General features: G+C 60.0%; 44 protein-coding genes (2 of these 44 running past the window's edge). 10 read left to right on the forward strand and 34 right to left on the reverse strand.

What is annotated here, in order from left to right:
• Positions 1-9 carry the beginning of a hypothetical protein gene (locus ACSQ36_RS34110; protein ID WP_436185472.1) on the reverse strand. It extends 312 nt beyond the left edge of the window, so only the first 9 of its 321 coding nucleotides appear in the window; its start codon is at positions 7-9; its stop codon lies beyond the left edge, outside the window.
• A gap of 352 nt (positions 10-361) precedes the next feature.
• Between ACSQ36_RS34110 and ACSQ36_RS34115 the strand changes: the two genes are divergently transcribed.
• The 3 genes from ACSQ36_RS34115 to ACSQ36_RS34125 all read left to right on the forward strand — a co-directional run bounded on the left by ACSQ36_RS34115 (position 362) and on the right by ACSQ36_RS34125 (position 3927).
• Positions 362-955 (forward strand): hypothetical protein, encoded by a 594-nt coding sequence (locus ACSQ36_RS34115; protein ID WP_255631430.1) that lies wholly within the window; start codon positions 362-364, stop codon positions 953-955.
• Positions 915-2093, forward strand: coding sequence for a diguanylate cyclase (locus tag ACSQ36_RS34120; protein ID WP_436185473.1), 1179 nt, complete (start codon positions 915-917; stop codon positions 2091-2093). Before ACSQ36_RS34115 ends, ACSQ36_RS34120 begins: the two co-directional genes overlap by 41 nt.
• A gap of 289 nt (positions 2094-2382) precedes the next feature.
• Positions 2383-3927: a methyl-accepting chemotaxis protein gene (locus ACSQ36_RS34125; protein ID WP_213765294.1), complete on the forward strand. Its 1545-nt coding sequence runs from the start codon at positions 2383-2385 to the stop codon at positions 3925-3927.
• On the opposite strand, the gene ACSQ36_RS34130 is transcribed toward ACSQ36_RS34125, so the two are convergent.
• From ACSQ36_RS34130 to ACSQ36_RS34140, 3 genes are all read right to left on the reverse strand, one after another.
• Positions 3924-4361, reverse strand: coding sequence for a hypothetical protein (locus ACSQ36_RS34130; RefSeq protein ID WP_436185474.1), 438 nt, complete (start codon positions 4359-4361; stop codon positions 3924-3926). The genes ACSQ36_RS34125 and ACSQ36_RS34130 overlap by 4 nt on opposite strands.
• A gap of 107 nt (positions 4362-4468) precedes the next feature.
• On the reverse strand, positions 4469-5362 hold the full coding sequence (locus ACSQ36_RS34135; protein WP_436185475.1) for an SDR family oxidoreductase: 894 nt from the start codon (positions 5360-5362) through the stop codon (positions 4469-4471).
• A 44-nt stretch (positions 5363-5406) separates the two neighbouring features.
• Positions 5407-6150 carry an SDR family oxidoreductase gene (locus ACSQ36_RS34140; RefSeq protein ID WP_436185476.1) on the reverse strand — a complete coding sequence of 248 codons (744 nt, stop codon included), beginning with the start codon at positions 6148-6150 and terminating at the stop codon, positions 5407-5409.
• Between the two features lie 128 nt (positions 6151-6278).
• On the opposite strand from ACSQ36_RS34140, the gene ACSQ36_RS34145 reads away from it, so the two are divergent.
• Both ACSQ36_RS34145 and katG read left to right on the forward strand, forming a co-directional pair.
• The gene (locus ACSQ36_RS34145) at positions 6279-7169 is read left to right on the forward strand and encodes a LysR family transcriptional regulator (protein ID WP_436185477.1); all 891 of its coding nucleotides are present in this window, start codon (positions 6279-6281) and stop codon (positions 7167-7169) included.
• 327 nt (positions 7170-7496) lie between these two features.
• A complete protein-coding gene (katG, locus tag ACSQ36_RS34150; protein ID WP_436185478.1) occupies positions 7497-9671 on the forward strand; it encodes a catalase/peroxidase HPI in 2175 nt (724 codons plus the stop codon).
• Positions 9672-9856: 185 nt separating this feature from the next.
• Here the strand turns inward: katG and ACSQ36_RS34155 are convergent, their stop codons facing one another.
• From ACSQ36_RS34155 to ACSQ36_RS34180, 6 genes are all read right to left on the reverse strand, one after another.
• Positions 9857-10159: a DUF4148 domain-containing protein gene (locus ACSQ36_RS34155; protein WP_436185479.1), complete on the reverse strand. Its 303-nt coding sequence runs from the start codon at positions 10157-10159 to the stop codon at positions 9857-9859.
• A 508-nt stretch (positions 10160-10667) separates the two neighbouring features.
• Positions 10668-12152, reverse strand: a complete 1485-nt coding sequence (locus ACSQ36_RS34160; RefSeq protein ID WP_436185480.1) for a CHASE2 domain-containing protein — start codon at positions 12150-12152, stop codon at positions 10668-10670.
• A 38-nt stretch (positions 12153-12190) separates the two neighbouring features.
• Complete coding sequence (locus ACSQ36_RS34165; RefSeq protein WP_436185481.1) at positions 12191-12808, reverse strand: OmpA family protein; 618 nt, start codon at positions 12806-12808, stop codon at positions 12191-12193.
• Positions 12805-13272 carry a FecR family protein gene (locus ACSQ36_RS34170; protein ID WP_436185482.1) on the reverse strand — a complete coding sequence of 156 codons (468 nt, stop codon included), beginning with the start codon at positions 13270-13272 and terminating at the stop codon, positions 12805-12807. The genes ACSQ36_RS34165 and ACSQ36_RS34170 overlap by 4 nt, the downstream gene beginning before the upstream one ends.
• Before the next feature lie 312 nt (positions 13273-13584).
• Positions 13585-14421: a phytanoyl-CoA dioxygenase family protein gene (locus ACSQ36_RS34175; RefSeq protein WP_436185483.1), complete on the reverse strand. Its 837-nt coding sequence runs from the start codon at positions 14419-14421 to the stop codon at positions 13585-13587.
• A 41-nt stretch (positions 14422-14462) separates the two neighbouring features.
• Positions 14463-15239 carry an ABC transporter substrate-binding protein gene (locus tag ACSQ36_RS34180; RefSeq protein WP_436185484.1) on the reverse strand — a complete coding sequence of 259 codons (777 nt, stop codon included), beginning with the start codon at positions 15237-15239 and terminating at the stop codon, positions 14463-14465.
• A 365-nt stretch (positions 15240-15604) separates the two neighbouring features.
• Here ACSQ36_RS34180 and ACSQ36_RS34185 point away from each other — a divergent pair, with 365 nt between their 5' ends.
• Entirely contained in the window at positions 15605-16555 is a 951-nt protein-coding gene (locus ACSQ36_RS34185) for a LysR substrate-binding domain-containing protein (protein WP_213765201.1), read from the forward strand.
• Positions 16556-16652: 97 nt separating this feature from the next.
• Here the strand turns inward: ACSQ36_RS34185 and ACSQ36_RS34190 are convergent, their stop codons facing one another.
• The gene (locus ACSQ36_RS34190) at positions 16653-17039 is read right to left on the reverse strand and encodes a MerR family transcriptional regulator (protein WP_436185485.1); all 387 of its coding nucleotides are present in this window, start codon (positions 17037-17039) and stop codon (positions 16653-16655) included.
• 83 nt (positions 17040-17122) lie between these two features.
• Between ACSQ36_RS34190 and ACSQ36_RS34195 the strand changes: the two genes are divergently transcribed.
• Positions 17123-18031 carry an alpha/beta fold hydrolase gene (locus ACSQ36_RS34195; protein WP_436185486.1) on the forward strand — a complete coding sequence of 303 codons (909 nt, stop codon included), beginning with the start codon at positions 17123-17125 and terminating at the stop codon, positions 18029-18031.
• A gap of 110 nt (positions 18032-18141) precedes the next feature.
• Here the strand turns inward: ACSQ36_RS34195 and ACSQ36_RS34200 are convergent, their stop codons facing one another.
• From ACSQ36_RS34200 to ACSQ36_RS34220, 5 genes are all read right to left on the reverse strand, one after another.
• A complete protein-coding gene (locus ACSQ36_RS34200) occupies positions 18142-19248 on the reverse strand; it encodes a porin (protein WP_213765202.1) in 1107 nt (368 codons plus the stop codon).
• A 419-nt stretch (positions 19249-19667) separates the two neighbouring features.
• Positions 19668-22445 (reverse strand): Hsp70 family protein, encoded by a 2778-nt coding sequence (locus ACSQ36_RS34205; RefSeq protein ID WP_436185487.1) that lies wholly within the window; start codon positions 22443-22445, stop codon positions 19668-19670.
• Positions 22446-22450: 5 nt separating this feature from the next.
• A complete protein-coding gene (locus ACSQ36_RS34210) occupies positions 22451-24298 on the reverse strand; it encodes an Hsp70 family protein (RefSeq protein WP_436185488.1) in 1848 nt (615 codons plus the stop codon).
• Positions 24295-24855, reverse strand: a complete 561-nt coding sequence (locus ACSQ36_RS34215; RefSeq protein WP_436185489.1) for a DUF2760 domain-containing protein — start codon at positions 24853-24855, stop codon at positions 24295-24297. The genes ACSQ36_RS34210 and ACSQ36_RS34215 overlap by 4 nt, the downstream gene beginning before the upstream one ends.
• A gap of 400 nt (positions 24856-25255) precedes the next feature.
• Complete coding sequence (locus ACSQ36_RS34220) at positions 25256-25516, reverse strand: hypothetical protein (RefSeq protein ID WP_213765206.1); 261 nt, start codon at positions 25514-25516, stop codon at positions 25256-25258.
• Positions 25517-25949: 433 nt separating this feature from the next.
• On the opposite strand from ACSQ36_RS34220, the gene ACSQ36_RS34225 reads away from it, so the two are divergent.
• Together ACSQ36_RS34225 and ACSQ36_RS34230 are read left to right on the forward strand one after the other, a co-directional pair.
• On the forward strand, positions 25950-27191 hold the full coding sequence (locus ACSQ36_RS34225) for an ABC transporter substrate-binding protein (RefSeq protein WP_436186445.1): 1242 nt from the start codon (positions 25950-25952) through the stop codon (positions 27189-27191).
• Entirely contained in the window at positions 27188-30157 is a 2970-nt protein-coding gene (locus tag ACSQ36_RS34230; RefSeq protein ID WP_436185490.1) for a bifunctional diguanylate cyclase/phosphodiesterase, read from the forward strand. Before ACSQ36_RS34225 ends, ACSQ36_RS34230 begins: the two co-directional genes overlap by 4 nt.
• 90 nt (positions 30158-30247) lie before the next feature.
• Here ACSQ36_RS34230 and ACSQ36_RS34235 read toward each other — a convergent pair whose 3' ends face one another.
• From ACSQ36_RS34235 to ACSQ36_RS34315, 17 genes are all read right to left on the reverse strand, one after another.
• The gene (locus ACSQ36_RS34235) at positions 30248-32050 is read right to left on the reverse strand and encodes an NAD(P)/FAD-dependent oxidoreductase (RefSeq protein ID WP_213765208.1); all 1803 of its coding nucleotides are present in this window, start codon (positions 32048-32050) and stop codon (positions 30248-30250) included.
• A gap of 87 nt (positions 32051-32137) precedes the next feature.
• The gene (locus ACSQ36_RS34240) at positions 32138-33289 is read right to left on the reverse strand and encodes a GAF domain-containing protein (protein ID WP_436185491.1); all 1152 of its coding nucleotides are present in this window, start codon (positions 33287-33289) and stop codon (positions 32138-32140) included.
• 159 nt (positions 33290-33448) lie between these two features.
• Positions 33449-35419 (reverse strand): sigma-54-dependent Fis family transcriptional regulator, encoded by a 1971-nt coding sequence (locus ACSQ36_RS34245; RefSeq protein WP_436185492.1) that lies wholly within the window; start codon positions 35417-35419, stop codon positions 33449-33451.
• A 108-nt stretch (positions 35420-35527) separates the two neighbouring features.
• Complete coding sequence (locus ACSQ36_RS34250) at positions 35528-35920, reverse strand: DUF779 domain-containing protein (protein WP_436185493.1); 393 nt, start codon at positions 35918-35920, stop codon at positions 35528-35530.
• A gap of 76 nt (positions 35921-35996) precedes the next feature.
• On the reverse strand, positions 35997-37517 hold the full coding sequence (gene adh, locus ACSQ36_RS34255) for an aldehyde dehydrogenase (protein WP_436185494.1): 1521 nt from the start codon (positions 37515-37517) through the stop codon (positions 35997-35999).
• A 1324-nt stretch (positions 37518-38841) separates the two neighbouring features.
• Complete coding sequence (locus ACSQ36_RS34260; RefSeq protein WP_436182231.1) at positions 38842-40581, reverse strand: IS1634 family transposase; 1740 nt, start codon at positions 40579-40581, stop codon at positions 38842-38844.
• A gap of 199 nt (positions 40582-40780) precedes the next feature.
• A complete protein-coding gene (locus ACSQ36_RS34265; protein ID WP_436185495.1) occupies positions 40781-41851 on the reverse strand; it encodes a LacI family DNA-binding transcriptional regulator in 1071 nt (356 codons plus the stop codon).
• Positions 41852-41936: 85 nt separating this feature from the next.
• Entirely contained in the window at positions 41937-43241 is a 1305-nt protein-coding gene (locus ACSQ36_RS34270; RefSeq protein ID WP_436186446.1) for an MFS transporter, read from the reverse strand.
• A 90-nt stretch (positions 43242-43331) separates the two neighbouring features.
• Positions 43332-44063, reverse strand: a complete 732-nt coding sequence (locus tag ACSQ36_RS34275; RefSeq protein WP_213765215.1) for a ribonuclease activity regulator RraA — start codon at positions 44061-44063, stop codon at positions 43332-43334.
• A 19-nt stretch (positions 44064-44082) separates the two neighbouring features.
• Positions 44083-45864 carry an L-arabinonate dehydratase gene (araD, locus tag ACSQ36_RS34280; RefSeq protein ID WP_436185496.1) on the reverse strand — a complete coding sequence of 594 codons (1782 nt, stop codon included), beginning with the start codon at positions 45862-45864 and terminating at the stop codon, positions 44083-44085.
• Positions 45865-46126: 262 nt separating this feature from the next.
• Complete coding sequence (locus ACSQ36_RS34285) at positions 46127-47728, reverse strand: ABC transporter ATP-binding protein (protein WP_436185497.1); 1602 nt, start codon at positions 47726-47728, stop codon at positions 46127-46129.
• A complete protein-coding gene (locus tag ACSQ36_RS34290) occupies positions 47725-48852 on the reverse strand; it encodes an ABC transporter permease (RefSeq protein WP_436185498.1) in 1128 nt (375 codons plus the stop codon). The genes ACSQ36_RS34285 and ACSQ36_RS34290 overlap by 4 nt, the downstream gene beginning before the upstream one ends.
• Positions 48806-49855, reverse strand: a complete 1050-nt coding sequence (locus ACSQ36_RS34295; protein WP_436185499.1) for a microcin C ABC transporter permease YejB — start codon at positions 49853-49855, stop codon at positions 48806-48808. The genes ACSQ36_RS34290 and ACSQ36_RS34295 overlap by 47 nt, the downstream gene beginning before the upstream one ends.
• The gene (locus ACSQ36_RS34300; protein WP_436186447.1) at positions 49852-51669 is read right to left on the reverse strand and encodes an extracellular solute-binding protein; all 1818 of its coding nucleotides are present in this window, start codon (positions 51667-51669) and stop codon (positions 49852-49854) included. The genes ACSQ36_RS34295 and ACSQ36_RS34300 overlap by 4 nt, the downstream gene beginning before the upstream one ends.
• A 22-nt stretch (positions 51670-51691) precedes the next feature.
• Positions 51692-52465: an energy transducer TonB gene (locus ACSQ36_RS34305; RefSeq protein WP_213765220.1), complete on the reverse strand. Its 774-nt coding sequence runs from the start codon at positions 52463-52465 to the stop codon at positions 51692-51694.
• Complete coding sequence (locus ACSQ36_RS34310) at positions 52462-52884, reverse strand: ExbD/TolR family protein (protein WP_213765221.1); 423 nt, start codon at positions 52882-52884, stop codon at positions 52462-52464. Before ACSQ36_RS34310 ends, ACSQ36_RS34305 begins: the two co-directional genes overlap by 4 nt.
• A 55-nt stretch (positions 52885-52939) precedes the next feature.
• Entirely contained in the window at positions 52940-53593 is a 654-nt protein-coding gene (locus ACSQ36_RS34315) for a MotA/TolQ/ExbB proton channel family protein (RefSeq protein ID WP_213765222.1), read from the reverse strand.
• 1021 nt (positions 53594-54614) lie between these two features.
• Here ACSQ36_RS34315 and ACSQ36_RS34320 point away from each other — a divergent pair.
• Entirely contained in the window at positions 54615-57299 is a 2685-nt protein-coding gene (locus tag ACSQ36_RS34320; RefSeq protein WP_436185500.1) for a TonB-dependent receptor domain-containing protein, read from the forward strand.
• A gap of 139 nt (positions 57300-57438) precedes the next feature.
• On the opposite strand, the gene gcvA is transcribed toward ACSQ36_RS34320, so the two are convergent.
• Positions 57439-57671, reverse strand: partial view of a transcriptional regulator GcvA gene (gene gcvA, locus ACSQ36_RS34325; protein ID WP_436185501.1) — the end only. The gene runs 721 nt beyond the window's last position; 233 of the gene's 954 nt are visible here — the last part of the coding sequence; its start codon lies beyond the right edge, outside the window; it ends in the stop codon at positions 57439-57441.

A 57671-nucleotide genomic window follows, 5' to 3' on the forward strand; every position in this document is an offset into this window, starting at 1 on the left:
CGTCATCATGCGTGCCCGGTATAACATTTTAAGAAGGTCGGATTATTAGAAAGGATTCCTACTATTTCAGCACCAATCCGCCTGACGTCCGTCCAAAAAACACGTCCCGCCGGTCACGACTTCCCCAATCCTCCAGACATTCGACCCGCGTCGATCATCCACATGCGATCTTCGCGCTCCAATAGAAAGGTGCGTCAGTAAGATCCCGCTCGCACGGTACGGGCACATTAACTGCTGCTCTGTCGGCTTGCCGCCGCCCAACGGAGGTACATTCTTTAAGCAGTTTTACCCCCAAAATTCTGCGCAATCGTATGAACTAATTTCGTCAAAAAATCGGACGAAATGACCGGAGAGTATTGTGATGTCCAAGCATACCGAGTTGCCATCGGAGACCGACAGAACCGATACGGACTTCAGCCTTGACGCCGACCCGGCGTTTGCACAACCGCCCGTAAGATTCGGACGGCTTGCGCTCTGGATTGCCTCGGCAAGCGCGCTGGCAATCGGAATCATGGGTACGGTCGCGTATGGTGTCTGGTTCAATCAGGATCAGCACGCCTACGCCGAAGCCATGGAACACGCGCGGCAGACGCTCTGGATCGTGGAACCGGCGCCAGAAGCGACTCCGTTGGTGCAACCAACGGCCTCATCCGGTTTCGTCGCGTCGCCCCTGGCTCCTTCTCGTCCGGTCACCGTCGCCAGCGCCGATCTGATCGCGCCCGTGTCCGCCACTCAGTTCAATCGCCGCACAGTGCCTTCCGACTCGGCCGCGCCCAAGCTCGCTGTCACCCGCCCTCTTCGAGCGAGTTGCTCTGCAAACGTGGAACACCGCCGTGCGATGTCGCGCGCCAAGTCCAACGGCAACCTGTTCACCCGCATGAGTTCATTTTTTCATCGCGTAAGCTACCGGCAGCATGGCACCGAAAGCCAGCGAGATATCTACGCCCATCCGTGAGCGGCAGCGGGCTTACAAACCTGTCCAACCGATGCGTTTCAGGCCAGGTCCGGCTACGATCGCCTGCGTTTCCTTCCTCTGCCTGCTGATAGGTCTGCTGTTCCTTGCCTTACAAATCCGGACGATCTTCTCGGACCAGCTGAAGCAGGAATACAGCGGGCTCGTTCTCGAAGGCATCGAACGGGCGGAAAGCGCCCGCAACCTGGTCCGCGTCTGGCAACAACAAGCCGACGACAGCATCGCGAGATCGGGACAATCGAAACACCCGGGACACCCGGAACAACCCGACGACTATCGGCGTGCGCGAATTGATCTCGCCGCCCGCATCGCGTCGCTCGCGGCGCTGGTGAACGCGAGCCCGTCGGCGGCACCACGCGTCCCTCAATCCGCCCTGTTGCCCGACGCCAATCTCGACGATACCGACGCGCTGCTCGCCGTGGAATCCGTGTACTGGCGAGCGCAGCGCAACAACGACAGCGCCGACGCACGCACCCGCATAACGCGCGTGGCGAGTACGTTGATCGTGTTGTCGGCATGTGTATTCGGCGCGCTGATCACCGCTTTGGGTATGTATGCAAAGCGCACGCGCCAACTGGCGGGCGAGTCGCACAAGTTCGAGCATGCAGCGCTGCACGACGCAATGACCGGCCTGCCCAACCGGCGGAAATTGTTCGCCACGCTGGCGGAAACAGCAGCGGGCTTATCGAGCTCAGCGGGCAATCCGACGCTCCCCAAAATTGCCGTGATTTATATCGACCTGGACGGGTTCAAGCAGGTCAACGATTCGCTCGGCCATCGCGTCGGCGATGAATTTCTGATTGCCGTTTCAAAGCGCTTTCGCAAGACTGTGCGTCTGGTTGATGTGGTCGCCCGCTTTGGCGGCGACGAGTTCGTTGTGCTGGTCCGCGAGTTTTCGACCAATGCCGAATTAGAAGCGATTGCACAGCGCCTGATCGACTGCGTGCTTCAGACGGACGAGCAGATGGGCATTGGATTTGTCCGCGCCAGCGTCGGCATAGCGAGCTTTCCGAATCCGATCAGGGACTACCATCAGCTCGTTGCCGCCGCCGACGCAACCATGTACCAGGTAAAGCGCAACGGCAAGAACGGCTACGCGTTCGCGACACGGGTGAGCTGAGTAGCATCGCTTGATGCCAACGCTCCGCACTTCGCGCGCGGCATCCCCCGCTTATCGGCAGGAACACGCAGAATCTGAAGGCGCACATTTCCCGATGGCGCTTGTCGCGTGCCCTGCATGAGAATCGCGTAACGAGCGCTATCGACTAGCCTGCCCGTTCTGGCGATCAGCTTGGCTCGCCTGAGTAAAAACCGGCATCGTCCGCTGTTTATTCAAGAAAACTAAACGATACCGGCCAAAGACCCAACCGAGGAAACCCACGCGTGCCGTGTTCGCCGCGACCCAGACCATGCTCAAGAACTTTACGATTCGCCGTGGACTCACGATTACCATCGCCGGTTACACGCTCGCGCTCGTGGCAGTGCTGCTTGCAGCCGCTGCGTGCCTGCGCCAGAGCAACCAGGCGCTGGAACAGATGGTCGCCACCGATACCGTCGCCATCACGCATCTCAAGACGAGTTCGCAACGGCTGCTGCAAGTGCGTCTTGCGCTCGGCAGCTTCGAGACGCTGTTCATGCTCGGCAAGGCTGGCGACGACTTGCTGCCCAACGCGCGCAAGACGCTGAAAGCAAGCGATACCGAGTTCGACGCGTACCTCGCCAAGCCGCGCGACCGCCAGGAAGAGCCGCTGGTGCAAGCCGCCAGGACCGCCCGCGACGCGTTGATCGCGAAGGCGCTCAACCTCGAATTCGATGCCCTCGCGCAGAACGACTTCACGACGTTCCGCACGCTCCAGGTGCAGACGGCGGACGGTTTATACGCTACCTACGATCACGCGATGTCCGCGCTGGAAGCATTCCAGATCGCGCATCAGCAAGACCGTTATGCGCAGGCACAGGCTCAGTTCCACATGATGGCGACCGCAGCCGTGATTGTCGCGGCGTTGGCGCTGGTGCTGGGGTTCATCGCGCGAGCTGCGTTGAGCGCAGCGGTGATGAAGCCGATTGAGTCGGCAATTCACCACTTCGAACAGATTGCCGCGGGCGATCTGACGGCGAGTATCGATGCCTCGCGCGACAACGAAATGGGCCGCTTGTTTGCGGCGCTCGGCAAGATGCAGCAGGGGCTTGTAGGGACGGTGCAACAGGTGCGCGGCGGCACGGGCGCGATCTCGCACGGCGCGCGTGAGATTGCGGCGGGCAATATCGATTTGTCGCAACGCACGGAAGAACAGGCGGCATCGTTGCAGCAAACGGCATCGAGCATGGAGCAGTTGACAGCCACCGTCCGCCAGAACGCCGACAACGCGCGGCAAGCGAGCGAACTGGCCGTCGATGCATCGGCAACAGCGGTGCGTGGCGGCACCGTCGTGGGCAAAGTCGTTCATACGATGGACGACATCGCGACGAGTTCGACGCGGATTGCGGACATCATCGGGGTGATCGAAGGGATTGCGTTCCAGACGAATATTCTCGCGCTCAACGCGGCGGTGGAAGCTGCGCGCGCGGGTGAACAAGGGCGCGGTTTTGCGGTGGTCGCGGCCGAAGTGCGCAACCTCGCGCAACGCAGCGCCGGAGCCGCGAAAGAGATCAAGGAGTTGATCAATGCATCGGCGGACAAGGTGCAGGCCGGCAACGTGCTGGCGGGACAAGCCGGCCAGACCATGAGCGAAGTGGTCGCGGCGGTGAAGCGGGTGTCGGACATCATCAGCGAGATCAGCGCGGCATCGAATGAGCAGACCGGCGGCATTGAACAGATCAACCGCGCGGTCGCGCAGATGGACGAGGTGACACAGCAAAATGCGGCGCTGGTGGAGGAAGCGGCTGCGGCTGCGGCGTCGCTTGAGCAGCAAGCGGAAAAGCTGGATGTCGCGGTGGCGGTGTTTCGGGTTTAGGGAGTTTCACCTGCTACCTCAGCCACCGCAAACACCGTGCGGTAATAAGCACGCCCTTGCGCCAGGTGCGATTCAAAAGCGAATCCGCGGCTCAACATGTCGTTCATATCGACGCGGGTGATTTTCATCACGTAGCTGTGCTCAGTTGTGACCAACCGGCAACTCCCCGAAGTCTCCGATGCGCTGAACCACTTGCCCGCATCGGCATGACCCGCCGGGTAGGTGTGGCTGTCACGTTCCACGTGCCAGCGGCCATCGAGCAGGATCCAGAAGTCATCGCTCTTATCCGCCACTGAACAATCCGCGACCACCGTGCCCGCCTCCGCTTCCCACTCGCGCGAGTGATCGATGGTCCAGCGCAACTGTTCAGTATTGAGCCCCGTAAAAAACGGCGTCTTCCTGAGCAGATACAAATACGTCGTCGATGCTTTCATGGTCTTGCCCTCCGGTTCCGCGTGGCCCTGCTGACCGCACGCAGCGGTCAGCATAAGAAGCCCAAGCCAGGCGCCGCGAACAATACGGCCGGCCCTTGTCACCCTGATCATCGTGACGCCTTCGCCTCAAGCAGATCGCCCATGCCGATGCGCTTCGCGAATTCAATCCGCACCCGCTCGGACACCTCCAGCACCTGCGCCGCGCCGTCGCCGACAAAATCGATCACCGAGCGCATCGGCCGCGTGCCTTTCGTAAGCCCGACAATGCGCACGACTTCATCCGCGACCGCACGGGGATCGGCGTCGGGCGGTGTCAGAGAAGTCAAGCGCTCGCCGATCTGATCCATCACGCCGTCGTATCGGGCGTAGGCTGCGGCCGTGGCCGTGTCCGCTGGTTTGCCTGCGCTCGGGAAGTGGTCGGTGCCGCTGGTGAATGCGCCCGGCACGACAATCGATGTCTCCACGCCAAAGCGTGCAAGTTCATAAGCTAATGTGACCGCGAGCGAATCCATGGCTGCCTTGGCCGCGCCATAAGGGCCCATGAACGGCGGGAAACCACCCTTGGTCGTCGTGCTGCTGATCCACAGCACCAGCCCGGATTCCTGCTTGCGCATATAAGGCAGCACCGCACGGTTGACGCGCTGCGCGCCGAACAGATTGGTGTCGAACACCTTCATCATTTCTTCCGGCGTGAACGCTTCCGACGGGCCGACCACCAGATGCCCCGCGTTCTGCATCACCACGTCAATCCTGCCCTGCTCGTGGACGATGGCCGCGGCGGCGGCATCGGCGGAATCCTGCGAGAGGACATCGAGTTCCAGCGGAATCAACGTGATCCCCTTTTCCGCCGATACGGCACGCAGTTCATCGGCACGACCGCGATTGCGGCCCTCCACATCGCGCATGGTCGCGTACACAACGTGCCCCGCTTCGGCCAGCGCCAACGCGCTCAACTTGCCGATACCCGTGCCTGCGCCCGTTACCAAAATGACTGATTTCATGATGATTCTCCAAAACGTTTAGCTAAGCTAATGTTCTCAGTTTATTAAGCAATACCGCCATTGGCACGCAGGATCTGTCCGTTGACCCAGCCAGCATCCGGACCGGCAAGGAATGAAACGACCGACGCGATGTCTTCGGGCTGCCCAAGGCGTTGCAGCGGCGGCATCTTGGCGAAGGTCTGGATCTGTTCGTCGGTCTTGCCATCGAGGAAAAGCGACGTCGCGATCGGGCCCGGCGCCACGGCGTTCACCGTGATGTTGCGGCCGCGCAATTCCTTCGCGAACACATGCGTGAACGCTTCAACGGCCGCTTTCGTCGCGTTGTAGACGGCGTAGCCGGGCATGTTCAGGGCGAGCGTCGTGCTCGAAAAATTGATGATGCGGCCGCCGTCGTTCATCCGCGCCGCCGCTTCGCGCAGCGTGTTGAAGGTGCCGCGAACGTTGATGCCGAAGGTCTGCTCGTAAAGCGCGTCGGAGGTTTCGGCCAGCGGGACCGTCTTCAGCACGCCGGCGTTGTTCACCAGTACATCGACCTTGCCGAGTTGCTGCTCGGTCGTGTCGAACATGGCGCGGACTTCGTCGGCGTTCGCTACGTCGGCCTTGATCGCGATCGCTTTCGTGCCCTGCGTGGCGAGTTCCGCGACGAGCGCGTCAGCTTCTTTCGAACTCGATGCGTAGTTGACGACTACTGCAAAACCGTCGTTGGCGAGACGCCGCGCCACTGCTGCGCCAATACCGCGCGATGCGCCCGTGACAATGGCTACCTGGCTGTTCTTGACTGTGCTCATGATTCGCTCCTTTGGGTGGGTGGTGAGTGCGTGGAATGAAGTATCGATCATTCACATTGATTGATAATTACTTTGAATTTGGTAATATCGTTCCATTTACTTCAACAATCGACGCTCGCGAGTCGCCCATGGATCGATTTCAGGAAATGCAGGTGTTTATTCGTATCGCGGAGCGGAGCAGCTTTACGCAGGCCGCCGACGACCTGCAGATACCGCGCGCCACCGTCACCAACCTGCTCAAGCGCATGGAGGAACGGCTTGGGACGCGGCTGCTTGAGCGCACGACGCGCACGGTGCGACTCACGCACGACGGCGAGGCGTTCTACCGGCGCTGCGTGCGGCTGGTCGCGGACATGGAGGAAGCAGAGGGATCGTTCCGCAATGTCGCGCCGAAGGGTCTGCTGCGCGTGAATTTGCAGGGGACGCTTGCGCGGCATTTCGTGGTGCCGGCGCTGCCTGATTTCATCGCGCAGTATCCGGATATCGAATTGCAGATTGGCGAGGACGACCGGCTGGTGGATCTGGTGCGCGAGGGTATCGACTGCGTGCTGCGCGCCGGAACGCTCCAGGATTCGTCGATGGTCGGACGCCGCGTCGCGCTGATGGAGCAGGTGACGGTGGCGAGTCCCGCTTATCTCCAGCAGTTCGGGGAGCCGGAGACGCTTGAGGCGCTGGGCGCGCATCGGGCGGTTAACTATCTGTCGAGTGGATCGGGGCGGGTGTTGCCCATGGAATTTTCCGTCGATGGCCACGTGATCGAGATTCAGCTTGCCGCGGTGGTGTCGGTCACCGGCGCGGATTTATACACGGGGTCAGCAGTCGCGGGATTGGGACTGGTCCAAGTGCCGCGGTATCGGGTGATGGGGGAATTATCGGCGGGGACGTTGAAAGTCGTGCTTGATGCGTTTCCGCCGCCCCCTATGCCCGTTTCGGTTTTGTATCCGCAGAACCGGCAGTTATCGGCGAGAGTCCGGGTGTTTGCGCAATGGGTCCGGGAGATTTTTGAAGCGGCGGGTTGAAGGGGTTGATTGGATTCGAACGATCGCGCAAGCGCACCTCTTCCATGGGATGTAGACCGCCGGACGCGCGGTGGCCACGTTGAGCTGCTATTCCACGTAGAAATCCGACAGCGCGGTATGCGGGGGTATGCAGCACGAACGGCTTCAGCACGCTCGGCATGCGCGCCGCCGCCAATTCCAGCAACGCCACCGCCTGTCGCCATGACCTGTCGTAGCGGTCGCGCTCGGTCCTCACCGACGCTATCGGACATATTGGTACATTCGATTGAGAGTTGTCATCGCAAACTGGTATCGTAACTATCCGCCAAAAAGACGAACGGAGTCCGTATGAGCACGCCAATCGACACCCCCACACCTGAAGCCGCCAAATGCCCGTTCCACGGCGCCCCGAAGCAGGCCGCCGGCGGCGGCACCGGAAACCGCGACTGGTGGCCCACCCAGCTGCGCGTGGATCTGCTGAATCAGCATTCCAACCGCTCCACCCCCCTGGGCGAACGCTTCAACTATCGCGAAGAGTTCAAGAAACTCGACTACACCGCACTCAAGGCTGACCTCAAGACGGTGCTGAAAGATTCGCAGGAATGGTGGCCGGCCGACTGGGGCAGCTACGCGGGCCTGTTCATCCGCATGGCCTGGCATAGCGCCGGCACCTATCGGATGGTCGATGGCCGTGGCGGTGCGGGTCGCGGGCAGCAACGCTTCGCTCCGCTCAACTCCTGGCCGGACAACGTCAGCCTCGACAAGGCGCGCCGCCTGCTCTGGCCGATCAAGCAAAAGTATGGGCAGAAGATATCCTGGGCCGATCTGATCGTGCTGGCCGGCAACGTGGCGCTGGAGAACGCGAGCTTCCGCACATTCGGTTTCGGCGCCGGCCGCGAGGACGTGTGGGAACCGGACCTCGACGTGAACTGGGGCGATGAAAAGACCTGGCTGGTCCACCGTAACCCCGAAACCCTGGCGCAGAACCCGCTGTCCGCCACCGAGATGGGCCTGATCTACGTCAATCCCGAAGGCCCGAACGCCAGTGGCGATCCGGTGACGGCTGCGCCCGCCATCCGTGCAACGTTCGGCAACATGGCGATGAACGATGAGGAAATCGTCGCGCTGATCGCCGGCGGCCACACACTTGGCAAAACCCACGGTGCCGGTTCGGCTGAGCAGGTGGGCGACAACCCGGAAGCCGCGTCGCTCGAAGCACAAGGTCTCGGCTGGGCCAGCAGTTACGGCAAGGGTGCCGGCGCGGATGCGATCACGTCGGGCCTCGAAGTGATCTGGACCCAGACGCCGACCCAGTGGAGCAACCACTTTTTCGAGAACCTGTTCAAGTACGAATGGGTGCAGACGCACAGCCCCGCCGGCGCTATCCAGTTCGAGGCCAAGGACGCGCCGGACATCATCCCCGATCCGTTCGACCCGTCGAAAAAGCGCAAGCCGACGATGCTGGTCACCGACCTGACGCTGCGCTACGACCCGGAATTCGAGAAGATTTCGCGCCGCTTCCTCAACGATCCGCAAGCCTTCAATGAAGCGTTCGCGCGCGCGTGGTTCAAGCTGACCCACCGCGACATGGGTCCGAAGGCGCGCTACCTCGGCCCGGAAGTGCCGAAAGAAGACCTGATCTGGCAAGACCCGCTGCCGGCACCCGTTCACAACCCGAGCGCCGCCGACATCGCCGACCTGAAGGCAAAGCTCGCCGAGTCTGGCCTGTCGGTCAGCGAGCTGGTCTCGGTCGCGTGGGCCTCGGCTTCGACCTTCCGCGGCGGCGACAAGCGCGGCGGGGCCAACGGAGCGCGGCTCGCGCTGGCGCCACAGAAGGACTGGGAAGTCAACAAGATCGCCGCCGGCGTGCTACCGAAGCTGCAGGCCATCCAGCAGGCGTCCGGCAAGGCGTCGCTGGCCGACGTGATCGTGCTGGCGGGCGTAGTCGGCATCGAGCAGGCAGTCGCTGCGGCGGGCGTCAAGATCGACGTGCCGTTCGCGGCGGGCCGGGTCGATGCGCGCCAGGACCAGACCGATGTCGAATCGGTGGCCGTGCTCGAACCGATCGCCGATGGCTTGCGCAACTACCGCCGCTTGCAGGGCGGTCCCACGACCGAGACGCTGTTGATCGACAAGGCCCAGCAGTTGACGCTGACCGCGCCGGAACTGACCGTGTTGGTCGGTGGACTGCGTGTGCTTGGAGCCAACTTCGACGGCAGCCGTCACGGCGTGTTCACCGAGCGCGTCGGCGTGCTCAGCAACGACTTCTTCGTCAACCTGCTGGACATGGGTACCGCATGGAAGGCTGTCGATGCCGCCGCCGAGTTGTTCGAGGGACGTGACCGCAAGAGTGGCGAAGTGAAGTACACCGGCACCCGCGTCGACCTGGTGTTCGGCTCCAACGCCGTGCTGCGCGCGCTGGCCGAGGTCTATGCGAGCAGCGATGCGAAGCAGAAGTTCGTCGAGGATTTCGTCGCGGCCTGGACAAAGGTGATGAATCTGGATCGCTTTGATCTGGCCTGAGTCCTGGCTTGTGTTCGGCCCTGGCGAGCCGTTCGCCAGGGCCGGATAGATCCCGGTGGTATCTGATCTATCGTGTCTACCTGTCCGCTACTGAATGGCGGGACTAACTCGAAGAGCGGCCGTCGAATGCGGCGCCGCGTGGGCGCACACGCCGTGGGGCCAGTACCAGTACTTACGCAACCGGGCTATGTTTGCGGGCACTCGGTCTCGTACCAGATATCGACCTGATGCTGCGCGGCCTCAAGATCGGCTGGGTAGTAAGGATCAAAAAACCATCCCGGATGGTAGCCCGCTTTTTCCAAGGCCGCCAGTTCACTCATATTGCGCTCGTGCGTAACGGGCGCCTTGTTCTTGATCTCGGTCAGATCGCGGCATTCCGCGGCGCTAAGGTGTGTCCCCGTGCCTGCCTGCATGCCCCCTGTGGCACATGCAGCGAGCAGGAGCACCAACGCGGGAAGCATCGGCCAAGCCCTGTTTGCGTTCGTCATTTTGCGTTTCCCTCCAATGAAGCAACGCTTATCACGCATGGTTTATTCCCGGCCGCAGGCTGGGGTGTCGAGCCGAGGCGCTTCCCACCCCTCCGCCTTCGCGAGCCTGTGATTGCAGGCAAGGGTCGACGACCGGCCAGTTGCGGCCTTCGACAGCGCCCCTAAATTGCCGACAATATAGCCCACGATCGCATCTTGCAGCGCGTGAAGCTACTGCGCCGTGGTCAATACGATGACGTGCCCGGCGAGGTCAGTCACTGATTGGCAGTCCGGCGACTAACGCGATTCCATTCGCTGCCTGCTTAGCTCGACGAACCGGCCTTTACTTCACATCGACTATCGGCGGGTCATCGGCCTTTGCCACCGTTCACGTGCCCGAATCTGCGCCGCTGCGAATGTCGGTTGACGAGAAAATCGAATGAGTCTCGCCGATCCGCGTCGGACCTTCGATGCGGCGCGAAGACAACGGCAACTTTCAAGTTGCACGACCATTCGCTCGACCGCTACCTCAAGGTCCCGGCGCCTTACCGGTGTGCCCGCTATCGCCTTCGCGCCCCGTGGCGGGCGGCGTTTCAGCCCCGGTTCGTTCGCCGACGTGGAGCAACGCGGGTGCAAAGAAGCAGCCCACGACTGCGGACAGGATGATGAAAATCGAGGCTGCATCAACCAGCAGTCCGAAACGAATAAAAATAAAGAAGCAGCATAAAAGATTCAGCAGATGCAGCAAGACGCCCAGAATGGCGGAACCCTTGGGGACCGTTCTTATGAACACCGCAAACCGCGATTGCGTGCGGGGCGCGTACCAGATGATCAGTAAACCGAACGCCATGATGAAAGCGCTTTCTGCCCATTTCAGCCAGGCGGGCCGGCGCAGGAAACGTCCCTCGACAATAGTCTCTATCACCTGCGCTTGAATCTCGATACCCGGCACCAGTTCCCCCAACGCGGTCGTGCGCATGTCAGTCACGCCGGTGCCGGTCAGTCCGACCAGCACCAGTTTGTTCCGGAACCGTTCCGGATCGACTGTTCCCTGCAGGACGTCGCGTGCCGACACATAGCGATTCAGCGTCGACCGAATGGACGCGAAATGCAACCAGATGTCACCGCCCGGCTGCGTAGGCGCCTGCACATCCGCGACACCCACCGCCTGCACGCCCGACGTGTCGGCATAGACGTCGATTGCCGATGAACCCGTGGCGAGGCGGAGCATTTCCATCGGCAGACTGGGGACCAGTTTCTCCCCCAAGCCCATGATGAGGGGAATATGCCGGACGACGCCTTGTTCCAGCGCCACGCTCAGCATCGCCTGTCCGTGAGCCGCCGCCTGCAATTCCGGCAGGCTGGCGAGCACATAGTCGAACCGTTGCACGCGGCCCAGCGGGTCGGTGCCATGCACGAGAATGGGAGCGCTTCGCAGATCGGTGCTGGCGGCGAAGGTGGGATGATCGAGTGCCGCAGCACCCAGTATGGTCGGCGCCGCGCGCAACGAACTGGCGAGAATGGCTTCGTGACTGGGAAGCGCCCGCAAGCCGGCGGCGAGAGCCGCAGCCGTTTTCGGCAGATTGCCGGCCACCTTGTCGGGAGAGGTCTGATCCGGCTCCGGCATGTAGATGTCGAGACCGATAGCCAGTGGTTTCAGTGCCGCAATGGCATCGATCAGGCTCGCGAGCCGATTCCGCGGCCAGGGCCATTGACCGACGGTTGCCAGCGTCTCATCGTCAATCTCGACAATGGTCACGGGCTGAGCAGCCGGAATTCGCGGGAACCGACGTTGATACTGGTCGAACAGGAGTTGCCGGGCCGTTTTAAAGGAATCAGGAAGCGCCTCGTCAAGCGCGGCCACGAAGGCCGGACGTGCTATGTCGCCAGGCCATTCGCTGGACAGGTTGACGAGGCTCAGGCCGAACAACATCGCCAGTGCAACCGGACGCCCCTGGGCCGCCTTAAGCAGATTCCTGATCCTGGCTAGCCATAGGTCGTAGTAGCGTTTCATCAGGGGAAAGGCCGTTCACCGTCGATGACTGACGCGGATCATTGGATGGTAATGACGACGCGCCGGTTCATGTGGTTGGGAACGCCATCTGCGGTGTGGACCAGTGGCTCGCGCTTGCCCCGGGCAGCGGTCTCTATCTGTTGGGCGGGAATGCCTTGCTTGCTCAGGAACGCTGCAACAGTCTGCGCTCGCCGCCTGGACAGGTTGTCGTCGAATTCCTGCGAGCCCGCCAGATCTGTGTGACCGACTACCACGAGCTGTGGCGCAGGCCAGGTAGCCAGGACCGCTTTTAGCTGTTTAACCGTGGCGAACGACTCCGGAGCCAGGTCGGTGGCAGAGTCGAAGAGAAAGAAAATCGTAAATGTCATGGGCCGCGGAGGCCGGGCCGCCAGTAGCTCGGCATATCGTGTCTCCACCACGGATTGGCTATCCATCGTTTTTTCGATGGCGCCGCCCTGGGTGACATCGACCCCGGCGTAAGCCTTGTTGATTGTTTGCTCTCCCGTGGCGCTGTGGACAATGACTGCTCCGACCTTGCCCTCCGGATCTGGCAATAAAATAATCTTGTCCGGCGGCGTGCTGCATCCGGACAGGAAAGCCAGCGTGACGAATGCCGCAGCAACTGCCTGCCCGTGACGCCGGATGACGGCCTTCACCGGGCACGCTCCCCGTTCCCGCCAACCTCGATGATAAATGCAGTGCCGCGTACGCCCAGCGTGGTCGTTGGCGTGCTGAAACGGACGGCATCCGGATTCGCCTTTGCCAGCTTTCCGGAAATCACTGAAAGGGAGCCGCGTTTGATCGTGGCGTCGAGCACCCCTTCATGGGTCGTGGTATTGAAGGCGAATTTGTTGAGGTCGAGGATGGAATTGGCGCCGGCCGAGAGCTGGGTATCGTCACGCAGCGTGATACCCACTGAGGATTCCGGGCCGGTCACTATCCGATCGCTACCGTAAACCTCGCTGCCGATGGACGCGCCCGAACTTGCTCCCGCCCGCTCGATCTGCACCGTGCCCTTGAGGGTCTTGACGACGCCGGCAGCATCGGCGGCAAGTGCATCGGTGACAGCCATGAACCCGCAGGCAAGAATCAAGGCATATTTGATGGCTTGGAGACGCATCGGTGGCACCTGATTGCTTGAACGTGCTTGAACGTACCTATGCGCTGCTTTGCGCGAGGCAGCGTGGCTCCCCCATGTCGACCCGGTGTGGCGGGGGATCATTTCCCCGGCTGCTCGTAAAGTTGGGGCTTATGAAGGACCTGCAGAAATACTGCTCGTGGAAATCAGGTGAAGACTTTGTGCGGTATCGAACAGAGTATGGCCTCCAAGCCAAATGACTCTGTGCGCTTCCGCGCATATTGCCACCAGACACTTCTTTGGAGTAGCCGGTTTGCGGCTGCCACTTCACCGCGCACCAGCGCTATCACCCCACTACGCTGCAGGCCAGACAACAGGGAAAAGCGGGTGCTCCATCGTCGCGCCTTCTGGCAGCGTCTGCGCGAGACCCGGAAATTCCGGCGAAGTACGCCAACGTCGCGGCGCATGCCGAACATCGTCTCCAATAAAGCGGATCGAGAACGCACGCCGCCGTGTCTGGCCACTCACACCGCCAGACGCATGCAGCGTCAGCATGTTGAAACACACCATATCCCCCGGTTCCAGCGCCCACCCAATGATCGGATACGCCCCCCGGTCAGCTTCAATATCCGGCAGGTCTGCCAGACTGCCCTCTGGAAACCACTTCGCCTGATTGTCCATGAACGTACGCGGCATCAGCCACGGCCCAAGATGCGACCCCGCAACAAACTCCAGCCTCGATTCCTGCGAGACAGGATCGACTGGAATCCACATGCTGACGTTATCGCGGCCAGTGATGTTGTAGTAAGGCTGGTCCTGATGCCAAGGCGTACGCTGCCGGGTATTCGGCTCCTTCACCAGCAGATGATCGTGGTAAAGCCGTATCGTCTCGCTCCCCAACAGCGCCGCGGCAACCGCGGGGGCCGCCGAATGAAAAATAAACTGGCGATACGCGTCGTTCTCCTGCCAATTACAGAAGTCTTCGAAGAACCAGCCCGGATCGTCGGGACGGCTGGCAACCTTCGCACGCGGACCAGGCGCTTGCAGGTTGCTATCGATACCGCCACGCAACAAGGCGACTTCTTCCTGCGTGAATATCTGGCGGATACAAACCGCGCCATCGCGGTGAAAGTCTTCCACCAATTGCGGCGTGACGGCCCGCTCAAGACGGGCGGTTATAGTCTCCAACATGCGTGACTCCCTACGAGAAAAAATGGGCTGAGTCCTGACGCTCAATCGCCGTAAATATCGAAATTGAAGTACTTTGCAGCCACCTTTTGATACACACCGTCCTGACGTATCGCGGCAATGGCCTGGTTGATCTGCGTTTCCATCGGCGTGTCGCCCTTTCGTATGCCAATGGCGACATCGCCCGCTACGCGGCTGTCCCCCACCGGCTTGCCCACCAGTGCGAAGCCCTTGCCTTGCGGCGTCTTCAGAAAGCCGAAGTCAGCTTGCACGGCGGCCTGAAATGCTGCATCGAGACGATTCGTCACGAGGTCCTGATAGATCAGATCCTGCGTCTGATACGACACCACCGTCACATTCTTCGGCGCCCACTCCGCATTCGCATAGCTCTCCTGTGTCGATCCCTGCACAACTCCCACGCGTTTACCCTGCAACGCCTGCGCGGTAGGTTGAAGATTCGAGCCCGCGCGCGCAATCAAGGCCGAGCTGCTGCTGTAAAGACGGTGGCTGAAGTCAATCTGCTGACGCCGCGCCGGCGTAGCCGACATCGCGGAGAGTATGGCGTCGAACTTGCGCGCCTTGAGCGCCGGGATCATGCCGTCGAAGTTCTGCTCGACCCACACGCATTTCTGATGGAGCTGCGCGCAGATCGCGTTGCCCAGGTCGATATCGAAACCCGTGAACGTTCCATCGGGCGCCTTCGACTCGAACGGCGGATAGCTGGGATCAACGCCGAAGCGAATGGCGTCTTTGTCCTGTGCAAGAACAGCAAGGGGCAACATCGCCAGTGCGCAAAAGGCTGAAAGCGTTACGTGTTTCATGGAGTTCCCCGTCGGAGTTGAATCAATTTGAGCGGTCGGTGATCCGGCTTGCGTTCTATGCGATGTCGAGCGGTGCAGCGTTGCGCGAGACGATCATCCCCCGCAGCGCGAACACGAATGTGCCACACGGATGCTTCGCCAACACCGGATACCCATGGGTGCGAGACGCGGCTGGATCAGTTCGGCGCGGCTGGCGAGCATGTCGATGGAAGCAGTCATTCTCGTAAGTCCGTGGTGAGCGTTGGAACTTGATCGGGTGACGCTACCGTAGCGCGACAGAAAACGGGACGGGAGAGCTAGAATCGTGAACATGGCAACCAGAGGTGAACACCCCGCGCAAACCCGTCTTTTATCATTGAGGGCGTATGAAACTTCATCAAATCCGCACGCTTATCGCCATTGCCGAAGCAGGCGGCGTGCGCGGCGCGGCGCGCGTTTTGAAAGCCTCCCCGGCGGCTATCACCAAGAGCCTGCGCCAACTTGAGGAAACGGTGCAGATGTCGCTGGTGGTGCGCACGTCGTCAGGCGTCACGCTCACGGAGAGCGGCCAGGCGCTCCTCGTTCACGCCCGATTGATCTACGGACAGATGACCCGCGCCCAGGAAGCCATGAACGCCCTGCGGGGCGCCACGCAGGGCAAGCTCACCGTAGCGGTCACCCCGTGGATCGCCATGACGTTCCTGGCGGACACGGTCACGCGCTTTTGCGAGCGCATGCCCGATATCCGCCTGGAATTCTTCGAGGGATTGTTGTCGATAGCCAATCCGCGCCTGCGCGACGGCAGCCTCGACTTCTTTATCGGCCGACCGGAGCCTGGGGCGTTCGGTGTTGAATTTCAGTATCGGCCATTGTTTTCGTCGACTTGCGCGCTCGTTGCTCGCGAGGGACATCCGCGAGCGAATTGCCATTCATTGGCGGATCTCAGCGATCTGGACTGGGTGTTGACGTGGGATCCGTTGAGCGAAAATGCGCTCGTAGACAACATGTTCACCCGATACAACGTACCCGTGCCGCGAAAGATTCATCTGACGCATTCTCTTTCGATTGCCATTGCGTTGCTCAAAAAGACCGACATGGTCAGCGTATTCCCGTGGCCGCTCGTCGAGGTCAGTGCGGCCAAGGAAGGCCTGTGCGCCATTCCGTTGCGCGAGCAACTGGACGACGCAATGGTCAGCGTCATCTCGCGCAGCGGTCATCCCGCGAGCGCCGCAGCCGAATGCTTTATAGAATGCATGATCGAAACGATTCGCGAGGGATGCGAATCGAGTTTGCCGGAAACACGCCACGTGCTGCAGTCAGTCGAACTGTTGATCTGATGGCGTGCCGGCAATTTGCGAATGGTTTGCAGGTCGACTGTCCGCTTCGGCCGGCCATTCGCAGATACATCGTCACGCTCAATCAGCTCCCCGCAAACTAGTCCAAAGGCGGAACGATTCCCTCGACCAGCGTCTTGCGCAGACGTGCGCGACGGCGTTCAAGGTCCGCTATCTGGCGCTCGATGGAGGCCAGCCGTTTGCGCTGCGCGTCGGTGGTTTCGGAGCACGAACTCGCGCCTTCGATCATGCGCATGCAGTCGGGAAAAGCACGGATATCAGCCAGGCTAAAGCCCGTCGCGATCATGCGCTGGATCTGCCTGACCTGCGTGACAGCCGCAATCGGAAACGTCCGGTAGCCATTGCTGGCGCGGATTGACGTGAGCAGACCGTGTTCGTCGTAGTGACGGATCGAGCGCACGCTCGCACCGGTCCCGCGGGCGAGTTCGCCAATGGTCAGCAGGTCTTGCGTGATGGCTTGGGTCATGAAAAAGAATAACACTTTTTGCTTGACCCTCACATCAGTGTAAGGGTTGAGACTGGGATCTCATCGACCCTGGAGTACTGTTCATGCCCCGCCGCATTCTTCGTTACGCGCTCTCCGCCCTGATCGTCATGGGTACCTTATTTGCAGCGTCACCCGCCGCAATCGCCGATACAAAAAGCTATACCGTCACCGCACCGGACGGCGTCACGCTGGCCGTGCAGGAATCGGGAAGCTCGGATGGACCCGCTATCGTTTTCATTCACGGACTGCTCGGCAGCCACCTGAACTGGGACGCGCAGTTGAAAAGCCGCGAGCTTCAGCGCTACCGCATCATTACCTATGACATGCGCGGCCACGGCCTGTCGGCCAAACCAACGGACGCCAATGCCTATAGCGATGGGCGTCGTTGGGCGGACGATCTCGCAACGGTCATCGAGTCGTCGCATGCGCAGAAACCTGTTCTTGTCGGGTGGTCGCTGGGCGGCGCCGTCATATCGAACTATCTGGCGGCGTATGGGGATAGCCGCATTGCCGGCGCCGTATATGTGGATGGCGTGATCGAGTTGAAGCCGGACCAGATAGTGGCTCATCCGGCGGTGTATCGAGACATGAATTCATCGGACTTGAAAACGCACCTTGATGCCGAGCGCGTTTTCGTTAGCCTGTGTTTCCACACGCAGCCCGACAGGTCCACGTTCGAGCGTCTGCTCGCCAATGCCGCCTTGGCCTCGTGGGACATGCAGAGCGCGGTTCAGTCGATGACCGTCCCGGCATCCGAGGGTTTAAGCCGCGCCCAGGTACCCGTTTTGTTGATCTATGGCGCGCAAGATGCGCTCGTGAAGGCCAAGCCCGCGATTGCCCGTGCGTCGGAACTGGATCCGCGGATACAGAGCAAGCTGTACGCAAATTCGGGGCATGCGCCGTTCATCGAGGAGCCGGATCGCTTTAATCGCGACCTGTCAGCTTTTGTCGATACCGCTTCGCCGCGCTGAGTGGACAACCGCGAAAAGTGGCATTCATGGCGCAAAAAACGGCGCGCACCGTTAAGTGCGCGCCGTTGGTTCGGAAGTGTCATGCCCGGCGGCAAACCGGGCAGCTCACATCAGAATATGTTGCGAAGACCGATTGCAACGCCGGTCTGGTTGTTGCGTCCCGGAAAGTCTGCTTGCGCCGCGCCGGTGCCACGGATGAAGTCGACCGTGCCATACACTTCTGTCCGCTTGGACAGCGAGTATTCGGCAAGCAGCACGCCTGAGTAGCGCACGCCGCGGCTAAGTGTGGTTCCGTCCGCGTCCAGCGCATTGCGTGAGTGGTCGTAGTAGGCCGCCGCGGTCAGCAGCAACGGCGGGGTGACCTGCCACGTGGCGCCTGTGTAGAAGCCATCGTCAATGCGGTTGGTATTTGTCACGGGCGCCGCGAAGTTGGCCGCCGGCGAGTTTGCAGCCGACATGAAGATGTCGACCATGCCGGTGTTGTCCTGCGAATGCAGCCAGCCCGCAAAGGTCTTGACCGTGCTGAATGCATAGACCGCGCTCACGTTGACAACGTTGAACTTGTTGTTGTGTATGTCGCTGTTCTGCTGGAAGCCCGCATCCAGCGACAAGCCGCTGTAGGTGTACGAAGCAGTCACGCCGTACATGTTGCTCGCGCCAGTGCTGCCGGCCACGTTGCCGAAGCCGTACATGGCTTCAACATTCAGGCCGCCGAACTGGCCGTTGTATTTGACGGAGTTGTTCTGGCGCAGGCCGTAGCCAAGTGCGCCGGGCAACCAGCCGTCCTGATCGTAGTTACCTACGGTCAGCGGGTCGTAGACGTTCCCTAACTGATCGAACAGCGGCGTGTTCTGGCGACCCACGGTGACGGTGCCATACTGGTTACTCGATAGCCCGACATAAGCCATCCGGTTGAAGAGCGTATTCGCGCTCGCAAACTGGCCGTTCCAGAGGTTGAAGCCGTCCTCCAGCCGGAATACCGCGGACAAACCACCGCCCAGATCCTCAGATCCCTTCAAGCCCCAACGACTGCCGGTGATCGGGCCGACGCCCATCGCTACCTGGCTGTTGTTGTTTGCATCGGCGTTGGTGAGATAGCGGACGCTTGTGTCGACGATGCCATATAGCGTGACCGAGCTTTGCGCGAAAGCGGACTGAGCAGCGATGGCGAGCAGCGCGCCGCCGATTGCACCGATTGCGCTGGTAGTTTTCTTCACAGAGTGTCTCCCCTATTGATTTGTTGGGCCAACTGACGGTGTATGTAACGCCAGCAGTTCATGCGCGATTTTTGATCGCAAGCGCGATAATATTTCCTTCAAATTAAATCGGGATCTGTTTTCGAATGTTGTGTCTCCCGTTCACAACATCCGATTGACATTTACTGGAACGCTCTTGAATACCGTTTCGTCCTGCAGCCATGGAATCACCCATAGGCATCTGACGCATCGCAGCACCAATTGACATTGATCTCAAAGCTACTGTTTCCGGTCGCCGTTAAAATGCGCTGTTAGCGCACGGACTTGCGTCGTGCGCCCGAATCTTTATGAGGTTGTCTGCGCGGTCGCGATGCGACTCAATATATGAAACACATGTCGACAAGACCGCCGGCTTGCATCAAGGTCCCCCGAAAGACGGGTCAGTCGACAATCAGTTTTAATCCGACAGGCAGTGACTCTCCGAACACGCGCCCGGTGTCCGCGTTATCGAGCATCACGACTTCGCGAACCATATTGACCCACGCCGGCGGTGCGTTCGCGGCTTCGAGTCGCCGCACGACAGTCTCGCGGACCGGCTCCGCCAGATCCCTTGAACGGTCGCCCGTCATACGCGCGATTTGCGCGGCGGCAAACACGGCGGGCTCAACCTTTCTCCAGTCCAGCGCGAGGATTGCGTCCAGCCATCGGGTCACCACGTCCGCCGGCACGACACCATGCGCGCTGCCATAGAACGGCCGGCGTGCACCGATGCGTCCAATTGCCCACCAGCCCTGGTGATTTTCCGAGGGCCGCTGAAGCCGGACCAGAAGCTCTTCCGCAATTTCAATCTTGCGATCAACGGGGATGCGTTCAAGCGACGCGGAAAGACGAAGCATGTCCGCATGGCCGACCTTCGCAGGATCGAAGGGCAGCTTGTGCCGCTTCGTGCCCGCAGCAGCCTGAAGCCAGGCCATTGCATCGAGCACCTGAAGCTGTGCATCCTCACGCAGGCCACCTGCCGCGCGACGCCATAACGTCCACCATTCGGACCACACCTGGCCCTCGTTGACGTACTGGATGCCGTCATCGAACAGCGACCAAAGCTGTTCGATGCGCCATTCATCGAGCGGATAGCCAAATCCCGGCCGCACGCAGTATCCCGCCAGATTCAACCATAGGCGCTCATGATCTGCGGAACGACGCCGCCGGCTAGCGCGCTCCCAGAGCGCCCCGAACAGTTCGCGAAGCAGTGCGCTATCCCAACTCTGACGCGGCCCCAGTAGCTGTTCTAGTCCTGCACGCAGACGCTTCACTTCCTTGGGATCGACATTCGCCGAGCGAGCGCCGAACGTGCGGTCGATGAGTTCAATCGCTTTGTCGAGTGACGGATTTCGACTAGCCGCGGAGATGTCGTGTTCAGCATCGTCACGGCGCAACTGGAACTCGAGCAGCCATCGTTGCGAAGCGTCATCGGTTGCGATGCAGTGCATCTCCAGCCGGCCGAGTTCCGTCAGCGACGTCGTGAGTCTGACCCGTCGCTCGCGAGGTCCGCTTGCGTCCTGCTGCTGCACCACCGTTGCGACCGGCGGCAAGCGGACGAAGTCGCCCGTCGTGAGGTCGACAAGGTCGCCTGGCTTCCAAGCCGTGTCGGCGACGGTGGAAACCAGATGGAAGCGCACCGGTGCCCCAAGCCGCAGTGCAAACACACGATCCTCGAGATGGACCTCGTGGCCTTCTTCGGTTCCGCGTGACAACAGGCACACGCCTCGCAATGCCTGCGCGTTGTCCTGCGCGTCGTTATCAAGGACGAGGAAGTAGCTGCGTGGCGAGCCGCCGCCAATACGCGGCGCGTGTCCCGCGCGGGCCAGGCCGTAAGCGACCGCGCCACGCGCGACAGCAACGTCGGGATGGTCGTTTTGCAACACATGCAGAGGCTGCCCGCGCCACGTACCCAGCGCGCTCGCCAGACGCCGGGAGAGCGCTTCGGCCCGGAAGACGCCACCGTTGAGCAGCAAGGTATCGGGCATCGACGTTTGCGCAATATCCGATGCACCCAATGCATCGCGCGACTGCGCGTCGAGTCTTTTCAGAAACGCTGCGATGTGCCGCGTGATTGCCGCATCGGCCGCGTAGGGCAAGCCGAACTCGACGAGCGCGGCCCGCGACCGGCGAGGCAGTTCGTCCAGGCTGCCCATGGGAAAGAACCCTTCCACGATGATCTGCTCGACTTCCTGCCGGCTCAGCTCCGTCGTGCGTGCGCCGCCGACAAGCCGGGCCCCCGCACCAAGCAGCGTGATTGCGACGGAGTCGGGCGGCTGTGCGCCAAGCAATTGCTCCTTCGCGGCGCGGCATCGTTCGACGAGCTGGGACAGGCTCGCCGCCGACAGCCGCGTTTGCTCCTTGGCCAAACGCGTCTCGACCAGATGCGCGAGCGCAAGATCCATGTTGTCGCCGCCGAGCATCAAATGATTGCCGACGCCAATGCGGGTCAGTTGCGGCTCGCCGTCCTCAAAATGCACCTTGATCAGTGTGAGGTCTGTTGTGCCGCCGCCCACATCGCAGACCAGCACGAGGCGCGTCTGCGCGAGTTCGGCGCCAAGCGTCGCGCGATGATGAAACAGCCAGTCGTAGAAAGCGGCCTGAGGCTCTTCGAGCAAGCGCAGAGCAGGCAGTTTCGCAATACGCGCGGCCTCGAGCGTAAGTGCGCGCGCGCCGTCATCGAACGATGCAGGAACGGTTAGCACTACGTCCTGATCTTCGAGCAACGCGTGCGGAAAACGGCGGTTCCACGCGGCACGCACGTGAGCCAGATAGCTGGCGCTCGCGGTCACCGGCGAGACCTTGCCGGTGACCGCGAGCGCGCCCCACGGCAGAATCGGTGCAAGACGGTCGACCGACGCATGCGAGAGCCAACTTTTCGCGCTGGTCACGAGGCGTCCCGGCACCTGCGCGCCGAGCGTGCGAGCCAGATGTCCAATCACGGCCGGCTGCGTATCGTGCTTGTTGGCTCCGCTCCACGGTAATTGCAGATCGCCAGGCGCAAGCTCGCCCGGCGCCGGGTGATAGCGCACGGACGGCAACAGCTCGCGCGCGCCGACCTCGCCAAGACCCACAAGCTGATCGATATCGAAGATGCTGATTTCGTCAGACCCCGCCTCGACGTACGCAACGACCGTATTGCTCGTGCCGAGATCGATGCCGACGATGGTTCGCTTCATCGCGCTCAGGCGTTCGCGCTGCCGCGCACATCGAATTCGACTTTCCAGCGCTCGTTCGTGCCGCGCGGCACGGCTTCGAGTTCCAGTGTGCCGGCTTCAGTGATCCGTGCATGCAGCTTCACCGGCACGACTTCGCCGGGCGTACGTCCTTCGGGCGGCAGCGTAGCGTGGATTTCCTCCAGCTCCTGCAACTCGTCGGGCGACCAGTAGTCGAGCATCGTGCCGACCTGATCTTGCCGGCGTACCGACGAACCGAAGAAGCGGAAGTGCACGGGCTCCCCGACCACGAGGCCGAATTCCTGAGCCGGCAAGGCCGCGTCCGTGCCTTCTTCCATACCGAAGGGCGCGAGGCACAATGCCTGGACAGGTGGCTCCATACCGGGCACGGCCGGCATGGCTGACTCGATCGCAATATAGTAAGCGCGCGCCGTGCCGCCACGAATGCGCACGCCCTTGCCGCGTTTCACGTAGCCGTAGTACGCCGCGCCGCGCGCGACCGCGAGGTCGAGATCGGCGCCGCCCAAAAGGCGTGCTGGCGCCGCGCCTTCGGCTGCGAGCCAGCCGTTAAGGCCATCGAGAATGCGTTCGACGAGCAGCGTCGACTTGAACACGCCGCCGTTGAACAAGACCGCCGTGGGATGCAGGAAGCTCGCGTTCTCGACCGGCACGTGCTGCAGTCCGTCGAGATCGGCGAGTGCTGCGACCTGTCGGCCGAGGAACGCTGCGAGATGCCGCGTAATGCCCGCATCCTGCGCATACGGGAGGCCGAGCTGCGTCAGGCCGCCTCGTGCTCGGGTCACCGGCCGCGCCGATGCATCGACTTGCGGGAAGAAGCCATCGAGAATCGTCTGCGTGAGTTCGGCGCGGGTCAGTTCGGTGCGGATCGAGCCGCCAATCAGTTTCGATCCACGGCTCGGTACGACCAGCGGCACGGTATCTGTACTGCGGTCGGTCAACAGCGTTTCCTTGGCTGCCCGGCACGCATAGGTGAGCGCGCGCAACTGCCACGGATCGGCCTGCGTTCCCTGGGCAGCCAGCTTGCGCGCAACCCCATGCGCCAGCGCCAGATCCATGTTGTCGCCGCCCAGCAGGATGTGTTCGCCGACCGCGACACGATGCAACTCAAGATTGCCCTCACGTTCGATAACCGCGATCAACGACAGGTCGGTCGTGCCGCCGCCCACGTCCACGACCAGGATGATGTCGCCGACCTTCACTTGCTTGCGCCAGGCGCCGTCGCTTTTCTGGATCCAGCTATAGAGCGCTGCTTGCGGTTCTTCCAGCAGCGTCATGCGGGCGTAACCAGCCGCTTGCGCTGCCTCGGCGGTCAATTCCCTCGCGGCCGGATCGAAGGAAGCGGGAATGGTGACCGTGATTTCCTGTTCGCTGAACGGTGCGTCGGGATGCGCGTAGTCCCATGCTTCACGCAGATGCGTGAGATAGCGAACCGAGCTTTCAAGCGGTGAGACACGCGTGACTTCAGGCGGCGCGTCGCTTGGCAGGATCGCCGCGCGACGGTCCACGCCCGAATGACAGAGCCAGCTCTTGGCGCTCGATACCAAACGAATCGGCGTCCCTGCGCCTCGGCTGCGTGCCATTTCACCGACTGCGAAGTCGCGTTCGGCGGTCCACGGCAAGGCCAGGTCACCCGGCGTCAGTTCGCTCGGATGCGGCAGGTAGAGAAACGAGGGCAGCAGGTCCGGTGATTCGATGGCCCCCGGTGCGGTGAGCTGCGTGATCGGCAGCACGCCTTGACTGGTTTTCTCGCCGTCACTGGCGGAGAGATCGACATACGAGAGGGCGCAATGGGTAGTGCCCAGATCGATGCCGATCGAATAACGCGCCTCCGTCATAGTTCCACCTCGGCCTGTGCGATCACGGTTGCGTCGTGGGTCTTTGTCAACATCGGGAGCCGGACGTCTTCTACTCGCCAGCCGCGGTGACTAAGATTGCCGCTGAACGGCGGCTTGCCGACCACGTTGCCTGTCAGTCTGATTGCGGTCGCGTCGAAGCCATCGGCGAGCGTCACGCGGCTGCCTTCGGCCTCTTCTCGTACCGGGCGAATCGTGAAATGCTCGCGCAGCGTCGCGCGGCAACCGTCGTGCACAAGCCTCGCGGCGGCGCCGATGTCCGCATCGGAATAACCTGCAATGTCCTCTTCGACAAAGTCAACAAAGCGCGCGCCGCGCTGGAGAAGTCCGAGAAGCTGAAGCGCCGCGTCCGGGCTTGCCGCCTTGATCGTGGGAGCGACTGCTGCTGCGGGTTGGGGTGCGGTGACTGGCGCCGCCACTACTGCCCCGTCGCGCAGCCGACGCACTTGGGCTGCGAATTCGCGGTCACCCAGGACAGCGAAAAATGTTCCGACGGCCAGGGAAAGTCTGCCGAAGAAAGACAGGTTTGATTCGGTCATACAAAATTGCTCCTGTAGGCTCGCTTGAACAACGAGCTATCCTGCCGGCCGCTGGACAAGGCTCATTGAAAGCCTTGAAGGGCGAATGCCGGCATTTAATTCGTCAGCCCGATGGGGGCTAAAACCCGTATTTTGCCTTGATGTGGCCGAGAGCCGTTCAATATGCGAATGGTGGCGGTCTATTGTCGCCATTGCGATGCTGCCTGCGTGCGCGCGCGCATGGCTCGTGCCTGAAGGCATCGACACGCCGGTCTTGCCGCCTATGAAATTGAAAGCCGCGCGCATTGCGATGCGCCGCATGAAGGGCCATACGGGGTTGAGATTTGGTGCATGCGTAAGACCGGCAGGGCGCGGTTTCGGTCGCTGGAAACGAACGATCGACTGATGCCCGGTTTGGCGGCTAGTCGCCTTCGAAATCATCGGCCGCCTTACGATTCCGGCGCTCTTCGTTGGCACGGCGAGCGCGCACGCGCTGGCGCCACAGGACGGTAATGACCTCCCCCGTGGTCGCGCCAGCGGGGATTTCGTTGCGGATGAGATTCGGCACCATCGGCAGGCCAAGCCGCTGCCTTCGCAGAGCCCGGGCTATGGCCGTGCGGCACTCCTGCCCGTGGCAATCCCATTCGTCACGCATTTTTCTGCAGTAACGGCACTCGTTCATGGCAAATAGTTTAACTGTAAACCCTGATGGCCGGGACCGTCAGGAGTTGCAGACGGTCCCAGCCGTCACGTGCCAGGCCCTCGCATACAAAGATTCACGGCGGATCGACAGACACGTATTCGCGTCGGCGACTCCCCGTCATGCCGGGGAAATCCGGGTTCGCGCTAGTTAAAGTATTGACTCCCGTTGCCGATATTCAATCTAAGCACTGCCCCCGTTCAATTCGCCTTGTCTTTGCGACTTTCCGCTTCAGAGCCGCCACCATGGTTATGCCATTAGCTCTTTCGCGATGCAGGTTCCAACGGTTAGCTTTCAGGTGCGTCCAAAGTGCCCATTGACGCCGGGTCGTTCCATCCCGCAACCAAAAAGTAAACCTCAAGTGCGACGAATTGAGCTTGCCTCCCTTCTATCTGTCCTGCTCAGCGTCATTCTCATGTCGTTGTATGGTTGTCACCAGCAAGACCACACCTCTTCGAGCGCGAGCGCGCCGCCCCGGACCACCATCACTGCGCTGATATGGGCCCCAGATTGGCCAGAGGAAATGCTTCAGATTGCCGCCGAGTTCAGCAAGCTCAATCCAGACATACGCGTGAATGTGCAGTTCATGATTGGCAATTCAGTCGAAGAAAATATCAAGCCCCGGATCGCCTCCGGCAACTTGCCGGATCTGGTCAGTGTCAACCCTAACGCCTATGCGGCTGAATTGGCCGATCAAGGCATCCTGGCGGACGTCGGCGAAACGTCAGCATGGAACAACATGCTCGACCCTCTCAAGGGAGACTGGACGAGTCGCCAATCCAGAAAGTTTGGAATCTCCGGCGGAGTGGCGACGACGCTGATTTATTACAACCAGGACATGTTCGCGAAGGCCGGGATCACGGAACTGCCGACCAATTTCCGCGAATTCCTGATAGTTTGCGATAAGCTCAAACGTGCGGGTTTTACACCTATCATGTGGAACGGCGGCTTCCCTAACATGCTCGGCAACGGTCCCTTCAGTTTCGGCTTTGCCAACAATGTGGTGGCACGCGACCCGGATTGGAAGAAGAAAATCTCTGACGGCACGCTCGATTTGAACACGCCTCAGGTAGCCGATATCTTTGCGAAGATTCTGCTGATTGCAGACCGCGGATACGTACAAGAGGGGTTCATGGCGACGGACTACGATGAAGGCATACGCCTGTTCAAGGAAGGCAAGGTTGCGATGGCTTTCCACGGCAGTTGGGCAGCCGGCCTTTTGTTGCGCGGCAACCCCTTCGAGGTTGGCGTGTTTATTCCCCCCTGGAACGCGCCTGGCAAGCGGGTGGTGCCTGTGATTGGCAGTGAAACCGGGTTTGCGGTGTGTGAGACGCCCAACAAAGTCGCCGCCACTCGCTTTCTGGAATTCATCGCCGGGAAGGGATTCTCCATTCTCCAAAGAAAACGTCAGAACATTCCGCCATTCAAGCAAGTCGACGAAACAATGGTGAGCAATCCAAAGATTGCCGACTACACGAATAGGGTCAGCCATTTTTCCGTGACCGCTAGCCCGTACTATTCTGTCCTACCCTCCAACTCGATCGAGCGGTTGCATCAGTTGATGCAGGATGTGTTGTTCAAGAAGATCACGCCCAGGCAGGCGGCAAAACTCCTGGACGAATCTGTCAAGAACGAAGCAAAGATGCACTACAAATGAGCTCAATCATCGGTTCGCTGCGAAGCGTTTTCGAATACCTCTCCCTGGATCTGCTGCGCCGGGTCGAAATTCGCTACCGGCTAATCACCGCATTCATTTTGCTCTCGCTGCTGCCCATACTTCTTTCGGGATACTTATCGTATGTCGAGTCGAGTGCGGCGATCAGGGAGAAGGCAGAGATATTTTCGAAAGAGGTGGTCAGGCAGCTATCCAAGAACGTCTTGTTGCGGATGGAGCAGATCGAGACGGAAAGCAGCTTCCTTGTGCTCTCCGATCGGGTTCAAGGTGCGTTGACAAGGGTCGCAAACGGCAGCGCAAAAGAGCAGAGCGAGGCGCGCCGGGATATGACCCGGCTACTCCTGGAGCACTACGGATCGATTGATTTCATCAACCAGAAATACCTGCTCGACAAGAACAACCGCATCATGGACACCCAGGCGTTCGCGCAACTGACCCAGGGTGTGACGCATTTGGTCAAGCAGGCGCCCGATCATAATGGACACCCTTATTGGGGCAGTTACGACAACGGTGTTGGGCAACAAAACCTGGGGATGGTGCGGGCTATCATTGGCAAGAGCAATAATCGGCAGATCGGCAATCTGGTTCTGGTCGTTCGCCCCGAATATTTCTCGACAATTTTTAATGACGTCGCCTTGGGGAGTGGAACGGAAATCTACGTTCTCGATGCCAGTAGCAACAAGCTGATTGTCCGTGCAGACGACACATCCGCGAGTACCAGTGAGACGGCTGAACCAGGTCTGATCGATAAAATCGCGCATAACGAACCCTATGGCCAGCCCAGTGGTTTCGTCGCCTTCGAGGGCAAGCGCCGCGCGCGCTACTTTGCCGCGTACTCAAGGATTCCCGGCACGACCTGGTTTGTGGTCAGCACAATTCCCGAAGCAAAGTTGACGGCACAGGCACAGTCGGTGCGCGACCAGATCGTGCTGGTCGGCATCTCGGGCTTCTTGCTTTCGATCTTCCTCGCCTACTTTATCTCCCACAGCATTTCGGCACCGCTTAAGGAACTGGTGCGAAAGATGCACGATACGGGCAACGATGCGGGAGCCGAGGCTGAAGAAGACGCACAGGCGCTCACCGATGCCGACAGTCAAGATGAGTTAGGCAGACTGGCGCAGCGGTTTGAAAGAATGCGCGAGGCAATCAAGCAGAAAATCCAGAAGATCAACGAGATCAACTCCTCCCTTGAACAGACCGTCATCGAGCGAACGGCGGAACTCGTTACCAAGGAGCACGAGTCGCGCACGTTGATCGAGAATTCGCCTGACACGATTACCCGCTACGACCGGGACCTCCACCGCATTTATGCCAATCCCGCGTTCTGTACCTCGGCGGGGTGCAGCCTCGGCGAAGCGCTCGGCAAGCGCCCTTCAGAAAACCCCGGCGGCGCTAATGCGCTGATCTACGAGATGAAGATTCTAGACGTCATTTCAAGCGGGGAAAGTTCGCAGTTCGAACTGAAATGGGTCAGTCGCGACGGACAGGAACAGTGCACCCATATCCGCCTGACTCCGGAGATTGACCGGTCAGGCAAGGTGAGTTCCGTGCTGGCCGTTGGTCGCGATTTATCGGACCGGATGGCATTCGAGGCAACGATCTGGAAACAGGCCAATTTTGATGCGCTGACCCACCTTCCGAACCGTCAGATGTTTCATGACCGTCTCGACCATGAAGCCAGAATGGCGCGTCGCTCCGGAAAACGTATGGCCTTGATGCTGATCGACCTGGATCGATTCAAAGAGGTCAATGACTCCCTGGGACACGACACCGGGGACATCCTGCTGATCGAGGCGGCCAGACGCATCACGTCGAGCGTGCGCGAATCGGACACTGTTGCTCGTCTCGGCGGTGACGAATTTACTGTCATCCTGCCCAACCTGGACGACATCGAAAGCATTGACCGGATCGCAAAGACTATCATCGACAAGCTGGCCGAACCCTTCAAGCTCGGCCCGGACGAGGCTTTCATATCGGCCAGCGTCGGCATCACGCTTTACCCCGACGACACCAGCGAACTCGATGTCCTTTTCAAGAATGCTGACCAGGCCATGTATGCGGCCAAAAACGCCGGGCGCAATCGTTTCAGCTACTTCACGCCCGACTTGCAAGTGGCGGCAGAAAAGCGCCGGCGTCTCATGAGTGATCTACGCGCCGCCCTGCCCGGCGAGCAGTTCCAGATCTATTACCAGCCCATCGTCGATCTGGCGACTGGGGAAGTCTACAAAGCCGAGGCACTGATCCGCTGGCTGCACCCTGAACGCGGCACGATCAGCCCGCTGGATTTCATTCCATTGGCCGAAGACACCGGACTCATCGTTCCGGTCGGAGACTGGATGTTTAAACAGGCTGTGCAGCAGGCCCGGCAATGGCGCAGCCGATTCCATCCGTCTTTCCAGATCAGCGTCAACGTGTCACCGGTGCAGATTCGTCAAGACAGCCTCCTGTGTACCCAATGGCCCGACTATCTGAATCAGGAAGGGATGCCGGGGCAGAGTGTTGCGATTGAAATAACCGAGGGGCTGTTACTGCATGCCGAATCGAAGATTGATGAGAAGCTGCTGACCTTCCGCGATGCGGGGATCCGGATCTCGATCGACGACTTCGGGACGGGTTACTCGTCGCTGGCATATCTCAGGCGCTTCGATATCGATTACCTCAAGATCGACCGTTCATTCGTGCAGAACCTCGCGTTTGATGGAGACAATCAGGCGCTTTGCGAGGCGATGGTCGTACTCGCTCACAAACTGGGATTGAAAGTCATTGCGGAAGGGGTGGAGACGACAGAGCAACGGGATTTCCTCTTCGCCGTGGGTTGTGATTTTGCCCAAGGTTTTTTATATTCCGAGCCCGTTCCACCTGATCAATTTGAGGCGTTGGTATGGCCGGCTCTCACGGAGAGGCCTACCCATCATACGGCTGCTGCGAGCAGCATAGCCGACGCATGAAACACACGTGCCCGGCAACAATCGATAAAGAATCGACCCCCGCCGGGCACGCCTGACGTTCCGTTGCAAAGCGTCAGTTACAACCTGCCATCACGACAAATGATGCACCTCTTGCAAGCCGAATACCGGCGTTGGAATCCCCTCCATCCGCGCCTTGAGTTGCAGCGATAAATACTGCGAGTAGTGGCGCGATTGATGCAGGTTACCGCCATGGAACCACAACGCCTGCTGCTGCGTAGGTTTCCACATGTTGCGCTGCTCGCCTTCCCACGGCCCCGGGTCCTTGGTCGTATTCGATCCCAAGCCCCACACCTTGCCCACCTTGTCCGCCACCTCACGTGATATAAGATCCGCGGCCCAGCCGTTCATCGACCCATAACCGGTCGCGTACACGACCAGATCCGCTTCAAGTTCGCTGCCGTCGCTGAGCACGACCGAATGCTCTTTCAACTCGACTACATCCACCCCGCTCTTCAGCTTGATCTTGCCGTCCGCGACGAGGTCTGCCGCGCCCACATCGATGTAATAGCCCGATCCGCGTCGCAGATATTTCATGAAGAGGCCCGAGCCGTCATCGCCGAAATCAAGCATGAAACCGCGTTTCTCCAGCCGATCATAAAACTCCGCATCACGCTCCTTGATCGCGTTGTATACCGGGATCTGGAACTCGTGCAGGATCTTGTATGGAATCGATGCAAACGTCAGGTCGGCCTTCATCGTGGTCATGCCCGCCGCCACCGCGCGCTCGGAGTAAAGATCGCCCAGCGCCAGGTCCATCAGCGTGTTCGACTTGACTATGTGCGTGGACGAACGCTGAACCATGGTCACATCCACGCCCGCTTCCCACAGCGCCCCGCAAATATCGTGCGAAGAATTATTCGCGCCAATCACCACGACCTTCTTGCCCTTGTAAGCATCCGGTCCCGGATGTTTCGACGAATGATGCTGCTCGCCCTTGAACACATCCATGCCCTTGAACTTCGGCAGATTCGGTTTGCCCGACATGCCGGTGGCGAGCACGAGTTGCTTCGGCCGCAGCGTCAGTTTTTCGCCGTCGCGCTCGACTTCCACGATCCATTCGCCGGCGGCTTCGTCGTATCGGGCAGATGTACAGGTCGTCGATCCCCAGTAGTTCAGTTCCATCACCTTCGTGTACATCTCCAGCCAGTCGCCTATCTTGTCCTTCGGCGAAAACACCGGCCAGTTGTCCGGGAAAGGCAGATACGGCATGTGGTCGTACCAGACCGGATCATGCAGGCACAGCGTTTTATAACGAGCACGCCAGGCGTCCCCGGGGCGCTCGTTCTTATCGATAATGATCGCCGGCACACCCAGTTGCCGCAGCCGCGCTCCCAACGCAATGCCACCCTGCCCGCCGCCGACTATCAGGCAATACGGCTGCTTCTCATAACCCAGCGTCTCCAGTTCAGCCTCTCGATTCTCCTTCCAGCTGGTGCGGTCCGTACGCGCGCCGTGTTCAGCGCCCATCGACCGCCTGAACCCTTTCGGTTCTTCGTGGCCTTTGAGTTCAGTCATGGTCGTGAGCAACGTCCAGATCTGCCCGTCCTTCACGCGGATAAAACCCGTGCCGCGCGCGACTCCCGTCTCGAACGTGATCCACGCTTGCGTCACGCCGTCCGCTTCGGTCGCCGTTTCGTTATCGGCAATCTTCAGCTTTGATGGCTTGACCGTGTTCAACTGCGAATCGAGCATCGCGGCAATCTGCTCGCGGCCTTCCATCGTCTTGATGTTCCAGGTGAACGCGACAAGGTCGCGCCAATAACCATCGGGCTGGAATAGCGCAATGGCCGCCGCGGTGTCGCCGCTTTTTAACGCGGCTTCGAATGTCTCCAGGATGTTGCTGATGGTTTGATTCGGATTCTGTTCAGACATGGTCGCTCCTCCATGAGATACGGATCACTAAGTATCGGTTAAGAAAGACGGGTCTGTGCCCGCTAAAATGAAAGCGCTTATCTACTGCTAACGCCTGTGCGGCGCCACTATTCCAAACTTCGCTATCCGCCGATACAACGTCGCCCGCGATAAACCCAGCGTCTGTGCCGCCACGACGGGCCGCCACTTTGCATCGGTCATCGCTGCGAGTATGCGGGCGCGTTCCAGTGTTTCGCTTTCAGACAACGCGGGTTGCGTTACCGGTTTGGTGGCTTCGCGGGGTGTCGGTGTCGGCGTCGGGCTTCTGGAAGCGCGTAGGACAGGTGGCCTCACGCGCGCATGCAGCGGTGATCCCGAGCCCACCAACCTGAACGAGATGAGATCGCGTCCGGGGCGTGCATCGAGCAGGCGTTCGGCGCGGATATCGAAGAGTTCGGAGACGTGGCGCGGCAACTGATCCAGCGCCGGCACACATTCTTTCGCGCGCCGGTTAGCGGCGATCGCGTAGCCGCGTACATCGAAGGCGATGAGTATTTCCGGCTGCGCCTCAACGTAATGCCGGCTGCGGTGCGCGAGCAAGACCCAGCAATGCGTGGTTGCGTTGAGAAAGAAACCGTCCTCGATCAGCAGCGCACTTTGCCGCACGATATGGTTGACCAGCCGCTGACTCTCGCGCTCTTCGGGTGAGCGCACGGCTGACGCATCCAGCACGCCGATCAACTCGCCTTGCACGCCGAAGATAGGCGATGCGCTACATGTCAGCGTGGTGAACGCCGCGCGGAAATGGTCGGTCTTGTGGACGGTGATCGCCTCGGCGTCGAGCAACACCGACGCAACGCCGCATGTCCCCTCTTCACGCTCAGACCAGCACGAACCGGGATACAGACCCGCGCGCTTGAATTCGTGGCGGCGATCACGATCCACCCGGTAGTCGATAGTCACGCCCGCTGCATCGGTCAGCATCACGCAGTAGTCGGCTTCGCGCACGGTTTCATGCAGTCGCGAAAGACATTGGCCCGATGCCCGCAGCACGGTTTCTTCACGCTGCTGGACATCGCGCAATTCGGGAACGGTCAGGATGCGCGGACCAACAGTCGCGCCCGGATCGAGATGATATTGCTCCAGCGACCGCCGGTACGATGACGCCAGCCGCGACGCATCGGCACCCGGGCTGATCATGCGGCCTTCTATCACGTTGCGCACGCGATCGATGTGTCTGGTCTGCGAAACATACGGCATGAGGAGCCTCCGGCGGATTCGGTGCGCTCGCGCCATTCACGACACGCTGCAACCCGAAAACTTAAACGCATGATGACGTTTTAGCATGCGTATTCGGGGAGATCACACCGCAGTGCACCATCGAGGTTGATGAGACATTTGTCTCAATCGACGGCGACGTTATCGACGCCGCGTTTCGTCGAGCGCAGCCATCTTCCGGTAGAGCGTGTTACGCGATACGCCAAGCATTCGCGCCGCCGCCGAGAGGTTACCGGCGTGTGTCTCAAGCGCTGCCGCGACAGCCGACAACGCGAGATCGTCCAGGCGCGCGCTGTCCTTCACCGGCCTCGACAATGTCCTGGCGTCGCGTTCGTCATCGAAGAAATCTTGCGGCAGATGATCAAGGCCGATACACGTTTCACGGTCGTCGAGCATCGCACACGCGGTCCTCAGCACGTTCGCCAGTTGCCGAAAGTTTCCTGGCCACGAGTGGCGGGTGAACGCCGCCAGAACCTCGGGCGAAACCCTGATGGGCGTACCGCTCGGACGCTCGGCACGAAGGATCTTTTCAACGGTCACGGCGAGATCGGTACGCTGGCGCAACGGCGGCAACGTCACCAGCAGACCGTTGATCCGGTAATAGAGATCCTCGCGGAATTCGCCAGCACTGACGCGCTCGCGCAGATTGCGATTGGTCGCGCAGATCAACGCGAAATCCACGGGCACGGCGCGCGTGCTGCCGAGCGGCGTCACCGTGCGCTCCTGCAGCACACGGAGCAAACGGCTTTGCAATGAGAACGGCATATCGCCGATTTCATCGAGGAACAAGGTGCCGCCATCGGCTTGCAAAATCTTGCCGCACGCACCACGCTTCGATGCGCCCGTGAATGCCCCTTCCTCATAACCGAACAACTCCGCTTCTATCAGCGTGTCCGGGATCGACGCACAATTCAACGCAACGAATGGCCCGTCGCAACGCGGCGAGTCACGATGCACCGCGCTCGCCAGGACGTCTTTGCCGGTACCCGTCTCGCCGCCAATCAGGATCGGAATATTTTTACCGATCACCTTGCGCACCCGTTCAACGAGCGCCGCAACCTGAGCGTCGCCGGTCATCAGGTAACGCAGGCCGGAGAGTTTGGGTTGGGGTTCGGGGACGCGTTTGCGAGGGACGACGTCGGTGACATCGCCGCTATCCGTCGAGAGCGAAACGGCCGTCGAGCGCCGCAGATCCGCGCTGGCAAATACGTTGACGCCGCTGTGCAGGCAGAGCGAAATCGTGCGCTCGACGGGCGTGCCCACACCGCCGCGCATCCGGTCGAATAATTCCCCGCACGAGACGTTGAACAACGATGACAAGGTATGCGCGCGCAACGAGGCCAGCGGCAAGCCGAACTGAAATTGCGCGCTGCGATTAGCCGATAGAAAGCGCCCATCGGCCCTGAACGCAGCAATGCCTTCCATCAACGTGCCGATAAACTCGGGCCGTCCGTGAAAATGGATTCGCAATGCTTCAGGAAAGGCGCTGGTGAACAAATGGTTCTCGATCATCTGCGCGGACATCTTGGCAAGCGCCATGGTATGACGGCTGTGGCCGCGACAATCGCCGGTAACGTCGAGAACGCCTAGCAACTCTCCGAATGGATCAAGAATCGGCACGCTGGAGCACGCAAGAAACCGGTTCGCGCGCAGGTAATGCTGGTCACCGAGCACCATGGTGGCGTCGCCTGCGGCAATGGCTGTGCCAATTGCGTTGGTGCCCTGCTGCTGTTCGCTCCATAGCGCGCCCGGACGCAACGCGACGCGGTCGGCACGGGCGAGAAAATCGTCGTCGCCGAGCGAATGCAGGATCAGCCCTTCGGAGTCGGTCAGTACGACCATGCTGTGCGTATTGGCGATCTGCCCGTAGAGCGTTTCTATGACGGGCAGCGCATGCGTGGAGAGCGCGCGATTCTGCTCGCGCTTGAGCCGGAGCTCCGCTTCACCGAGCACGCCGTAGTCGGGCCGCATGGTGTCCGACAGGCCGAAGCCGCGGGAACGTTCGTGCGATTGCCTGATGATATCCAGCCCTTCCATACGGCCGGCATGATTGCCGGCCAGCAGCGCGGATCGGCTTGATCCGATTGAACGGTCGATAGAAACCGGGTTCATAACCATTGTCTCCTCCGCCAGCATTCGCGGAGGGAGTCGGTCGTCAGCTCCGCCCGTCGCGTGGTCGATCGAGACAATGTACCACTGCTACAGCGTTCAATCCCGCGTTTAACCCGTCACGCGCTCGACCGGATGATGCTCGAGCCAGGCGGATTCGATGTCGTCGAAAAGGCGCGACCGCGTGAGAAAACGCAACCCGCTGGGGCGTTCCAGCGAAAACATGCCGCCATTCCCCGGCACGCAATCGATGATCAACTGTGTGTGCTGCCAGTATTCGAATTGCGATTCGCTCATGTAGAACGGCACGCCGGCTAGCTCGCCGAGCTTGACGTCCGACGAACCGACCATGAATTCGGCAACCGGAAAACACATGGGGGCACTGCCGTCGCAACAACCGCCCGATTGATGGAACAACACCTGCCCGTGTTCGGCCTTCAGCTTATCGATCAATTCGATCGCCGCCGGCGTGGCGACCACGCGCGAAACTTCTTCTTCGGTCATAAGGGTTTCCACTGAACACACACTATGGCGAGCCGCAGCGCGGCCCGCCATTCAGATCACGCAACAACCGCTTTGATCAGAAGAAACCGAGCGGCTTTTCGCTATAACTCACCAACAGGTTTTTCGTCTGCTGATAGTGGTCGAGCATCATCTTGTGATTCTCCCGGCCAATACCCGATTGCTTGTAACCACCGAACGCCGCATGCGCCGGATAGGCGTGATAGCAGTTCGTCCACACACGTCCGGCCTGGATGTCGCGGCCGAAGCGGTAGGCTCGCGTACCATCGCGCGTCCACACGCCCGCACCGAGGCCATAAAGCGTGTCATTGGCGATTTCCAGCGCCTGCGCTTCGTCCTTGAACGTCGTTACCGACACCACCGGCCCGAAGATTTCCTCCTGGAAGATGCGCATCTTGTTGTGACCGCGGAAGACGGTCGGCTTCACGTAGTAGCCGTTCTTCAACTCGCCATCGAGCGCATTGCGTTCTCCGCCGATCAGGCATTCCGCACCTTCCTGCTTGCCGAGATCGATATATGACAGGATCTTTTCAAGCTGCTCCTGCGAGGCTTGCGCGCCGATCATCGTCTTCGAGTCGAGCGGATGTCCCTGGCTGATTGCCGCTACGCGCTTGAGCGCGCGTTCCATGAAGCGATCGTAGATCGACTCTTCAATCAGCACGCGCGACGGGCACGTGCAGACCTCGCCCTGATTCAGCGCAAACATGGCGAACCCTTCGAGCGCCTTGTCGAAATAGCTGTCGTCCGCGTTCATGACATCGGCGAAGAAAATGTTCGGGCTCTTTCCGCCGAGTTCGAGCGTCACCGGAATCAGGTTCTGGCTGGCGTACTGCATGATCAGGCGGCCAGTCGTGGTCTCGCCGGTGAACGCGATCTTCGCAATCCGCTTGTTCGATGCCAGCGGTTTGCCCGCCTCCAGCCCAAAGCCGTTGACCACGTTCAGCACGCCGGCCGGCAATAGATCCTCGATCAACTCGATCAACACCAGCAGCGAAGCGGGCGTTTGTTCGGCGGGCTTCAGCACGACGCAATTGCCGGCAGCCAGCGCGGGCGCCAGTTTCCATACCGCCATCAGGATCGGGAAATTCCACGGAATGATCTGTCCCACCACGCCTAGCGGCTCGTGGAAGTGGTACGCGACCGTGTCCTCATCGATTTGCGAAATCGAGCCTTCCTGGGCACGCACGCAACCGGCGAAATAGCGGAAATGATCGATGGCCAACGGAATGTCGGCGGCCATTGTTTCGCGTAGCGGCTTACCGTTGTCGATGGTTTCCGCCACCGCGATGCGCGTCAGGTTCGCTTCCATCCGGTCGGCGATCTTGTTCAGGATGTTCGCGCGCTCGGCGGGTGAGGTCTTGCCCCAGGCGGTCTTGGCTTTGTGCGCTGCATCGAGCGCGAGTTCGATATCGGCTTCGCGCGAGCGCGGGATGGATGTGAACGCTTCGCCCGTGATTGGCGAAATATTATCGAAATACTCACCACCTACCGGCTTGACCCATTGACCACCGATGAAGTTGCCATACTGCTTTTTATACGGGAAGTCGGTGTTCAAAAATTGCATCTCGGCGTGATTCATGTGCGTGCTCCTCGCATGTCGGTGAGAATGACCGCCGCGACCATGATTGCCGCGACCGGTGGGACCATGCGTGCGAGATGCGTGCCAATGGCTGTCTTGCACGTGGGCACGGGCGGTGCGGGTTTTCCGCTTGTGCACGAGGATGATCAGGCGTTCCGTTTTGGAACACCTGCGTCGGGATTCGTGTTGAAACGGAACAGTGACGCGCAGCGGATTTGTTGTGCAAACTATGGACGGGCCGTTCATTACGAGTGGTCGGGGTCAGTGCTGGGGCGGTGGTTTCGGCGGTAGTGGTCGGGGGTCAATGCCGGGTTGGTGCTTTCGGCGGTAGTGGTCGGGGTCAATGCCGGGTTGGTGCTTTCGGCCGTGGTGGTCTGCGAGAGTCGGATTTTCTCTTTATCACTATTAGCCACTGTGCGTGGCGGCACGTCATTTCTTTGTCCAAAGCGACAAAGAAACGAAGCAAAGAAAACGCTTTCAACCACGCTACCCTAAGTGTCCACAGCGTGCAGTTTCTATTCATAGGTGCCCCAAAAGCACGGTGCTCGCCAGAGCGAAGGATGTGTGAACCCCTCCTTCTCGCGAATCCTGACACGAACACGCTTCGCCCCGTACGCTCTCGGGCAAGCACCCTTGCCAATGAACCCGCACGGCCTTACAGGTATTTATGGCTGCGGTTTTTTGACGGGTTAGCTGCTGGTCCGTGCGACCGTATTCATTCGCCACAGCTTGATGCGTGTTTGTGGTTACTGCTTCAGTTTTTGTGAATTGGCTGCGCGTTCTGTACAGCTATTTTCGTCGGTTACGGCCACCCGCATCTTCGTGACCTCGTTTCCTGGCGGGTTGGCGACGTGGTTCGACATGCGTGAAATTCGGTGGTTGGTTGTCCGCGGATAGCGCGGGGTGCCCCTTGGGCAGGTTCAATCACTGGTGGCGAAGCGTGTGGGTATCGGTGTTCGGAGAAAGAGGGGTTCACACATCCGTGGTTCTGGCGAGCACCGTGCTTTTGGGGCACCTATGAATGAAAACTGCACGCTGTGGACACTTAGGGTAGCGCGGTTGGAAAGCGTTTTCTTTGCTTCGTTTCTTTGTCGCTTTGGACAAAGAAATGACGTGCCGCCACGCACAGTGGCTAATAGTGATAAAGAGAATATCCGACTCTCGCAGACCACTAACGCCGAAAGCACCAACCCGGCATAGACCCCGACCGCTAACCCAGAACCGACCATCCCCGGCATCAACCCTGCCCACTAACCCGAACTTTGACTCGATCGCAAACATAAGCTATTGATTTCGTGATGTTATGCGTGCGAGCGCAGGACGGCTACTGGGTACAAGCAGCGTTGACATTCAGAAGGCGGAAGGCCTTTTCTTGAATGGGCGTGGACCGAGTGGTCATGATGATCTTGGCGTCTGGATTGAGCGGCGTGTGGCAGACGTTGTAGGTAAGCGTAGCCAAGTCGTCGAGTAAGGTGCGAAAGCTGTGGACCGGCAAGCCATCCTCGGTGAGCTTGGAGGCGTCCTTGGCTTTCGCCTGTTCCGAACGTTGCGCCTTGGCCACGGGCGAAGGCCGGACCGCGCGCGCTTGCTCGACGTATTCATCGTCAAACAGCATTGGCTTTAACTTCTCGCGCATGTGCCACTCGACGTAGTAAGCGAGCATGCACAGAAAGACATGCGCGCGCACGCGCTCGGCATTCCAATGGAATATCGGACGGACCTGCAAATCAACCGTCTTCAGCGAACGGAAGGCCCGCTCCACGACCGCCAGGCCCTTGTAGGCCGTCACAGCCGCCTCGGCTGACAGAGCCGCTGCCGGCAAACTCGTACGCACAACATACAGACCATCAAGCGCGGCCTCTTGCTGGATCTGCTCGGTCTTGCGCTGCCAGCTCAAGCCCGAGTCGGTGATGTTCAATTCGAAGTGCTTGGCCATTTTGAAGTGATCGATGATACGGCCCACGCGCAAGGCAATTGCCTCGATGCCCTTGAGCCGGTTGCGTACGCGCGTGGTCGCTTCGGCGATCTGGGTCAGTTCCTGTTCGGTGGCCTGTAACAGCGCCTCGCGTTTGCGGGTGCGTTCCTCGGCCAACAACGGATTGCGGCACACTACCAGCCGCTCGCCGGGGAACGCTTCACTCGTCACTTCGAGCAGGTTGCGCTCATCGAACAGCGTGGGCTGGAACGGTCCCTTCTCGCGGGCGAGCGCGGCCATCTGCGGGGCGCGCAGGCTGCTCACCCAGTCCAGGCCGGCCGGGCGCAAGAGCGTATCGATACGGGCTTGCGTGAGCATGCCCCGGTCGCCCACCCAGGCGAGCTTGTCGATCCCGTAGCGCTCTTTGAGCTTTGCGACCTGAGGCGCCACGGTGGCCGGATCGGCAGTGTTGCCGGCGAAGACTTCGACCGCCACCGGACATCCTTCAGACGTGCAGATCAAACCGAACACGATCTGTGGGTCGTCACGCTTGCCATCGCGGCTGTAGCCGTGCGCGGCGAGCTCGCAACGGCGTCCGGTCACCCACGTGGAAGTGAGGTCGTAGAGCACCAGCGTACTGCCGCCCAGATGCTGCCTGGCAAGCCGCTTCTCGATGCCCTCTTGAGCCTCGCCCAACCAGTCAAGTGCGGCATAGACCTGCTCGCGTTCGACGTCCACGAGTCCCAGCAGGCGCGATAGCGAGTGGGTTGCGCTCTCCTCGCGCAACATGCGATGGGTGGCGAGCTTGGAGGCGGGCGACACGACGCGCGCCACCAGCAGCGCCATGATCACATTGCGCAGCGGCGCGGGCGCCCCCGCGAACCACTGCTCGGCTCCACAGGAGCGCGCCGCGCCAAGCACGGCAGCCACATGCCCGTGCGGCAAACTGCGTTCGATCACGAAGGCCTCATCGACCGACGACACCGCGACGCCACCGCGAAGCAGGACCTTCAAGCCTTCGATCACTTCAGTGGGCAGCGACGACAGGTTCGCGAGGGTGCGCTTCTTGACCTTGTTGCCGTCGCGATAGGACTCGCGCAGCAAGATCGCGGGCGGTGAGTTGCGGTTGGGGACATGTTCGATATACATGAACACCAAGTAAAGCATATTTAACGAAAAAAACAAGGATAAAACATGAATTTACATGGCTACATTTACCTTTCAAAAATAGCCGCAACCCAATACTGATGTGGGTTTCGGCTAATCGATTAGTAAAAGTTCGGACTAACCCCCGCTCCCCAAACACCATCAGCCCCTCCCCAGTGCGAACGAAAGCCAACTTCCAAATTCACCCCGTCTGCCGCTCGACAATATGAAACCCAACATCGACCACGTTCGCTTCCTTCTCGCCTTTCAACCGCGCTAACAAACAGTGCGCCGCGCTCACGCCAATGCGCGTTCCGTCCACGCCCACAGTCGTCAACTGCGGACTCGTTTCCGAAGCAAACTCCAGATCGCCGAAACCGCAGATAGCCAGTTGCGACGGCACGTCAATACCCCTGCGTTTTGCCTCGCCAAGCACGCCGATAGCAAGCAGATCCGAGCCGCAGAAAACCGCATCGAGCGCGGGCACCCGCTCAAGAAGCTTCGGCAATGCGGCCTTGCCGATCAATACCGAACTGGGCGGCGCGACAATCACATCCGCTATATCGTGGATCCCGGCCCGCGCCAGCCGCTCCCGAAAACCGGTGATACGTGCAACCGCGCGATCATCATTGGCCGACACAAGGCCCGGATGCAAAACCCCTCGCGCAAGGAACCGTTCCGCAACCGCAACGCCCACCTGGTAATGCGAGAAACCGACAAGCATATCAATCGGCGTTTCCGTCATGTCCCATGTTTCCACAATCGGAATGCCGAGATTGCGCAACCGTTCACGCAACGAATCCGTATGCGCCACGCCCGTCAACAACACCCCTTCAGGACGCCGGCTCAAAACGGCATCAAGCAGCGTTTCCTCACTAGAATCGCTGTAACCGCTCAACGCAAGCAGCACCTGATAACCGGCCTTCGACATGGTCTCGCTGAACACCTGAATGGTCTGGGAGAACAACGAGTGCGCGATAGTCGGGACAATCGCCGCAATCAACCGCGACTTCGACGATGACAACCCGCCCGCCAGCCGGTTAGGCACGTAACCAAGCTTCTGCACAACCTGACGCACGCGCTCGAGCGTTTCCGGCGCGACCGTTTCCGGATTGTTGAAAACACGCGAAACAGTAATGGGCGAGACGCCAGCGGCGGCCGCGACGTCGGTGATGCGCAGCCCTTTCGGACCGCCGCGCGACCGCTTGACGGGCACGGCCGGTGCTTCGTCCTGAGCATCGATGGAATAAGCGGTCGGCTTGTCGTTCGGCATGGTTCGCTTGGTTGCAGTAGGGCCTGACACCGGTATCGTAGTCAACGCCGATCGAGCCTTGTCATAAGAACGATACCGCTGAGCCCTACGCCGCTTCCGCCCTCCGCCCATTGGCCACCTCCTGCATACCGTCATGGCGATCGCGCCGAATCAAAACCAGCGTGACGACGCCGAACGTAAAGAGACACGCAGCGGGAATCAGCATGGGCGTCTTCGTGCTGCCGCTCACCTGCCGGACCCATGGCACCAGATTCTGCGCGATAAAACCACCCACATTACCAAGCGAATTGATCGCCGCGATCCCGGCTGCCGCACGCGCGCCGGTCAGGAACTTCGACGGCAGCGTCCAGAAACACGGCAGGAGCAAATACATGCAGGGCGCGCCAAGACTCAACGCCATGAAACGCAACGTGTTGGTCGGCAGGAACACGCTGCCGAGAAAGAACACCACGCCGAGTACCGACGCACAAAGCATCGCGATCATCGTGCGGTCGGCAGCGCGCAACTTCGACGGCAACCACGCGAGCACGATAGTCGCGAGCAGCCACGGCACGATATTGATCAGGCCGTTGACGGTATTGCTCACACCGAACCCCTTGACCAGTGTCGGCAACCAGTAGCTCACACCATACACCGACATGGACAGCATCATGTAATACAGCGCCATGCCGATCACGCGCGGTTCCGTCAACACGCTCAGAAACCTTGTTTTGCCCGTTTCGGTTTGTGCCGCGAGGGCGCGTTCGTTATCGAGCGTGTCGGCGAGCCATTTCCTTTCGGCATCCGAAATAAATTTCGCTTTGAGCGGAGACGCAGGCAAATACAACAGCACGACAGCGGTCAGAAGAAGAGAGGGTATGCCCGTGACAATGAACACAAGCTGCCAGCCTTGCAGACCAAGGAGTCCCCCCTTGTCCAACAGCCAACCGCAAATAGGCGCGCCCACCATGTTCCCCAGACTGCTGCCCACCGTGAAATACCCCAGCATCCGCACCCGATGCCGCGATGGAAACCACAAGGTCAGGTAATAAATCACGCCAGGATAAAGCCCGGCTTCGGAAGCACCGAGCAGGAAGCGCAGCACGTAGAACGTCGTGGCGTTTTTCGTGAATGCGAGGAGTACGGTGACAATGCCCCACGTCAGCATGATGCGTGCGATCCAGCGCGGCGCGCCGTACTTGTGCAGCAGCACGTTGCTCGGCACTTCGAAGATCAGATAGCCGATGAAAAACAAGGACGCGCCAAGCCCATACGCAACTTCGCTCAAACCGAGAGTGCCCAGCATCTGCAGCTTGGCAAAACTGATATTCGAACGGTCGATATACGCGATCAGATAGAGCAGGCCAAGCAGCGGCATCAGCCTGAATGCCAGCCGGTTGATCAATGGCATTTCATCTACCGCATGCGGAACAGTACTCACCGTGTCTCCTGCGCTCGCTGCGTGCCGGCGAGCCGTTATAGGTCCGACGTCGATACGTTGTTATTTTTTTGCCCGCCATTGCGCGTAGGCCGCCAGCGTTTCCTCATTCGGCGGATAGGTCCCGCGCAGCGGCCTGCCTTCATCGATACGTTGCGAGATGAAGATTTCCAGTTGCTCCTGTTCGCTCGCATCGCGCGCCACGTCTTCCGCCATTTCGCGCGGCACGATCACGACACCGTCCACATCAGCGACAACAATATCGCCCGGATACACCGCCACGCCGCCGCACGCGATCGGCACGTTCATATCCACCGCGTGATGTTTCGCCAGATTCAGCGGCGCGCTCGCACCCGCACACCATAGCGGCAATCCCAGTTCCGAAATCGTGCCGCTGTCACGCACCGGTCCATCGGAGACCATGCCCGCCACGCCGCGCTTCGCCAGCCGCAGCGCGAGAATCGATCCCACCGATGCCACCGTGCGGTCCCCACGACAGTCCTGAACCAGCACGCTGCCCGGCGGCGCACTCTCCACCGCCTTGCGCTGCGGATGGTCGGGGTCCTGGAACACACCCACGTGATCGAGGTCTTCACGCGCCGGAATATTGCGCAGCGTGAACGCAGGTCCAACCAGGTTCGGTGCTCCAGGCGCGGGTTTGACGAGTGGCGCAACGCCTTGCAAGAACACGTTGCGCAAGCCGCGCTTGAACAACTGCGTGGTGAGCGTAGCCGTGCTGACGTGACGCAACAATTCCAGCGCGGCGGCGCTGACGGGGGTGTCGGATGGGTTCATAAGGAGTGCTCTGAATAAGTTAGTGAATCTCGGGTTCGTCGCGATGCGCGCCCGTCGTTGCGGCCACGGCCTCTGACGATGCGGCTACCGGCTCTTCCAGGAAATCGAAGTCGCAGCCCTTGTTCGCCTGCGTGACGTGAAGCTGATGCATCACGCCAAAACCGCGTTCGAACGGGCGCTTCGGGGCCTTCCACGACGCCTTGCGGGTGGCGAGTTCTTCATCGCTGACATCGAGATGCAGGCGTCGGTTCGGCACATCGAGTTCGATCATGTCGCCGTCCTTCACCAGCGCAAGCGGACCACCAACGAACGATTCCGGCGCCACATGCAACACGCACGCGCCGTAGCTCGTGCCGCTCATGCGAGCGTCCGAGATCCGCACCATGTCTCTCACCCCCTGCTTCAGCAGCTTCTGCGGAATCGGCAACTGGCCCCACTCCGGCATGCCGGGAGCGCCCACCGGACCTGCGTGTTGCAGCACGATCACGGACTCGGCGGTGATATCGAGTTCGTCACTGTCGATGCGCGCCGCCATATCCGCGTAATCCTTGAATACGACGGCCGGTCCGCGCGCCTTCAGCAGATGTTGCTCCATCGCGGCCGGCTTGATGACCGCGCCATCCGGTGCGAGATTGCCGGTCAGCACCGCGAGGCCATCGCGTTCCACCAGCGGATTGGCGCGCTTGCGGATCACGTCTTCGTCGAAGATCTCCGCGCCCGCGATGTTCTCGCCGAGCGTCGTCCCGCTCACCGTCATCTGCGTGCCGTCGATCAGGCCGCCCAGTTCCACGAGCAATGCGCGCAAACCGCCTGCGTAGAAGAAGTCTTCCATCAGGTATTTGCCGGCCGGGCGCAGGTTGGCGAGCACCGGCGTGATGCGCGCGAGTTCGTCGAAGCGCGCGGTTGTCAGGTCGATACCCGCCCGGCGCGCCACCGCCACCAGATGCACGATCGCGTTCGTGGAACCGGACATGGCGAGCACAGTGGTGATGGCGTTATCGAAGGATTTCGCGCTCAGGATGTCCGATGGTTTCTGGTCGGTCCAGACCATCTCCACAATCCGCTGTCCGGTCAGCGATGCAAACTGCGCGTGGCGCGAATCGACTGCGGGTATCGATGAAAAGCCGGGCAGAATCAGGCCGAGCGATTCAGTGGCCGTGGTCATGGTCGACGCGGTGCCCATCGTCATGCAGTGACCGGGCGAGCGCGCAATCCCGCTTTCGATGCCCTTCCACTCCTCTTCCGTGATCTTGCCCGCACGCAGTTCGGCCCAGTATTTCCATGTGTCCGAGCCGCTGCCGAGCGTGCGGCCGTTCCAGTTGCCGCGCAGCATCGGACCAGCCGGCAGAAAGATGGTGGGTAAATTCATGCTGATTGCGCCCATCAGCAGGCCGGGTGTGGTCTTGTCGCAGCCGCCCATGAGCACGCAGCCGTCGAACTGATACGACTTCAGCAATTCCTCGGTTTCCATCGCGAGGAAGTTTCGGTAGAGCATGGTGGTGGGCTTCTGGAACGGCTCGGCGAGCGTCATCACCGGCATCTCGACGGGGAAGCCGCCAGCCTGCCACACGCCGCGCTTGACCTCTTCAACGCGCTGCTTGAAATGCGTATGGCACGAGTTGAGCTCGCTCCACGTGTTGACAATGGCAATCACCGGCTTGCCCATGTAATCGGATGGGTGATAGCCCATTTGCGCGGTGCGCGAACGATGTCCGAACGAGCGCAGATCGTTCACGCCATACCAGCGGAAGCTGCGTAATTGCTCAGGGGTCTTGCGGGGGACCGTGGGGTTCGACGACACGCTTATTCTCCTTGGTAGCGTTACCAAACGCTTTTGAATGAGCGAATGGTAGCGCTATCATTCGAGAACATCCGTAGGGGATTACACCAATAAGCGGATAGTTCTTCGCAAATGAAATCTGGACCGGTGCAAAGAAACCTGTCCTCGGCTTTTCGAGCACATAAATCTGGCCTGGAGAGATACCGGGCGCGAAAACATGGTGCGACGTATGCTTCTTCGCACCATGTTTCAGCTTCCTTGATTCCTTCCGGTCCCAAGCGGCTCAGGTCACTGTCGAAGCCGCTAAAAGCGCCTGCGTATAACCATGCGCAGGCGCTTGCAACACTTGCAGCGTGTCGCCGCTTTCCACTATTTCCCCTGACTTCATGACCACCACCCGATGAGCCATCGCGCGCATCACCGCGAGATCGTGCGTAATGAATAAATAGCTCAGCGTGTACTTCTTTTGCAGCCGCGTGAGCAACGCGAGGACTTGCTGCTGGATCGATACATCGAGCGCGCTGGTGGGTTCGTCGAGGACCAGCAATTCCGGTTCGACCGCCAGCGCCCGTGCAATTGCAATCCGTTGACGCTGCCCGCCGGAGAATTCGTGCGGATAACGCGGCATGACGTCGGCGGGCATGCCAACCTCTTCCAGCAACGCAGCCACGCGCTGCCGCCGCTCGGCAGGCGTCACTTCCGGACGATGCAAAGCGATCCCCTCGCCCACCACCTGCTCAATCGTCATTCGCGGCGAGAGCGAGCCGAACGGGTCCTGAAAGACAACTTGCAAGCGCTTCGATGCCATGCGCCGCGAGCTTGTGCTTTTCAGTGTGGAAAGCGGCTGCCCGTCGATATGAATAAACCCTTCGGCCGGCTGTTGCAGGCCGAGAATAGTGGCGGCCAGCGTCGATTTTCCGGAACCCGATTCGCCCACGATGCCAAGCGTTTCGCCGCGCTTTAACGTAATGTCGATATTTTTCAGCGCGCGAAACGACGACCGCGTGAACGTCGACTTCCAGCCCTTCGACGGCATCCGGTAATCGACCGCAAGCCCCTGCACTTCGAGCAGGCGTCGCGCGTTCGATGCAACCGGCTCGACATCGCGCACAGGCTCGCTATCGAGCAAGCGTTGCGTATAAGGATGCTGCGGATTCGCGAACAGTTCAGCGGTCGAATTGGTTTCCACCAGCACGCCCTTCTCCATCACCGCCACGCGCTGCGCGAAGCGCTTCACCAGGTTCAGGTCGTGCGTGATCAGCAGTACCGCCATGCCTCTGTCCGCCGCTTCCTGCTCCTGCAACTCAATCAGCAAATCCACAATTTGCTGCCGCACGGTGACGTCGAGCGCGGTCGTGGGTTCGTCGGCGAGCAGCAAGCGCGGACGGCATGCAAGCGCCATGGCGATCATAGCGCGCTGCCGCTGGCCGCCGGAAAGCTGATGCGGAAAACTGTCGATACGTCGTTCCGGTTCGGGAATTCCGGTACGGCGCAAGAGCTCGATACCTCGCTCGCGCGCCGCGTTCGGCCGCATGCCCTCATGCAGCCGCAGGCTTTCGGCAATCTGCTTGCCGATGGTAAATAGCGGATTGAGCGCGGTCATCGGTTCCTGGAAGACCATGGCGACGTCGCGGCCGCGAATGCCGCGCCATTGCTGCTCGCTTTTACGCAGCAGATCGTCGCCGTCGAGCAGAATCCGGCCGCTCTGCCGTGCGTCTTCGACCAGTCCAAGAATCGACAAAGCCGTCACGCTCTTGCCCGATCCGGATTCACCGACCAGCGCAACACGCTCACCGCGTGCAATGGAAAGATTCAAATCCTGGACGACGGTTTTATCGCCGAAGCGGATGGAGAGGTGGTCTAGTTGCAGTAGGGCCTGAGTCACTTTTGCGCGCCTCCGAATGCAGAACCGCGCTTGCGGGTGTCGAGCGCATTGCGTAACGCATCGCCCATGAAGGTCAGCAATAACAACGTCACGACGAGCGTGCCGAACGCCGCGCCGGATATCCACCACGCGTCCAGATTGTTCTTGCCCTGTGCGAGCAGTTCGCCCAGGCTCGGCGTGGGCGCGGGCACGCCCAGCCCCAGAAAATCGAGGCTGGTCAGCGCAAGAATGGCCGCGCTCATGCGAAACGGCAGGAAGGTGATCACCGGCGTAAGACTGTTCGGCAATACGTGACGCCACATGATCTGCGCATTCGACAAACCCATTGTGCGAGCCGCCTTCACATAATCGAGCGACCGGTTACGCAGGAATTCGGCGCGTACGTAGTCCGACAGCGTGAGCCATCCGAACATCGAAAGGAGGATAAATAACAGCCAGAGCGTAGGTTCGAATATCGACGCGAAAATGATCAGCAAATAAAGATCCGGCATGGAGCTCCATATTTCGATCAGCCGCTGCCCGATCAGATCGGTCCGTCCGCCGTAGAACCCCTGCACTGCGCCCGTCAGGACGCCCAGCAAGACGCCCGAGACGGTGAGTGCGAGCGCCATGAGCACAGAGAGCCGGAAGCCGTACAGCAAGCGCGAAAGGACATCGCGGCCGAATTGGTCGGTGCCTAGCCAGTTCGACGCTGAGGGCCTCGCCGGATTCGGAGAATTGGCGAAGTAATCGACCGTGTCGTAGTGAAAATGGACCGGTGGAAAGATTGCGAAATTGCCGTTCGATTCAAGGCGCTCGCGTATGTAGGGATCGAGATAGTTTGCGCGCGCGGGAAAATCTCCGCCGAAGGTCTTCTCCGAATAGTTCTTGAAAATGGGAAAATAATATTGACCCTCGTACTGGATCACGAGGGGCTTGTCGTTCGCAATCACCTCGCCGAGCAAGCTGATCAAAAACAGTGACGCGAACAGGATCGTGCTCCAGTAGCCCAGGCGTTGAGCCTTGAAGCGCAGCCATACGCGCTTGCCGGGGGAAATCGACGGCGGCTGGGCTTGCGAGGCGAGCCCGCCGGCTGTCTCAGCGGTCCAGGCGGTCGAACTGGATACGGGGGTCGACGAGGACATAGCAGACGTCCGTAATTAGCTTGGTCACGAGACCAATCAGGGTGAATAAATAGAGCGAACCCAGCACGACGGGGTAGTCGCGACGGATCACCGAGTCGTAGGAAAGCTGGCCCATGCCGTCGAGCGAGAACAGCGTCTCGATCAGCAGATTGCCGTTCAGGAACGCGCCGATAAACGCAGCGGGCAAGCCGGTCAGCAGCGGGATCATTGCGTTGCGCAGCACGTGTTTCCACAGTACGTCGCGTTGCGGCGCGCCTTTTGCGCGCGCGGTCAGCACGTACTGCCGGCTGATTTCCTCAAGGAACGTGTTCTTCGTGAGGAAGGTGACGATCGCAAAATGGCCGACCACGGCCGCCGTGACCGGCATCGCGATATGCCACAAGTAGTCGAGTACCTTGCCCGCGATACTGAGTTGGTCGAAGTCATCGGAGGTGAGGCCGCGCATGGGAAAGACTTGCCACAACGTGCCTCCGCCAAACAACATCAGCAGCAGCACGCCCAACACGAAACCGGGTATGGCGTAGCCGGTCAGCACCAGAATGGTCGTGACGGTATCGAAGCGTGAACCGTTGCGCACGGCCTTCGAGATCCCCAGCGGCACTGCAATGAGGTAGGTCAGCAGCACGGTCCAGAGACCGAGCGTGATGGACACCGGCAGCTTCGACCGGATGACGTCCCATACGCTTTGATGCTGGTAATAAGACTGCCCCAGGTTGAAGCTCGCATAGTTTTTCAGCATGAGGAAATAGCGGACTAGCGGCGGTTTGTCGAAGCCGAACTCTTTCTTCAATTGCTCGACTTGCTGCGGGTCTACGCCCTGGCTGCCGTGATACCCACCCCCTCCGCCGGCTTCGCCGCCTTGATTTCCGCCGTGGCGCATTTGCACCATCACCTGTTCAACGGGTCCGCCCGGCACGAACTGCGTGACAACAAACGTAAGCGTGAGCACGCCGATCAGCGTGGGGATCATCAACAATAAACGTCTGAGAATATAGGTTGTCATGGTGCTTGGGTCGATGTGAACTGAGCGGAATCTGGCTTCACGAACCAGTAACTGATCAACCAGTCCTCGGTACCATACGAGCGCGGAATGACCTCCGGATGTCCCATGCGCGACCGGTAGCCGACACGCGAATTTGGCGCGTAATACTCCGGCACGAGGTAGTAATCGTTGATCATTACCCGGTCAAGTGCGCGGGTTGCCGTTTCGAGTTCGCCCAGCGTTTGAGCCTTGAGCGCCGCATCGATCATGGCGTCGACGGCTTTCGACTTCGCACCGGGATAATTCTCCGAGCCGGTCTCCAATGCCGCTGCACTGCCAAAACGCCGCGTCAGTTCATTGCCGGGAATCGTGACCGGATCATATATATGCGTGATCATGTCGTAGTCGAACGTGCTCACGCGCTTTTCAAAGAGCGCGCTGTCGAGTTCCCGCATGCGCGCCTGAATGCCGAGCGTTTGCAACTGCCGCACGTACGGCATGATGATCCCGTCCATGCCCGGCTGGTTGTCGATAATTTCTATGGTCATGGGCGTGCCCGCTGCATTGCGCAACGCCCCGTCGCGATAATGCCAACCTGCCTCATTCAGCAACGCTTGAGCTGCGCGCAAATTGCCGCGCAGCGAGTTCGGCGGCAACGTGTTGGGTGGCTGGATCATTGGACCGAATACAGCGGGCGGGAGGCTCGATCTATACGGTTCGAGAAGCGCGAGTTGCTTCGCGTCGGGCAGACCGGTTGCGCCAAAAGGACTGTCCTGGAAATAGCTGCCCGTACGACGGTATTGATTGTAGAAGTACAGACGGTTCAGCCAGTCGTAATCGAACGCCATCGTCAGCGCCTGACGCACGCGACGGTCCGCGAACTGCGGCTTGCGCATGTTGAAAATCAGGCCCTGCATTCGCGCCGGACCATTCGGAAAAGCTTCTTTCCTGAGCGTCCCGTTATTGAAATTCTTGCCAACATATTTGCGCGCCCACGAGGACGACGAATACTCCACGCGCATATCCACGCGGCCCGCCTTGAAGTCTTCCCGAGACGAATACGCGTCTGCGAACAAGCGAAACGTAATGCGCTTGAAACGATACATGCCGCGCCGCGAAGGTAGGTCCGCCGCCCAATAATCCGGATTGCGCGTGTAGGTAATCTGCTTGTCGTTCTTGCGCTGTTCGATCAGATACGGGCCGCTGGCGATCGGCGGCACGTTCGCAATCTGATCGAACGGCGGGCGCGTACCGTCCGCTTTCATGCCCCACTTCGGCGAGAAAACGGGCAGGTCGCCCGCGATCAACGGGGCATCGCGGCGCGCTTCCTTGAAGTCGAAGCGCACGCTCAGTTTATCAACCACGGTAGCGCTCGAAATATTCGCGAACTGCGAGTTGAAGATTGGCGAAACCTTCGGGCTTAGCAACGTGTCCAGCGAATACTTGACGTCAGCGGCGGTAATCGGATCGCCGTTGGAAAAGCGCGCGCCGGGATTGATATGGAACGTCGCGGACTTGCCATCGGCGGCCACTTCAACGTCGTCGGCAATCAATGCATATTGCGAGGCCAGCTCGTCCCAGCTGCGCTGCATCAGCGTGTCGAACATCAGGTTCTTCAGGTCGGGCGCAGGGGCGCCGCGGATGAGAAACGGGTTCATCGAATCGTAGCTTTGCGCTGCATCGTAGTTCTGAAAAATCATGTCCCCGTCATTCGGCGCACCGGGATCGGCATAGTCGAAATGCGTGAAATTCTCCGGGTATTTAGGCGCGTCGTACTGCGCGATCGATGCCTTTCCGAACGCCGGACTCGCGAGCACAAGTCCGGCCAGCAACATCAAACGGTACAGCGGTCCTGCGTCAGTCATCGTCGCTCGCTTGGGTCTTGAACGAGAACTCCACTTCACCCACGTAGGGCTGCGGGTTTTTCTCACATTTATATTGTTTTCCCGCGGTCATGACCGCTTCGTTGAAAACAGTCGTAGGCGGTGTCACGCGAACGATCTGCACGCCGCTCACCTGGCCATCGGTTCCTATGGATAGGCGCGCGATCACGCTGGCCGAAATACCCTGCTCCAGCGCCCGACGCGGAATCTGTGGCTGCACCGACTGGCAATGGCCCCGGCCATCGACTACGCCATGCAAGCCGGGAGCCGGCGCGGGCGCAGCACCGGTTGCAGCAGTCGGTGTGGATGGCGTGGCGTTCGCCGGTCCGGTCGCCAATGCGGGCGCATTCGCTGACGGATCGGCCGCTGCGGGAATCTCGGCTTCCTTCGGCGTCGCTGCAGGCTTCGCGGGCGGTGGCTTGGGCACAGGCTGCGGCCTGGGCGTGGGCTGCGGCTTCTCGACAGGTTTCGGCGCGGGCGGCGGTTCGATCTTCTTAACCTCGGGCGGCGGCGGTGGCGGTGGTGGCGGCGGAGCCATGCGCACGCGCATCTCCTTCGGCGGCGGCGGCGCGTCGGGTGTGAAGTTCACGTGCGAGATGCCCGCGATCATCAGCAACTCGACGACGAGCGCCGCGCCGACGGCCAGCTTCATCGGAATGTGATGCTCGCGCGCGACGCTCTTCGACGCCCACAGCGCTCCGCTCAACGGCTCGCGCGGCGTGTTTATCAGGTGGACTGGCGCGTTCATGCTGCTGGATTCGTCGCCAGTGCCACAGAGCTGATGCCGGCTGCGCGCACCAGGTCCATGACATGAATGATGTTCTTGTAGCTCGTGCCTTCATCGCCGGAAATTGCCACATCGACCTTCGTGGAGTCGCCCAGCAAGCCCTTCAAATGCGCCGTGAGTTCGTCCTCGGTGACCTGCCTGGCGTCGAGGTAAAGCTCGTCCGTCTTGGTGATGCCGATCGTGACCTTGATGGTCTGCTGCAACTGCTCGGCGGTGCTCGATTGCGGCAAGTCCAGCTTGATGCCCGCGCCCTGAATCATCTTGAGCGTGGCGAGCATGAAGAAAACCAGCAGGAACATCATGATGTCGATCATCGGAATGATCTCGATGCGTGCCTTCTCTTCCGCGCCCAGGTAATGACTGCGGTGATTTCTACTCATCTCAAACCTCTTCTAATTCGATACAGCGGCACACAGCCGGCAGCGCAGGCAACGCTTACGCAGCGATCTCAGGACGGATGTCAGCCGTGCGGCTAACCGGCGCGGAAAAACGCGACACCAGCAGCGACTTGATCAGATCGAACTGATTCACCGTCATGCGAATGCGCTTGTTGAAGTAGTTGAGGAAGATCACGCAAATAATCGCGATCACCAGACCGCAGGCCGTTGCCGTCAGTGCATGGCCGATACCGCCGGTCACACCGTTCGGGTTGGACGCACCGCTTTCGCCCAGCACATTGAACGACTCCACCATGCCGATGATCGTGCCGAGCAGACCGAGCAGCGGCCCGAGCGTCACGGCCGTGTCGAGGACCCACAGGTTGCGGTCGAGGCGCGGCATCTGGAACATGATCGTTTCTTCGATCTCGCGTTCGACCACGGCTTCGGCGCGGCCATTGACCTTCATCGCGCTGCGCACAAGTTCAGCCTGCACCGTGGTTTCGTAGTGCTTCACGACCTTCGCTGCGTCCTCAGGATGATTCGCCTTGAGCAGCTTGAGATCATGCTCGATGGTCTTGCCGGCGCGCACGGCTTTCGTGAAGAACACCAGACGCTCAATGATGACGGCCATGCCGAGCAAGAAGATGACTCCCAGAAGAGGGATAAGGCCCATCGACTGGACGGAATAGTTGATCAGGGTTTGCAGCACTGCGGTCTCCGGTTGAGGACAAAAAAATGCTAATCAGTTTGGGAATAACGGTGTTTTCTCTTTACCGCCGCCGACATTGAACGTTGGCGAAAAGCGCAAGGCACTAAGCAACCGCCATGCCAACCGAAACTGAATTTTTGTCCAACCTGATCTCAGGATTGCAATAACGCCTTGATTTTACGGCGCATTAAGAAATCATCGAATCGTACCCATGCAGCTGAAAATAGAGCGTGCCATTCGCCGCTCTTAATAACACAAAGCCACACGACTGCAATCACGGTTTTTTAGCTGCTCCCAAAGACGGGATCACGTTATTCGTGCAAACAACTCCCCAATTTTGGGCGAACGAAAGCAATTTGTAATATTATATTATTGCATATATGCTTATTCTGATCACCAGAAATACCATTCAATTTCCGCGCTCGGCCCGTAGACGCTTATCCCTTTAGGGGTGGGCCTTCTACGGCAATATCACATAAGCGTATAGGTTATGCTTATACTCTGCACCGGCAACAAGATTTAGCCGATTTATTCCGCATCACGTCCCAATGCACTACACATTCTTACTTTTCCCTTTCTATGTGCATTTAATGCACCATTAGTATAAATCTCGATAATAAAAATATCTTCAATACATCAACACTAAACAGTAATTTTGTGGTAATAGAATTGAAATGTTCATAACTTGATAATGATTTGGCACAATTTTTAAAATAACAAAAAAGTGCATCATTTCAATTTCTTACAGCAGAATTAAATAGCAAAATCCTGCCTTCACCGATTATCTCTTGCGCAAATTGGCACAACTCGTGCTCTTGATGCTGCCGCTTCATCAACGGCGTTATTCAACACCTATTTAGATTGCGCCTTGACTGCCGATGCTCACCGGCGTGCACCAGCGACGGACCTCAAACGAAGTGCGAAGCAACACGCCGGCGATATCGCGTGACCGTTCGGGCAATCCGCCGGGAACGACATGGTTCATTCGATCAAATATGCTCACTGACAAGAGGGAGAGCACGTGAAACAGAAGAGATTGGTAACGGCGATCAAGGGCATTATTGGCGCCGAACTCGTGCTGAGCGCCGCGTTTATTCCGATGGCGTACGCACAAAGCAGCGACCAGAGCACAGCGGCAGGTACTACGGGCACCACTACGGTCGGAGCGCCTGCCGCTGCGACCAAGCTGGAGAAAGTCGAAGTCACGGGCTCGTTGATCCGCACCTCGGACAAGGTCGGCACGGCTGAAGTCCAGACGATAACTACTAAGGATATCGAACAAAGTGGCTACACGACCGTGGCCGATTTCCTGCGCGGCATTTCCGCCAACTCAGGCAGCAGCTGGTCACAATCGACCACCAACACAACCGCTCCTGGCGGCGCAGGCATCGCGCTGCGCGGCCTCAGCGAAAAATACACGCTGGTGCTGGTCGACGGCCAGCGCGTTGCCAACTACGCGAACGCGGTGAACTTCACCGACACCTTCTTCGACGTCAACTCGATCCCGCTGAACATCATCGACCGCGTTGAAGTCGTGAAGTCGGGCGCCGTGTCGCAGTACGGCTCGGACGCCATTGCGGGCGTGGTCAACATCATTACGAAGAAGACGTATCAAGGTCTTCAGATCGACGGGCAGCTTGGCAAGGCGCAACACCCGGGCGACGGACAAGGCAACTTCAGTGTGCTCGGTGGCTTCGGCAATCTCGGCACCGACCGCTACAACATTACGGGCGCGGTGAGCTGGTACCGCGACACGGGTTCGAAATTCGGCGACCGCGACGCCACGAGCGATCAGTCCTTCGCCGGCCGCGATGGCGGCCCGACCGCGCCGCTGACCAACCAGCAATCGTTCTGGACCACGCCGGGCGGCAAAGTTCCCCTGACTCCTTGCCTGCCGGGACAAACCACTGACCGTACGGGCAACACTTGTGTGATCAACACCGCTAACGCCTTGTCGCTCATGCCGGCCACCACACGCCTTAACGCCAAGCTGCGCGGCACGGTTCAGGTCACCGACGACATCCAGGCCTATGCCGACTTGTGGGCAAGCCGCAATGAAACGGTCCAGGCGCTCGGCTATACCGGGATGACCTCGTCGTCGAACGTATGGGATCCGACGACCAATTCGATCCTGCCACTGAACCGCACCGTGCCGGCTTCCAACCCGTACAACCCGTTCGGCGTTGCGACCCCGCTCAGCTACATCTTCCCGACCTCAATGGTCGGCGTGGATGCGGTATCGACGTACTGGAAGGCATCGACAGGCGTGAAGGGCTCGTTCACCACGCCGAAGTTCGGCGACTGGGACTGGAAACTCGATGCAGGCCACTCGCAAAGCACGGTCAGCAGCACGTACTTCAACTCGCTCAACGTAGCAGGCATTCAGAACGTGCTGAACAACGGCACGTATAACTTCGCCAACCCGTCCGCTACGCCGAACGGTTTGAACGGCCTGTTCCAGAACGACTACCAGTTGTCCATCTCGAAGCTCGATGCTGTGTCGGCACAAGCTTCCACGGGCAATCTGTTCACGCTGCCCGCAGGCAACGTAGGTCTTGGTCTGGGTACGGAGTTCCGCCACGAGAGTTCGGTGATCAATCCCCGCACGTATTCGAGCCTGGGCATTGTGGCGCCGGCCAACATCCAATCGGTCGACGGCTCGCGCAACGTGGCAGCCGTGTTCTATCAGGTTGATATTCCGATCTTTCGCGCGCTGACGTTCACGCAATCGGGACGCTACGACCACTACAGCGACTTCGGCGGCGCGTTCTCCCCAAGCTTCGCGCTGCGATACCAGCCGGTTCAGGCACTGACGGGATTCGCTTCGTACAGCCGCGGTTTCCGCGCGCCGACGCTGGTTGAAAACTCGCAAGCGTCGTATATCGGTCGTCAGACGCTGAACGATCCGTTCGCACCGGGTGGTCCGGCTAACATCGCGGCCACCGAATTGTCGAACGGCAATCCGAACCTGCAACCGGAACGCACGAAGAACTTCAACCTTGGCTTCGCGTTGTCGCCGGACAGCACGACGGATATCGGTGGGGGTTTCTACAAGATCACCATCGACGGCGTGATCGGCACGTCAGATCCGCAAGCGCTGCTCAACGCGAACAATCCGGCCAGCGTGGTGCGCAATCCGGACGGGTCGCTGGGCTATATCAAGATGCCTTTCGTGAACCTCGGCTCGCTCGATACCGATGGCTTCGACTTCAACTGGCGCAAGACGCTCGGCACCGCGTTCGGCAACTTCACGCTGGCCGGCGACTGGCAATACGTGTGGCACTACAAGCTGCGCTCGCCGGGTGCCGACACGCAAGATCTCGCGGGCAACAACCTGGCTCTGAACCAGCCGTTCGGCGCATCGAATCCGCGCTGGAAGGGCAACACGAGCTTGTCGTGGGACTATCGCCGCTTCCTCACGACGCTCTCGTGGCAGTACACGGGTCCGTACGCGAACACGATTGCGTCGTCCAACGACGACCGCGGTTCGTACGGCGTGGGTTCGTATAGTCAGTTCAACTTGTACACAAGCTATCGCGGCTTCAAGAACTGGACCGTTTATGGCGGCATCAACAACGTGTTCGACAAGCGTCCGCCGTTCGACGTCGTATGGACGGAAGGCCAGAACCAGAGCGGTTATGACTCGTCGCTGTACAGCGCAATTGGCCGCACGTTCCAGATCGGCGCTACATACCGCTTCAAATAAGCTCTAGCTTTTTATAGCGCTTGAATCTGTCCGGGGCACGAAGATTTTCGTGTCCCGGACAGTGCGTTTATGCTCCTGCCTTTTGCTCAACCGCAATCCCAAGTGCGCTTGAACGAGCGAAACCCATGGCTGCTTCAGCTTAGCCCTGAGCAGGCTCGGACGGTACGGCCTCCCGGCTGGCCATCATCGTGATCCATTGCTCAAATGCCATGACGGCGTCATCGCCGGCGCGATCGGCATTGATCACTAGCGCGTAGTCGGCGGCGCGCCAGGTTGGCGCTGCAATCGGACATACGAGGCGCCCCGCGGCAATGTCGCGCCCTATCAGCGGCAGCGATGCCAGTGTTACACCCAGACCCTCCACGGCTGCGG

Source organism: Caballeronia sp. LjRoot34 (assembly GCF_964253815.1).
In the GTDB taxonomy this organism is placed as follows: Bacteria; Pseudomonadota; Gammaproteobacteria; order Burkholderiales; family Burkholderiaceae; genus Caballeronia.

Coding starts and splice junctions, on each gene's coding strand:
- ACSQ36_RS34115 (WP_255631430.1), top strand. CDS start 362: ATGTCCAAGCATACCGAGTTGCCATCGGAGACCGACAGAACCGATACG.
- ACSQ36_RS34120 (WP_436185473.1), top strand. CDS start 915: ATGGCACCGAAAGCCAGCGAGATATCTACGCCCATCCGTGAGCGGCAG.
- ACSQ36_RS34125 (WP_213765294.1), top strand. CDS start 2,383: ATGCTCAAGAACTTTACGATTCGCCGTGGACTCACGATTACCATCGCC.
- ACSQ36_RS34130 (WP_436185474.1), bottom strand. CDS start 4,361: ATGAAAGCATCGACGACGTATTTGTATCTGCTCAGGAAGACGCCGTTT.
- ACSQ36_RS34135 (WP_436185475.1), bottom strand. CDS start 5,362: ATGAAATCAGTCATTTTGGTAACGGGCGCAGGCACGGGTATCGGCAAG.
- ACSQ36_RS34140 (WP_436185476.1), bottom strand. CDS start 6,150: ATGAGCACAGTCAAGAACAGCCAGGTAGCCATTGTCACGGGCGCATCG.
- ACSQ36_RS34145 (WP_436185477.1), top strand. CDS start 6,279: ATGGATCGATTTCAGGAAATGCAGGTGTTTATTCGTATCGCGGAGCGG.
- katG (WP_436185478.1), top strand. CDS start 7,497: ATGAGCACGCCAATCGACACCCCCACACCTGAAGCCGCCAAATGCCCG.
- ACSQ36_RS34155 (WP_436185479.1), bottom strand. CDS start 10,159: ATGACGAACGCAAACAGGGCTTGGCCGATGCTTCCCGCGTTGGTGCTC.
- ACSQ36_RS34160 (WP_436185480.1), bottom strand. CDS start 12,152: ATGAAACGCTACTACGACCTATGGCTAGCCAGGATCAGGAATCTGCTT.
- ACSQ36_RS34170 (WP_436185482.1), bottom strand. CDS start 13,272: ATGCGTCTCCAAGCCATCAAATATGCCTTGATTCTTGCCTGCGGGTTC.
- ACSQ36_RS34175 (WP_436185483.1), bottom strand. CDS start 14,421: ATGTTGGAGACTATAACCGCCCGTCTTGAGCGGGCCGTCACGCCGCAA.
- ACSQ36_RS34180 (WP_436185484.1), bottom strand. CDS start 15,239: ATGAAACACGTAACGCTTTCAGCCTTTTGCGCACTGGCGATGTTGCCC.
- ACSQ36_RS34185 (WP_213765201.1), top strand. CDS start 15,605: ATGAAACTTCATCAAATCCGCACGCTTATCGCCATTGCCGAAGCAGGC.
- ACSQ36_RS34190 (WP_436185485.1), bottom strand. CDS start 17,039: ATGACCCAAGCCATCACGCAAGACCTGCTGACCATTGGCGAACTCGCC.
- ACSQ36_RS34195 (WP_436185486.1), top strand. CDS start 17,123: ATGCCCCGCCGCATTCTTCGTTACGCGCTCTCCGCCCTGATCGTCATG.
- ACSQ36_RS34205 (WP_436185487.1), bottom strand. CDS start 22,445: ATGAAGCGAACCATCGTCGGCATCGATCTCGGCACGAGCAATACGGTC.
- ACSQ36_RS34210 (WP_436185488.1), bottom strand. CDS start 24,298: ATGACGGAGGCGCGTTATTCGATCGGCATCGATCTGGGCACTACCCAT.
- ACSQ36_RS34215 (WP_436185489.1), bottom strand. CDS start 24,855: ATGACCGAATCAAACCTGTCTTTCTTCGGCAGACTTTCCCTGGCCGTC.
- ACSQ36_RS34220 (WP_213765206.1), bottom strand. CDS start 25,516: ATGAACGAGTGCCGTTACTGCAGAAAAATGCGTGACGAATGGGATTGC.
- ACSQ36_RS34225 (WP_436186445.1), top strand. CDS start 25,950: ATGTCGTTGTATGGTTGTCACCAGCAAGACCACACCTCTTCGAGCGCG.
- ACSQ36_RS34230 (WP_436185490.1), top strand. CDS start 27,188: ATGAGCTCAATCATCGGTTCGCTGCGAAGCGTTTTCGAATACCTCTCC.
- ACSQ36_RS34235 (WP_213765208.1), bottom strand. CDS start 32,050: ATGTCTGAACAGAATCCGAATCAAACCATCAGCAACATCCTGGAGACA.
- ACSQ36_RS34240 (WP_436185491.1), bottom strand. CDS start 33,289: ATGCCGTATGTTTCGCAGACCAGACACATCGATCGCGTGCGCAACGTG.
- ACSQ36_RS34245 (WP_436185492.1), bottom strand. CDS start 35,419: ATGAACCCGGTTTCTATCGACCGTTCAATCGGATCAAGCCGATCCGCG.
- ACSQ36_RS34250 (WP_436185493.1), bottom strand. CDS start 35,920: ATGACCGAAGAAGAAGTTTCGCGCGTGGTCGCCACGCCGGCGGCGATC.
- adh (WP_436185494.1), bottom strand. CDS start 37,517: ATGAATCACGCCGAGATGCAATTTTTGAACACCGACTTCCCGTATAAA.
- ACSQ36_RS34260 (WP_436182231.1), bottom strand. CDS start 40,581: ATGTATATCGAACATGTCCCCAACCGCAACTCACCGCCCGCGATCTTG.
- ACSQ36_RS34265 (WP_436185495.1), bottom strand. CDS start 41,851: ATGCCGAACGACAAGCCGACCGCTTATTCCATCGATGCTCAGGACGAA.
- ACSQ36_RS34270 (WP_436186446.1), bottom strand. CDS start 43,241: ATGCCATTGATCAACCGGCTGGCATTCAGGCTGATGCCGCTGCTTGGC.
- ACSQ36_RS34275 (WP_213765215.1), bottom strand. CDS start 44,063: ATGAACCCATCCGACACCCCCGTCAGCGCCGCCGCGCTGGAATTGTTG.
- ACSQ36_RS34290 (WP_436185498.1), bottom strand. CDS start 48,852: ATGTCCTCGTCGACCCCCGTATCCAGTTCGACCGCCTGGACCGCTGAG.
- ACSQ36_RS34295 (WP_436185499.1), bottom strand. CDS start 49,855: ATGACAACCTATATTCTCAGACGTTTATTGTTGATGATCCCCACGCTG.
- ACSQ36_RS34300 (WP_436186447.1), bottom strand. CDS start 51,669: ATGTTGCTGGCCGGACTTGTGCTCGCGAGTCCGGCGTTCGGAAAGGCA.
- ACSQ36_RS34305 (WP_213765220.1), bottom strand. CDS start 52,465: ATGAACGCGCCAGTCCACCTGATAAACACGCCGCGCGAGCCGTTGAGC.
- ACSQ36_RS34310 (WP_213765221.1), bottom strand. CDS start 52,884: ATGAGTAGAAATCACCGCAGTCATTACCTGGGCGCGGAAGAGAAGGCA.